Origin of the sequence: Shewanella algae (assembly GCF_009183365.2) — a bacterium.
Classification (GTDB): domain Bacteria; phylum Pseudomonadota; class Gammaproteobacteria; order Enterobacterales; family Shewanellaceae; genus Shewanella; species Shewanella algae.
This window is the reverse complement of sequence record NZ_CP068230.1, coordinates 1,662,405-1,720,075: the sequence shown is the minus strand read 5'-3', so window position 1 is coordinate 1,720,075 and position 57,671 is coordinate 1,662,405. Positions and strand designations below refer to the sequence as shown.

Sequence of the window (57,671 nt, the reverse complement as noted above, 5' to 3'; positions counted from 1 at the left end):
AGTACGATTGAGTATTGAAACCCCAAGCTGACTCTCAACCTTACTCACCGCCCTTGAAACCCGCGAGACCTGGATATCCAAAAGCTCAGCTGCCGGAGAAAAGCCACCATTGTCTACAACCGCCAGCAGTATTGCCAAGTCATCGGAGCGTGTTTTCATCACTCTTACCTAAATACATCGCCAACATTTTTTGCATTTATAGCAAATATCACCGACTAAAACACTTATTTTTGACAAACTGATTTCTACGCATAATGCTCGCAAACGCCGGATTCCTCCTTGAGTATCGCGCCCATAGACAGCAAAAAAGGCGCCGAAGCGCCTTTTTAAATCACTATCCCGGAGGGCTTATTCCCACTCAATCGTTGCCGGTGGCTTGCCTGAGATGTCGTACACCACGCGGGAGATACCGTCGATTTCATTGATGATGCGGTTGGATACCCGGCCGAGGAAGTCGTACGGCAGGTGAGCCCAATGGGCTGTCATAAAGTCGATGGTTTCCACGGCGCGCAGAGACACAACCCAGTCGTACTTACGGCCATCGCCCATTACACCTACGCTGCGAACCGGCAGGAACACAGTAAAGGCCTGGCTGACACGGTCGTACAGTTCGGCTTTGCGCAGCTCTTCGATGAAGATGGCATCGGCGCGGCGCAGCAGATCGCAGTACTCTTTCTTGACTTCGCCGAGTACCCGTACACCCAGGCCTGGGCCAGGGAATGGGTGGCGATAGAGCATGTCGTAAGGCAGGCCCAGCTCCAGGCCTATCTTGCGTACTTCGTCTTTGAACAGTTCACGCAGCGGCTCAACCAGACCCAGCTCCATATCTTCCGGCAGGCCGCCGACGTTATGGTGTGACTTGATCACATGGGCCTTGCCTGTGGCACTGCCGGCAGACTCGATAACATCAGGGTAGATGGTGCCCTGGGCCAGCCACTTGGCGTTAACGCACTTACCGGCTTCTTCGTCGAAGATTTCCACAAATACCCGGCCGATGATCTTGCGCTTGGCTTCAGGGTCGTTTTCGCCTTTGAGGGCATTGAGGAATCTGTCTTCGGCTTCCACCTTGATGATGTTGAGACCGAAGTGGTCGCCGAACATCTCCATCACTTGCTCGCCTTCGTTCAGACGCAGCAGGCCGTTGTCGACAAACACACAGGTGAGTCTGTCGCCGATGGCGCGGTGCAGCAGCATGGCGGTAACAGAGGAGTCAACCCCACCGGAAAGCGCCAGGATCACTTCGTCGTCACCTATCTGCTTTTTAAGGCGCTCAACGGCATCTTCGATGATGGAAGCGGGTTTCCACTTCGCTTCACAGCCACAGATTTCCAGCGCGAAATGCTCCAGCATGCGCTTGCCCTGACGGGTATGGGTCACTTCAGGGTGGAACTGCACGCCGTAGAAACCTTTGGCTTCATTGGCCATGGCGGCGAACGGGCAGGTTTCGGTCTTGGCAACCGCGACAAAACCTTCAGGGATGGCCGAGACCTTGTCACCGTGGCTCATCCATACATCCAGCAATGGACGACCGACTTCGTTAACGGCATCTTCGATGTTTTTGAACAGTGCAGATTCGGTCAGCAGTTCGATTTGCGCGTAACCGAACTCGCCCTCGCCTATGCCCTGGATAACTTTGCCGCCCAGCTGTTCGCTCATGGTCTGCATGCCGTAGCAGATACCCAGTACAGGCACGCCTGCGTTAAACACATACTCAGGGGCACGGGGAGAATTGTCGGCGGTGACACTCTCGGGACCACCGGCCAGAATAATGCCCTGAGGGGCAAACTCGCGGATCTGCTCTTCACTGACATCCCAGGCCCAGAGTTCACAGTAGACGCCAATTTCGCGGATACGACGGGCAATCAGCTGGGTATACTGGGAGCCGAAATCAAGGATCAGTATCTTGTGCTCATGAATATTGCTCATTGATAACCTTTATCTCTTTAGTTTGATTGCAGTGCCTGCCGTAACAGGCACAGTTTTTATCTGCTTATAAACCAAGGGCGACACTCATGCCGCCCCGAATTTGTTAAACGCCTGAACGGTAGTTCGGCGCTTCTTTGGAGATAGTCACATCGTGAACGTGGGATTCGCCCATACCGGCAGAAGTCACCTTGACGAACTGGGCCTTTTCACCCAATTCCTGAATGGTGGCGCAGCCTGTCAGGCCCATACAGGAGCGCAGACCGCCCATGTACTGATGGATAATCTCTTTGATTTTGCCTTTGTAGGGAACACGGCCTTCGATACCTTCAGGTACCAGTTTGTCGGCAGCGTTGTCGCTCTGGAAGTAGCGATCGGAAGAACCCTGAGACATGGCACCCAGTGAGCCCATACCGCGGTAAGACTTATAGGCACGGCCCTTGTAGAGTTCAGTTTCACCTGGAGACTCGTCGGTACCGGCAAACATGGAACCTGCCATGATACAAGATGCACCGGCGGCCAGCGCCTTGGCCAGATCGCCTGAGAAGCGGATACCGCCATCGGCAATCACAGGGATACCCAGATGCTTAACGGCAGCAGCGGCATCGGAAACCGCAGTGATTTGCGGTACACCCACACCGGTAACGATACGGGTAGTACAGATGGAACCAGGGCCAATACCGACTTTAACCGCATTCACACCGGCTTCTACCAGCGCCAGGGCACCTTCGGCTGTTGCCACATTGCCGCCAACGATTTGCAGATCTGGATACTTGGCACGGGTATCGCGAATACGCTGCAGTACCCCTTCAGAATGGCCGTGGGAAGAGTCAATCAAGAGTACATCGACACCGGCTTTGACCAGCGCATCAACACGCTCTTCGTTACCGGCACCGGCACCGACAGCGGCACCAACACGCAGACGACCCAGCTCATCTTTACAGGCATTGGGCTTACGCTCGGCTTTCTCGAAGTCTTTAACAGTGATCAGGCCCTTGAGCTGGAATTCATCATTCACAACCAGCACTTTTTCAATGCGGTTGGAGTGCATCAGCTTTTGTACTTCATCCAGCTTGGTGCCTTCAGGTACTGTCACCAAACGCTCTTTCGGGGTCATGATTTCAGAAACCAGGCGGTTGGTATCGGTCACGAAGCGCACGTCACGGCCGGTGATAATACCCACCAGTTCGTTGGCGTCATTGATTACCGGATAGCCGGCAAATCCGTTCTTTGCAGTTAATACCTTAAGCTCGGCCAGTGTCGTGGAAGGCTTCACTGTCACAGGCTGTTGAACCACACCTGCTTCATAGATCTTCACTTTACGAACTTCTTCGGCCTGCTGTTCAATACTCATATTCTTATGAATAAAGCCCAAGCCGCCTTCCTGCGCCATGGCGATTGCCAGACGGGCTTCGGTCACTGTGTCCATTGCAGCGGACACCAGGGGGATATTCAGTTCGATTTTGTCGGTCAGACGGGTCTTGAGATTGGCGGTATTAGGGAGAACGGTCGAGTGGGCTGGAACCAGCAGCACATCGTCAAAGGTAAGCGCTTCTTTAATTAATCGTAGCATTGCAACATCTCCCCGGGGGTCAGATTTGAAGGTGAAATATTGCGGCGGCATTATACCTTGCAACCCCGGGGTGGTAAATGGGAAAATAGAGAAAAATTCCAATTTGAACGCAAATTCCATGCCAGAGCCCAAAAAACAGGTATATACCGTCTCCCGCCTCAATGCCGAAGTTCGCGCCTTGTTGGAGGGAAACCTCGGCAGAATTTGGCTCAATGGTGAAATTTCCAACTTTGCCAGCCCAAGCTCGGGCCATTGGTATCTGACGCTCAAGGACAATCACTCACAAATTCGCTGCGCCATGTTCCGTGGCCGCAACCAGAATGTGACCTTTCGCCCGACCAACGGCCAGCAAGTGCTGGTGCGGGCAGCCCTGAGTGTGTATGAGCCAAGGGGCGATTACCAACTGCTTATCGAAACCATGCTGCCTGCCGGTGATGGCCTGCTGGCGCAGCAGTATGAAGCGCTGAAGCTGAAGCTAGCGGCCGAAGGCCTGTTCGCCGCCGATACCAAGCGGCCACTGCCGGCCAATATCCAGCGCATTGGGGTGATAACCTCTCCCACGGGCGCCGCCATTCGCGATGTACTGCATGTGCTGAAACGCCGCGATCCCTCCATCGAAGTAGTGATCTACCCCTCACAGGTTCAGGGCGGTACCGCCGCCAACCAGCTTATTGAGGCGCTCACACTAGCCAACCAGAGGCTGGAAGTGGATCTGTTACTGCTGACCCGCGGCGGTGGCAGCCTGGAAGATATGTGGTGTTTCAACGATGAAAATCTGGCTCACGCCATCTACAACAGTGCCCTGCCGGTGATTTCGGCTGTAGGCCATGAAGTGGACACCTGTATCAGTGACTATGTCGCCGATCTGCGTGCCCCTACCCCATCGGCCGCCGCCGAGCTGGTATCCCAGGATGTCGACAACAAGCGGCAAAAGCTGACCACGGCCATGGCCAGGCTGCGTCAGGGCTGGCAACACTGGCACTTGGCCAAGCGCCAACAGCTGTCGCTGCTGGATCACAAGTTGCAGCGCCAGGATCCCAAGCGGCAGCTGGAGCAGCTGGTACAACAGTTTGATGAGCAGCAACTGAGAATGACGGCCGCCATCAACAGTCGCCTCCACCGGCTGGAACACAGACAGCTGCAGCTCAAGAGCCGCCTCGAAGCCCAGAGTCCGGCCCACAAGCTGAGCCTGGAAGCCAGCAGGTTGAATTATCTCGGTCAACAGTTGCAGGACGCCATGGCCGATAAACTGAAAGAGGCCAAGGCGCGCCTGGGTGCCAGCGCCCATTCGCTGGAAAGTGTCAGCCCGCTGTCGACCCTGTCCAGAGGTTACAGCATAAGCAAGAACCAAGCCGGGAAAGTCCTGGAAAACAGCCAGAACGCCGTGGTCGGCGAGCAGATGCGCACCCAATTGAAACAGGGCGCACTGCTCTCAAGAATTGAAGCCATTATTGAGGAATAGCATCAATCAGATAAATGCTCTTCGCTGGAGAAGGAGCCCAAATTAAAAATACCTGTGAGTCGTTAGCAAATGTTATTCCAGTTCACTAGCCCTTCATTAAACACAACTCACTGAATTAATGTGTAATATTGGTCATCGGAAACAACAAAGCCGGGTTAAACCCGGCTTTGTCTTGCGAAAAACCTATCAGGCTTTCTTGTTCTTGATGTGCGCCATCATCCGCTTGCGGCGTCTTTCCTGGCTCAGGGTCAGTTTCTCCCCCTTGCCTTCAAAGGGGTTGGCCCCTTCCTGGAAGCGCAGCTGGATGGGCGTACCCACAACCTTCAGCGAGCGGCGGTAGTAGTTCATCATATAGCGCTTGTAGGAATCCGGCAGCTTGGATACCTGGTTGCCGTGTACCACCACGATAGGCGGGTTGTAACCACCGGCGTGAGCATACTTGAGCTTGACCCGGCGACCATTGACCAGAGGCGGCTGATGGTCGTCCTGCGCCATCTGCATGATCTTGGTCAGCAGCGAAGTGGATACCCGTCTGGTAGCACTGTCGTAAGCTTCTTCGATGGACTCATACAGATGACCCACACCTGTGCCATGCAGCGCCGAGATAAAGTGAATGCGGGCAAAGTCGATAAAGCCCAGACGACGGTCCAGCTCACTCTTGACCCTTTCCTTGACGTCATTGTCTATGCCGTCCCACTTGTTGACCGCAATCACCAGCGCGCGGCCGGCGTTGAGGGCAAAGCCCAGCAAGCCAAGGTCCTGCTCGGCGATACCTTCACGGGCATCGATAACCAAGAGCACCACGTTGGCGTCTTCAACCGCTTTCAGGGTTTTAATCACGGAAAATTTTTCAACGACTTCATGCACCTTGGCGCGGCGACGCACCCCGGCAGTGTCTATAATGACGTACTCACGGCCTTCACGCTGCATTGGAATATAGATGGAGTCGCGGGTGGTGCCCGGCTCATCATAAACCACCACCCGCTCCTCACCGAGGATACGGTTGGTCAGGGTCGATTTGCCCACGTTGGGCTTGCCGATAATCGCCAGCTTGATAGGCAGGTCCTGCAGTCTGGCCTGTTCGGCTTCGGCTTCCTCTTCTGTGTATTGACGCTCGTCGACCTTCTCTTCCTCGGGCGCATCCGGGTTAATCCCCATCGCCTCGGCAAAAGGAGCCAGCGCATACTCAATCATATTGGTAACGCCGCGGCCGTGAGCCGCCGCCATCTGATACACCTCACCCAGGCCCAGGGCCCAGAATTCGGCGCAGGCGGAGTCGGCATCGATACCGTCAATCTTGTTGGCCACCACGAAAGTGGTCTTTTGCCGGCTGCGAAGATGTTGGGCTATGGCCTGATCGGCCGCGGTCAAACCGGCGCGGGCATCTGTCAGAAACAGCACCACATCGGCTTCTTCGATAGCCGCCAGCGATTGCTCGGCCATCTTGGTTTCTATGCCTTCTTCGGTGCCGTCAATACCGCCGGTATCCACCAGGATGAATTCGTAACCTGACAGATAGGCACGACCGTATTTACGATCCCGCGTCAAGCCTGGGTAATCCGCCACCAGTGCATCACGGGTGCGGGTCAGACGATTGAACAGGGTCGACTTACCGACATTGGGTCGCCCTACCAGGGCCACTACAGGAATCATCTTTTTGCCTCTTTAAAACTTCTCAATAAAAAGCCCCCGGAACACACTCCCAGGGGCTTGGCAGTATCAAAGCCTGGGATCAGGGCAGAGTTACTGTGGCAATTTTGCCATCCCGGGTCTGCAGATAGATTTTGTCGTCAACCACCAGAGGTTGACTGAACAGGCCCGAGCTGTCGACCTGCACCCGACCCACAATTTGGCCGTTGCTGCGATCGATAAAGTGCAGATAACCTTCAAAGTCACCTACCACTACATAGTCCTGGAACACGGCCGGAGCAGTCAGATCCCTATTGGTCAAATCCGAGTTGCTCCACAGCTCCAGACCGTTACGTCTGTCCACTGAGTATACACGGCTGTGATCGTCCACCAGGAACAGGCTCAGGCCCGCAGTGTCCAGCTCGTGGAAACTGGAATACTTACGCGACCAGACAATACGGCCGCTGCGCATTTCCATGCTGACCAGGTTACCGTTGTAGCTCACCGCGTACAGGTTGTCACCCAGCAACAGCGGCGTCATATCGACATCGGCCATACGGCTGAACTCGTTGCCACCTTTAGGGGTGTAAATCGGTTGTTCCCAAGCGGGTTGACCATTGTTCTTGATAACAACAGTGACCTTGCCATCGGCCGTACCGACAAAGAAACCGCCCTGAGCATAAGCCGGAGAGCTGGTACCGCGCAGAGTCAGGTTCGGCAGGGACGCTTCATAGCTCCAAAGCTTTTCACCTGTGTCGACATTGAAGGCATCCAGCGAGCCTGAGCTGCTGTTAACCACCACCATGTCTTCGGCCACTGTGGGCAAGGACAACAGCTCGCCGTCGGCTACCGCATGCCAGAGCACTTCACCGGTTTCGGCATCAAGCGCTGCCAGCAGGCCACTTTCACCACCGACAAACACCTTGTTACGGGCCGCCGTTACGCCGGATGCCAAGCGGGCACCCTTGTTCTTTTTCAGGGCGCCATCACGGAACGCCTCGCTGAAGTCTGTGCTCCAGACCTTCTCGCCGCTGGTCTCGTCAAAGGCGGTTACTTCACCGTAACGGTCAGCAACAAAGATTTTGCCGTAACGCACTGCGGGACGCAGACGGGAGTAATAATCGCCAACACCACTGCCAACCGAAGCGCTCCAGCTAACCTGTGGGAATACGCTGGCATTGATCTCCAGCAGCGGGCTCACAGGTTCTTCTTCCACATCGCTGGAAGCACAACCTGTCAGTGCGCCTATGGCCATGCCACAGGCCAAAAGGGTTTTACACCACGACTTCATTGGCCTTCCTTATGCCTGATTCAGGTTATCGAGTTTCATCTGCAGCGCCGGACTGGTTGTCACGCCACCATTTTTAACGGCTTCCTGATAGGCCAGTCTGGCCTTGTCGGTTTCGCCCTGACGCAGCAGCAGATCGCCTTTAAATTCATCTCTTTGGGTAGAAAATGCGCTGTTCTTAACCTGATCCAGCGTGGTCAAAGCGGTAGCAACCTGGCCCTGCTCAGCCTGAATACGTGCCAAACGCAGCGTGGCAACCGCAGTCAGGGCATCGCCCGGCTTGGCGGCAATCACGGTTTTGAGTGCGGCTTCGGCCTTGGGCAGGTCGCCTGACTCAACTGCGCTTTTGGCAACAATCAGTTGCATCAGCGCCGAGTAACCGGCTTGGGCGTGCTGCTTGTCAAATTCGGCAGCGGCAGCCATCACCGCGGCTTCATCACCGCTTTGCATCAAGGCCTGATTAAAAGCCTGAGAGGCGGCTTCGGCACGTTCCACTTTGACATCGGAGTAGTAGTTCCAGCCATAGAGGCCACCCAGACCTATTACGACACCTGCGACTATCGAAGTGCCATAGTCTTTCCAGAACTGCTTGATCGCTTCGACTTGTTGTTCTTCTGTGCTGTAGATTTCCACCCGCACTTCCCCTCTAAATTATTTAATCAGTTCTGCCAAATAGTCGGCCAGGGCCTGGCGTTCAACATCCTGCTGAGCCCCATCACCCCGCAGCGGTTTCACCGCCACCTTGTTATTGGCCAGTTCGGTCTCACCGATAATCAGCGCAAAACCCGCGCCGCTCTTATCGGCTCTTTTCATCTGTTTCTTGAAGTTGCCACCACCGCAGTGACTCATCACCTTGAGCTTGGGCAGCTTCTCGCGCAGTTCCTGGGCAATTTTCATCGCCTCGATTACGCAGTCATCGCCCATGGCGGTCACGTAGACATCCACTTCGGCAGCAACATCGGCGTTCAGCTCCAGGGTTTCCAGCAGCAGAACAATCCGCTCCAGTCCCATGGCAAAGCCCACTGCCGGCGTTTCTTTACCGCCAAGCTGGCTCACCAGACCATCGTAACGACCACCGGCCAGTACTGTGCCCTGAGCGCCCAGGCTGTCGGTGACCCACTCAAATACGGTGCGGTTGTAGTAATCCAATCCGCGTACCAGGCGTGGGTTAACCCTGTATTGGATGCCAACGGCCTCCAGGAGTTCACACAAGCGGGCAAAATGTGCCTTTGAGTCTTCACCCAGGTAGTCCATCAGCGCCGGAGCATCGGCCAGCAAGGCCTGAACCTGCTGATCTTTCGAGTCCAGCACCCGCAGTGGGTTGCTGTACATGCGCCGCTGGCTGTCTTCGTCCAGCTTGTCTTTATGCTGTTCGAGGAAGGCCACCAACGCCTCACGATAGGCTGCACGCTCGTCGCTGTCACCCAGAGTGTTCAGCTCGAGGGAAACGTGTTCGGTCAATCCAAGCTTCTGCCACAAAGAGGCGGACAACATCAACACTTCGGCGTCAATATCGGCGCTCTTGATGCCATAAACTTCAACCCCAAACTGATGGAACTGACGATAGCGCCCTTTCTGTGGCCGCTCGTGGCGGAACATGGGGCCCATATACCACAGACGTTGTTCCTGGTTGTACAGCAGGCCATGTTCGTTACCGGCACGAACTGTCGAGGCGGTACCTTCCGGGCGCAGGGTGAGACTGTCACCGTTGCGATCGGCGAAGGTGTACATCTCCTTCTCAACAATATCTGTCACTTCCCCTATCGAACGCTTGAACAGGTCTGTGTTCTCAACGATAGGTGTGCGGATTTCACTGTAACCGAAAGAGGCAACAGAGGCGCGCAATACCGCCTCAACTTTTTGCCATACGGGGCTTTGGGTTGGCAGAATGTCATTCATTCCGCGAATCGCTTGGATCTGTTTTGCCACTATCTCGACTCGTTTTGCTCTGGGGCTAAAAATTCAAAAATGCCAGCCATTATAGGCGCTTCACCGGCAAACGTAAAACTGGCCAGCGCTGGCCAGTTCACATTCACATCATCGGGGATTATTCGGCTTCTTTGACTGAAATACGGTTTTCCATCATTTGCGCCTTGGCGCGAATTTTGGCTTCGAGGGCATCGACCAGATTGTCGTTGTCGAAGCGCTCTTTCTGACGCTCACCTTCGTCATAGTACCCGCTCTTGCGGTTACCGCCGGTGAGGCCAATATGGGACACCAGGGCTTCACCGGGGCCGTTGACCACACAGCCTATGATGGAGACATCCATGGCTGTGGTCACATCTTCCAGGCGCTGCTCCAGGGCGTTGACCGTGCCTATCACATCAAACTCCTGCCTTGAGCAGGATGGACAGGCGATAAAGTTAATCCCGCGGGAGCGAATGCGCAGCGACTTGAGGATATCGAAACCGACTTTGATCTCCTCTACAGGATCGGCTGCCAGCGATATTCTCAAGGTATCGCCTATGCCTTCGGCCAGCAGCATACCCAGGCCCACTGCAGATTTAACGGCGCCTGCACGGGCGCCACCGGCTTCGGTGATCCCAAGGTGCAGCGGCTGCTTAATCTGTTTCGCCAGCAAACGGTAGGACTCCACCGCCAGGAACACGTCCGATGCTTTCACCGAAACCTTGAACTGGTCGAAGTTGAGCCTATCGAGAATGTCCACATGGCGCATTGCCGATTCCAGCAAGGCTTCCGGGGTGGGCTCTTTGTATTTGTCCATCAAGTCTTTTTCGAGACTGCCGCCGTTTACCCCGATACGGATGGGGATATTTTTGTCACGGGCAGACTCAACCACGGCGCGAATGCGTTCTTCATTACCTATGTTGCCTGGATTAATACGCAGGCAGTCGGCGCCATATTCCGCCACTTTAAGGGCGATGCGGTAGTCGAAATGGATATCGGCCACCAGCGGCACCTTGACTTGCTGTTTGATAAGCTTGAACGCTTCGGCGGCATCCATGGTAGGCACAGACACCCGCACGATATCGGCGCCTACGGTTTCCAGCGCCCGAATTTGCGCCACTGTGGCTTCTATGTCTGTAGTGCGGGTATTGGTCATCGACTGCACTGCGATGGGAGCGCCATCACCAATAGGCACATTGCCGACATAGATGCGGGTGGAAGGACGGCGTTTTATGGGATTTTCACTGTACATCGTATTCTGCTCTGTTGACTCGGCGCCCTGTGGGCGCCACTTCAATTATCCTGCTTGATGCTATTATGCCTGTGGCAGGGTCAGTCTGGCTACCCGACCGTTGGGGAAATCGGCAAGGCTCACGGCCTGGCCGTTAAATGTCAGGCTAACTGTCTGCGGCGCGCCCAAGACCAGTTTAAAAGGCGCTTTACCCTGTACATTGATGCTTTGTCCTGGCGATCTCAGACCATCTATCAGAGTCTTGCCGTTGGCATCTGTGAGTTTGATCCAGCAGTCACCGTTAAGCTCAATTCCGACCGAAGCCTGCGCCGGGTCAGTTACCGGCTCCAGCTCTGCCGCCTCAACGCCGGCGATAGCACCGCTGGTGTTGTTCTCGGCACTGTCTGTTTCAGCGCTCTCAGTACCACTCTCGGTTTCCAAGGCGGGGTTTGCTGCCGCAGCGGCGCCCGGCTCATTATCCGGCAGTACTTCAACGGGCTGCCACGATGCATCCTGTTGTTCCATTTGTGCCTGACGCGATTCAAACTCTCTGGCCTGCTGCACCTCTTCTGCCGTCGGTTTGGAAAAGTCGACATCGGAAACCACAGAGGGCTTTTGCAGCCACCACACCACCAGCAGAGCCAGCAGCAGAAAACCGATTAGGTAAGTCACCAGCATCAAACGGCTGTCGGTAGCCTGACGGCTGGTCTTGCGCGAAAAGCTCTGCATCGCGGGTTCAGTCACCTTGGGGACCTGCCGCGCCAAACAAGCGTTAATGGCTTCTTTGTCTACATCCAATATGCGGGCGTAGTTCTTCACGTAGCCGCGGACATAGGTGGAGGAATCGATATTGCTGAAACAATCGGCTTCAATATCGGCCACAATACAGGGACGCAAATGCAGCCTGGTAGCCGCATCTTCTATAGTGATACCTTTTTGTTCGCGTGCGCTTTTCAGTAATGACCCGAGCGTATCCTCTTGCCCGGGAACCTTTTGGCTCTCGTCTTCATCCTTGTTGACTTGGTTATTCAACTCTGTCATCAGTGCATACTTGCCCGGTATTGTTTGGCCTGGGGAGACGCTGGAAATTTGGCCTGCAGCAGTATTCCGTAACGCTTGGCGGCCGCGTCATCATTTAACCCTTGCTCAATGCTAATGCCCAACGCCAAACTCTCCGCTGTTTCGGGAATCACCCTATGAAGGCGTTCCAACTGCACTCTGGCCGCGGCGTAGTTGTGGGCGTCAAGCTCCAATTCTGTCAGTTCCAGTAATGAGACCTGTCTTCTGGGCTCATACTTTAGCGCCATCTCAAAATAGTGTCGCGCTTTTTCTATTTCCCCGGCATGCCGGCTGCAAATACCCAGGTTTTCATAGCTGGAGGCAGTGCGGGTATATCTGGGGTTGTCGATTGCCTTCAGAAACATCTTCTCTGCCTTGGCATATTTCTTCTGCTGGCAGAGAAATACCCCAAAGTTGTTCATCGAGTCGCCGCTGGCATTGCGGGTATCTATGGCGGCTTCATAGGCTTGCTCAGCCTTCACCGCTTCACCCACGGTTTGATAGTAATAGGCCATGGCAATATGCACTTCCTCAAGATGAGGGGCGTATTCCATGGCCTTGTCGAGATTAAATTTGGCTTGTTGGGAGTTACCCTTTTGCAGATAGGTCAGGCCTAACTGCGTCCGTTCCTTGGCGGCGGCAATTTTATCAAACTGGCGTTCCGAGACCGGAATGTCCGTGCCGGCATAAGTTCGCTCGGTCACACATCCGGGCAACGTGGCCCCGAGCAGTAACGCGAGCGCTAAACCTGGCAATCCGTGCTTCATTGGCAAACCTATAAATCTGGACAAACAAAGAGTTAATCCATTGTGACCGAAATTTGATTGGCTTGCATGCGTTTTTTCGCCAGACGCTTGGTTCTGTCACGTATATCCCCGGCTAACTGGCCACAGGCGGCATCGATATCATCGCCGCGGGTCTTACGTACTATCACGGTAAGGCCGTATTCCATAAGCACTTTGGCAAACCTGTCGATACGGGAATTGGAAGAACGCCCGTAAGGAGAGCCAGGATAAGGATTGAACGGGATAAGGTTAACCTTGCAGGGGGTATCCTTCATCAACTTGGCCAGCTCATGGGCTTGCTCTGTGCTGTCGTTGATATGATCCAGCATCACATATTCCAGCGTGACCCGGCCGCGGTTGGCGTTGGACTTGGCGATATAACGGCGAATAGCGGCCAAGAATTCGTTGAGCGGATACTTCTTGTTGATAGGCACCAGCTCGTTTCGCAGCTCGTCATTGGGGGCATGGATACTGACCGCCAGCGCCACATCGAGAGCGTCGCCCAGTTTATCCAGCGCCGGTACTACGCCGGATGTGGAAACCGTTACCCGCCGTTTGGACAGGGCAAAACCAAAGTCATCCAGCATGATATCCATCGCCGGGATCACGTTGGCCAGGTTCAGCAAGGGCTCACCCATGCCCATCATCACCACATTGGTGACCGGGCGTTCACCGGTTTCCTTCTGGAAGCCGAGGAAATGGGATACCCGCCAGATCTGACCGATAATTTCAGATACTGTCAGGTTACGGTTAAAGCCCTGCTGCGCAGTGGAGCAGAAAGTACATTCCAGCGCACACCCCACCTGAGATGAAATACACAGAGTCGCCCTATCATCTTCAGGAATATAGACAGTTTCCACTTCCTGACCTTCGCCGACATTGATGGCAAACTTGATGGTGCCATCGGCCGATTTCTGATAGCTGGAGATCTCCGGCGCGACCACTTCACAGCGCTCTTTCAATTTGGCCCGCAGGTGTTTGTTGATGTTGGTCATCTGGTCAAAGTCACTGATTCCGAAGTGATACAACCACTTCATCAGCTGTTCGGCACGAAACGGCTTATCGCCCAACTCGACGAAAAGCTCACGCATTGCCTTACGATCAAGATCCAAAAGATTGATCTTTTTTTCACTCATTTGACTTACCTCAACACCAAAACCTGCAGCAGGGCGGCGAATTATACAGATAGGCCGCCACTATAGCCAGTAATTCAGCGGATCCCCTTATACCCGACTTTCGCTCTACCGAGCAGAAAATTAAGCTTCAGCTCACAAGCTCTATGATAGAATAGCGCTGGGCTAATGTTGGCCTTTGCATCGGAGTGATAATTCCCCCCTTATGCTAACGCTTATCGTTATTGTATTGGTCGCCATCGGCGTCTCTTTTCTCTGTAGTGTGTTTGAAGCCGTGCTGCTTTCGGTGACTCCCAGCTATATTGCGTCGCTGCGCCAGTCCAACCCGGATTCTGCCGAACGTCTTCAAAAACAGAAAGACAATGTCGAATCTCCCCTGGTCGCTATTTTGACACTCAACACCATAGCCCATACCGTAGGTGCGGCCGTGGCCGGTGCTCAGGCTGCCAAAGTGTTTGGCGATGAGATGTTGGGGGTATTCTCCGGGGTACTGACCTTCCTCATTCTGTTCTTTTCCGAAATCATCCCCAAAACCATAGGTGCCAACTACTGGCGAGCCATGGCCCCCAGTGTGTCTGTGGCTCTGGTGTGGATGGAACGCATCACCCTGCCACTTATCTGGATGTCCAATAAGGTTACCCGTTTGCTCGGCAAAGGTGACTCTGGCCAGTATATCCGTCAGGAAATGAGCGCCATGGCCAAAATAGGCCATGAATCCGGTGAACTGGATGAGCAGGAAAGCAAAATTCTGACTCAGATGCTGAGCGTCAAGGAGATGCCGGTTACCGCCATCATGACTCCAAGAACCGTGATGTTCACTCTGCCGGCCGCACTGACTCAACATGAATTTGTCAGCCAGCATATCAATAAGCCTTTCACCCGGGTGCCTATTTTCGACAAGGATCACGACGACATCATAGGCTATGTGAACCGTACCGATGTGCTGCTGAGTGAGCGGGATAATCCCGATGCGCCCCTTGGGAACCTCAAGCGCAATTTGGTGATAGTGCCGGAAACCGCCCGCATCCTGCCGCTGTTTGAGCTGATGATCAAACGCAACGCTCAGATAGCCATGGTGGTGGACGAGTACGGCAGCGGTCAGGGGCTGGTGACACTGGAAGACATAATCGAATCCTTGCTGGGGCTGGAGATTGTCGATATCAATGACCCGGCCACCGACATGCAGCAACTGGCAAGGCGACTTTGGAAACGCCGCATGAAAGATAAGGGGATCCGACTCTCGGATGACAGAGAGCCGGTCACTGACTCCCAAGGGCTCTGATTTCAGAATATTAATTCTGTACTTTAATACAGGTGTCATCCAAGTGGGAGATAGTTTGACAGGCTAACGACCCACCCATCAATACAGTCATCATTTTGGGGGAGCTTGAGCTCCCCCTTTTTCATCTGCCTCTGGAGGTGTACAATCCCCGCTCGCAGAATGAGGATGATATGCACACAGATTATGTTTTAAGACTTGCCCATCTCAACGATACCCACTCACACTTGGACCCCAGCCGGGTTCAGTTCAAGATTGACTCTCAGGGACGCGAGTTTGATCTTCACAGCCACAGTGGTGGCTACGCGCGGATCTCGGCTCAGGTCAAGGCCGCAAGAGACGCTGCCCAAGCACAAAACCAACCTTTTATCCTGCTCCACGGCGGCGATTGTTTCCAGGGCACCTTGTATTACAGCCAGTTCAAAGGCCGGGCCAACGCCAAACTGCTGAAGATGTTGGCACCCGATGCCATGGTCATAGGCAACCATGATATTGACGATGGCAACGCTCTGCTGGCCGGTTTTATCAAAGAGGTCGGCTTCCCTGTGCTGGCGGCCAATATGGATCTCAGCGGCGAAGCTGAAGATAAGCCCGGGCGTCTTCGAGGGCTGGCCAACCTCTATGATCTGGATACCGCCTCAGGCATCGGCCGCAGCCTGATAAAACCTTTCCACGACAAGCAACTGGCCATAGTCGGTATTACTCTGGATCAAATGAAAGCCATCGCCAGGCCGGATCCCGATACCGAGTTTGCCGATGCCTTTGCCACTACCAGGAAGACTGTTGAAGCCCTCAGGGCCAAAGGCATAGTGCATATCATAGTGCTGAGTCACTTAGGGTTGGAGCAAGACAGGTTACTGGCCGAAACCATCCCAGGGATCAGCCTGATAGTCGGCGGCCACACCCATACCCTGATGGGTGATTTCCGCGGTTTTGGCCTGTCATGCCTGCCCTATGGTGAAAGCGTCAACGGCGTGCCTATCCTCCATGCCGGCAAACATGCCGAAACCCTGGGGCTCGCCGACATTCAGTTCGATGATGCAGGCCGAGTGACCCGGCTCGAAGGCAGTAACATCTTTATGCTGGACAGTCAGTTTCTGCTGAGCGGCCCACAGGCTGCCACCGAAGCCGACTATCAAGCCGCCAAGGCGATATTGGAACAACACCCAGGGATCCACTGGGATGATTACGATGAAGCCATGGAGCAAGTGATTGCCAACGAGTTCCGCCCGGCGATCAGCAGCATGGAAAATCAAGTGCTGGCTCTGGTACCCAAGGCCCTGGTACATACCCGTCTGCCAAGCCGCACCCTGCCCCACGGCAGTGAAATTGCCCCCTGGGTCAGTCGCAGCATGTTTCTGGAGTCCAGAGCCAAAGACCAAAGAGTGGACTTTGCGCTGCATAACGCCGGCGGCGTGCGTCAATCTGTACCCCAGGGGCAGTTGACCAAAGCCGATGTGCTCGGGCGCCTGTTGCCGTTTGAATTGCCGCTGGTTAAATATGAAATTGCCGGTGAACACCTCTACCAGGCGCTGGAGTCGGCCATCAACGCCGCCACCAACAACGGCGTGCGTGGCACCGGCGCCGGTAGTTTCCCCTATACCTATGGGCTGAGATATTTCTATGATGGCCGCAAAGAGCAGGGAGAAAGGCTATTGCGGCTGGAGCTGTTGCGGGCCAATGGTCTGTGGCAAGCACTGGCGCCGGAGCAGCACTATATCGGGGTTTCCACCTGTTACACCACGGCCGGGAAAGAAGGCTATGAACCCCTGCTGCAAGCCCGCTGGCAGGAGTCGATGCCGTCGCTGACATTACCGGGCGCCTTTATCAACTTCCTGAAAAAGGCCCCAAAACTGGATGAACTGCTATTGCCCCATGTGCACTATACCAGCCACAGGGCCGAAGCTGCCGGCGAATAAGCCGGTAGTATTCAGAGCAGTTTTGCCTCGCCCCTTTTGCTGACAAAGCAACCATTCAAGGTCATCAGCCTGCATGCTAAACCCAGGTTATAAGTCATTTTATAAATCACGTTATAAACTGCTCTATAAACCAAAGTCACTGCCTTGCAGGCGCTCAGCAAACCAGCCAAGCGCCTTTCCCATCTCCCCTTTTCGCCAGGCCATGTAGATGGGCAGCGAAGGCCTGGGCAAGGCCACTTCGCGCTGCACCAACTCACCTTTGGCCAAGGCCTCCCGGATCAAATGCAGCGGCAAAAAGCCCACCCCTATTCCCATCTTCTGTGCGGTGATCTTGGCTTCCATCGACGACACCCGGATAAGCTGGCGACTGTCAAACACCCCACTGGAGCGCTGACTCAAGGAACGCGAGGTATCAGCCACTATGATGGATGGAAATTGCAACAAGGCTTCAGAGGCTATCTCAGTGTCAAATTGTGCCAAGGGATGCTCAGGCGCCACAACAAACACAAACTCCAGCTCACCAAGCTTTTGCAGTTCATACTGACCTCTTGGCAATTCACCCGTGACGCCTATGGCGATATCGGCGCGGTTGGAATAAAGCGCATCCCAGCCGCCGCCAAGAGCCTCATGGGTCACGCTGACGGTGAGCTGTTTACCCAGCTCGGTGAAGTCCTTAATTAATGAAAGCAGCGGCGCCTGTGGCAAGACGGTATCCAGCGCCAGTGTCAGTTGCGCCTCCCAGCCGGTTTCCAATTGCCTCACGGCATCCTCAAGCCGGGCGGTGGCCGCCAGGATCTCCCGCCCCTGGGTCAACACCAAACGCCCCACTTCGGTAAGTTGAGCCCGAGTGCCCTTACGTTCAAATAATCTGCTTCCCAGCTCGCTCTCCAGCTTTTGAACCTGATAGGTCAAGGCAGATGGCACCTTGAAAAGCGCCTCGGCCGCTGCCGAAAAACTACCTTTTTTATCTATAGCATCCAATACTTTAAGCGCATCCAGGCTAATGACAGAGTGCATGATAAAACCTATGTTCAATTTTTTTGAAACTCAATATCAAAATGTTCCGATTTTCAGCCACAAAGGTCAAGGATAAACTGCACAGCAACTGGACAGGAAAGCCTATCCACCCTATTCAAATTCATTGAGGACACCATTATGAAAGACCTGATTATTAAACTGCTCCGCACCGATGCCGGTTTCGCTCCTCTGGCGCTGCGCCTGCCTATAGGTATCACTTTTATGGCTCACGGCGCCCAGAAGCTCTTTGGCTGGTTCGGCGGTTACGGCCTGGAGGGCACTGGACAATGGATGGCCTCTATCGGCCTGACTCCCGGATATTTGATGGCGCTGATGGCCGGCTCCAGTGAATTTTTCGGTGGTCTGCTGCTTATCATAGGTCTGTTGATTCGCCCCACTTCCGCGGTGTTGGCATTCACCATGTTGATGGCGATAGTCACAGTACACCTGGACAACGGCTTGTTTATGTCCAACAACGGTTACGAGTTTGGTCTGGCATTGCTGGCCGCCACTGTATCCCTGGCGATTTCCGGCGCCGGTAAACTGTCCATCGACAGCATGATAGCCCGCAAGACACATTAAGGGGCCCTTCTTGCAAAGCACACATCTTGCTTTAAGCCATTCACTGCTTACAGGCCTTGCATCCTGGCCTGTAAGTCTGTGAAGAGCACACAAAAGACTTGTCTGCACCTTCCCAGCAGGAGAACTGAATTATGATTTATGTACGTCATGCCGACGAGCGCGGCCGGGCCGACTTCGGCTGGCTCAAGAGCCAACACAGTTTTTCATTCGGCAACTATTATGATCCAAGATTTATGGGGGTCTCGGCCCTGAGGGTCATCAATGATGACAGAGTCGCGCCTAGCGCCGGCTTTGATACCCACGGCCACAAGGATATGGAAATCATCAGCTATGTGATTTCCGGCACCATAGCCCATAAAGACAGCTTTGGTCACGTGAAAACCTTGCCGGCCGGTGAGTTCCAACTTATGTCTGCCGGCACGGGGATCTATCACAGTGAGTACAATGCCTCGGCAACTGAACCACTGCATTTCCTGCAGATCTGGATCCAACCTAGCAGCCAGGGTGGCACCCCGGGTTATCAGCAAAAAGCCTTTGCCCAGAGTTCGGCACTGACCCCGGTCGTCACTCCCGATGGCCGCGATGGCACCCTGTCCATCAAACAGGACGCCAGCGTCTACCGCCTGGAGCTGACCGCAGACGAGCAGACGAGCTTCAAGCAGGCAAAGGGACGCAACTTTTATGCTCAAGTGGTGGAAGGAGAGCTGCAATTGGCAGGTGAAACCCTGCAAAGTGGCGATGGCATTCACATCAACGAACTTGAGGAGTTTGCCATCAAGGCCGGCAACAAGCGTGCCGTCGCCCTGGTGTTTGATTTGCCATAACAAGCAGCATTTCTTGGCGTTTGTCCATAGGCCGCTCTTGGAACTTCATTTGGGTGATTTTCCAGGGCGGCTGCAGCTGCATACTGAAATTGGTCAGCACTTCCCCGTGGCGTTGATGCTGATTGCGCTTCAAGGTTGTAAAGCCCTGCTTGCCGAAAAACGCTTTGGCATAGAAAGAAGCCTCTACCCTCAAACACTGCACCCCGGAATCGACGGCGTATCTCAATAGCTGCCGGTAGAGCTCGACGGCAATCCCCCGGCGCTGGGCATTGGGGTGAGTAAAAAGGCAGTCTATCTCGGCTTCACCCGGCGCATTCAAAGGCTTTAGGTTAATAAATCCGAGCAAATTGCGACCATCTTCGGCAACCCAGAGCGCCGTCCCCTGCAAACGATTCCGCCACTCATCTTCACTGCGCTGTGCAGGCGACCAAGCCTGGCATTGCGCCTGGCTGTAATGCTCTGTGCTGGCGTTTACCACCAGATGAAACAGCTCGGCGATGGCCGCGCTGTCCTCGGGGCGACCTTGGCGAACAATAAAGCCGTGCTCGGCTTGAATGGGCGTTGGTGAAATCATAGGCGGCTTAGCTCTTGTGCTCCAAAGGCGGCAGTATCAGCTTCATAAAGTAGCTGCCGAACATTTGGCCGGATTTTTCCTGGTAGCTTTTGTGATGCAAACGAAACCCGGCGCGTTCAAACACAGGTTTGGACAGTGCCGAAGCATCTGTTGTCAGGTGATGATAGCCTTGGGTGAGTGCCCACTTCTTGGCGGCTTCAAGCAAGGATGAGGCAACACCCTGACGCTGGCTATCGGGCGCCACATAAAGGCAGGCGATGTAACCTCGCTCACGGAAGGTGGTTTCCAGCAACACAAAGCCGACACATTGAGGACTTTGCTCGCTGCCCTTGAGCATCACCCAGGCCTGAGCCCGTTTGAGCCTTAGCTGCCAGTATCGCCCCGAGCGCGGCGCCGCCGACCAAGCCAGACGCTGAGCCGCGCTATAGCGGACATCATCTATGGCAGTAACGGCACTGTGGTAGAGATTGGCTATCTGCTCCCCCAAGTGCCTGTGACGAGAATGAGAGTAAACCTCTACCCGCAACATGAGAATTGGTACCAACACAGTTGAATTGCAGGCATTTTGCCCGACATTTGTGCTCAGGCAAAGCCCTTAAGCGCAAATAAAAAAGCCGCGAACAGAGTCGCGACTTTAACAGAGAGTGGATGAAATCACTTCTTATCGATTTCACCAACAAACATCAGCTTGTCAAAAGTCCGGTTGAGGGTCTTGCTGGTGAAGTTGGTCATCCACATCTGCTCGGTAACCTGCACCTTATCACCCTTGGCCACCGCTACCTGAGGGCCTGCCGCCCAGAATGTCTTATCGGCTTCTTTAATCTGCACATAGGTATAACCGCCACTGTTCATGGTGTCGACCACTGTGCCTTCATGTACCGCACCTTGCGCCCAGGCTGAAGATATACCCAGAGCCAAAGCCGCGGTCGCCAAGATCTTTGCCAATTTTGCCATTGTCTGTTGCTTCCTGTTGTCGTTGGAAATACTGCGCCATTAAAACATGTGTTATTTCATAAATCGCTAATAGGGTTCACACTTTTGACAGCTTCACTGACGTAGCAAGGGCCGCAGCATAGACTCAAGACCATTGAGCTTCACCTCATAGATAAGCGCCAATTGCTGCCCAAGTTTGCCCTCGGGGAACCCCTTGGAGTGAAACCACACCAGATAAGGCTCGGGAAGCTCCAATAACTTGCGTCCGGCGTACTTGCCAAAGGGCATGGTCTGATTGATGGCTTCCAACAACTGCTGTTCCGGCTGCATCTTCTCTCCGTTTCAGGCTAAAGTTGCCAGTATACTCCGGAAAAGTAAACTTGAGTGGAAAGCCTGCCAATCTGCGCAGCTCATGAAAGCAGGATTAATCAATTTTGGACGAACAAAGATGAAAATTGGTGAACTGGCACAGAAAACCGGCCTGGCTCCCTCGCGGATCCGCTTCTATGAACGTATTGGGCTACTGAAAATCGTCAACCGTAAAGCCAATGGTTATCGCAGCTATCCTCCCGAGGCCGTGATACTTCTGGATATGATAGCCACAGGCCAACAAGCCGGTTTCAGCCTGGATGAGCTCAAGGCTCTGCTGCCGAGCGAACTCGGTCAATGGGACCACCAGCAACTGCTTGGCTCTCTGCACAGGAAGATAGCCGATCTGGAGGAGATTGAACGCAAAGTGGCCGCCAGCAAGGCCAAACTCTTGCAGGTTCTGGCCGAAATAGAAGCCAAGCCCGATGACCTGGACTGCAGCAGCAATGCCAAAAGAGTCATGTCTCAGTTGGGTTGGCAGATATTGCCCCGCAGCAGTGACAAAAAGTGATTTTCCCATTCCCCAGGCTATATCCAGCAGACACAGCAGAGCCTTGCGGCCAAACCACGCGCCGATTCCAGCAGCCAGGTTAATCATAAAGATTCCCTCTTGACCTTAAACTTAACTTTAACCTTAGGATAGTCAGGGTAAGAGCAAGTCCCGGCTAAACTGACGCTAAAAGCCCTGCTCTCGATCAGGGGCCAGAGCCCAATAGACCACGACTTGTTCGCACTATCCTTAACCTCACAACAAAAGGTAAGCTGAGTCATGCAAACAATACTGGGTGCCAATGGGCAGATAGGCAGAGAGCTGGCCTTGAGTCTCAAACGCAACTTCACCGACACCATACGCTTGGTCAGCCGCAGACCACAAAAGGTCAATGACAGTGATGAGCTATTTCAAGCCGATCTCCGAGATCCTGAGCAAACACTGAAGGCGGTAGCAGGTTCAGAAATTGTCTATTTTACCGCGGGGTTACCTCTGGATACCCAGATTTGGCTTGAGCAATGGCCTGACATGATGCGGAATGTTATCAACGCCTGCAGTGCCCACGGCGCCAAGTTGGTGTATTTCGATAACACTTATATGTACCCGCAAACCTCAGTGCCTCAAAGTGAAGATACACCTTTTGTGCCCAACGGTCCCAAGGGGTTAGTCAGAGGCCAAATCACCCAGATGCTGCTGGATGCGATGCAACAGGGAAAGGTAACAGCCATGATCTGCCGCGCGCCTGAATTTTATGGCCCGGGTAAAACCCAGAGCTTTACCAACACCACCGTAATAGACAGACTGATAGTGGCCAAAAGTGCCAAGGTGCTGCTGAATGACAAGGTTAAGCGCAGCCTCATTTACACCCCGGATGCCAGCCGGGCGATGGCGCTGCTAGGTAATACCCCGGATGCCTATGGCCAAACCTGGCATCTTCCCTGCGACGATAACCGTTTGACCTACCGGGAGTTCATCTTTCTGGCGGCAAAGGTTTTCGGCACTCCGGCCAAGTATAAAGTGCTCAAAAGCTGGCAGCTGTGGCTGGGCGCCAAGTTCAACCAAAAGCTCAAAGATACCGCCGAACTCTTGCCGCGTTATAAGGTGGATAATCTCTTTGTGTCCGATAAATTCAAGGCATGCTTCCCGGACTTTCAAATCACCGGCTACGAACAGGGATTGCGTGAGATATTCCAGGAGCGAGTTTTCCAGGAGCAAAGCCACCGGGCGGCCAATCCTTAGCGGTCACTCAAGCAGCAACCGAATGCCTTGCCTCATGGCCAGACACAAGCAACTGATTACAAAATCTTTTTGGAGCAGAACCATGACAGACACAGGTTCAAACAAGCAGGGAAACTGGATGATTTACGGTGCCTACGGTTACACGGGTGAACTTATCGCCCGGGAAGCCGCACATCGAGGATTGCGCCCAGTACTCGCCGGGCGCAACCGTGAAAAGACCCGGGCACTGGCCAAGGAGTTGCGGCTCGAGTCAGCTGTGTTCGACTTGGATGATATCCCACGCCATATAGGTGACATGAGCTTGGTACTCAACTGCGCCGGGCCTTTTTCGGCAACGGCTGGGCCCATGATGCAAGCCTGCTTGGCTGCCAAGGTGCACTACTTGGATATTACAGGGGAAATTGCGGTGTTCGAGCTGGCGCAATCACTAAAGCAGCAAGCCCAAGACACCGGGATTGTTATCTGTCCGGGTGTCGGTTTCGACGTGATCCCCACAGACTGTCTCGCCGCAGCCCTGAAAAATGCCTTGCCCGATGCCAACCACTTATCACTCGGTTTCGACTCTCGCTCGGGCTTATCTCCCGGCACAGCCAAAACCTCGGTTGAAGGCCTGGCCCAGGGCGGCAAGGTACGTAAACAGGGTAAAATCATCTCTGTGCCGCTTGCCTATAAGGTGAGAAACATAGATTTCGGCGATGGTGAGAAACCGGCTATGACAATTCCCTGGGGCGATGTGGCAACCGCTTTCTACACCACAGGGATCCCCAACATAGAGGTCTTTATCCCGGGCTCGGCCAAGATGATAGCCAACACCAAACGGGCCAACTACATCAGACCCTTGTTGAAATTCCGCTGGCTGCAGAAACTGCTCAAGGCACATATAGGCAAGACGGTGACAGGGCCCGATGGAGCAGCAAGGGCAAAGTTGCCGACCTTTGTCTGGGGTGAAGTCAGTAATGCGCAAGGGGAGCGGCGCACAGCGCGGATAAAAACCGCCAATGGTTATAGTCTGACGGTTTTTGGCTCGCTGGTGGTTGTGGATTATCTGCTGCAGCATAATCATGATGGCGGCAGTTATACGCCCTCGCAACTCATGGGCGCCGACTTGATAACTCGATTACCGCACTCGGGTGAGCTGCAGCTGATTTAGGCTTTCAATTCAACCTACGCTTCTCAGCCAAAGATTTCCCGGCACACTGTGGCCGCCTGGCTTAAACCCCAGGCGCTGCGCCAGGACTTCGTCTCCCGGAAGCACCTCCAGCATCAGTTGCCGCTTAGGCGCTCCCAGAAGCGATAATCGCTCAATAACCGCCTCCAACAAAAAGCTGCCGAGTCCAAGATGGCGAAATTCGGGCAACACCAGAAAGTCCTGCAACAGATAGTGCTCCTGTTCCTGACTGGGTTCAGCTGCTGAGCCGCTACGCACCAAAGCCAAGGCCACCAGTTGTCCCTGCTGCAGGTTTTCCCCGCCGGACCTTTCCCTGATACATAAGGACAGCAGCGGCTTGGCAGGCAAACAACTGTCATCCAGTCCATGCACCGGCAGTCCTGCCCTGTCCCGGAGCAACAAGAGTTCGTGGGTTGCCAGACAATACTCCATCACTTCAAAGCGACTGGTCTGGTTGAGTACATGGCCCATAAATGCCTCCTTGCATAAATACTGATGGTCGAAACGCCAGGGTATCCCCAGCCAATACGCCAACATGGCAGAGTACTGTGGCAAGCAGATGACAGTTGCAACAACCTGGGTGACAAGATAGAGCAGAAAAAAGCCGGCACCCCAAACGACTTAAAGGCACACCAAGAGTCTGATTAATGGACCAATCGACAAAGATCACATTTATTTATACTTTTTAGGTCTAATAAAAATATTTTTAATTCCTACAAACGGTATCTGCTGCGTCATAAAAGAAGCTCTGCTGAAACCTACCCTGTGGCAGTGCAGATTTAACAAATAAATGACGCGGAAACATTTTTTTAACAGCATAATTTTATTGATAATTTCCTACGTCACCTCCCCTCACCGGCAACACTGCCATTATTACGGCAACCCAAGGGGCAACGCCAAAAACATGACGCGACAAAAACAATAAAAACCAATAAAAATCATCAAGTTGACCAAGAACAATTTAGCTTTTACATTTGTTTTACCGTTCACTGTTCACCTCCGTCAGCAACAACTTTTCGGAGTGCAGAAAAGCAGCGACACGGCAAACATCAGGTTGGGAACACTCCCGAACCAAGGAAAGTTGTAAGCCATCAGGGAAAGAGCAAATAACTTAATAACAGGCTTTCAGAGGGCAAGACAATGATCATACTCGTTGGCGGTGAAAAGGGGGGCAGCGGCAAGAGCTGCCTGGCACAAAACATTGCCGTTTTTCTCACGGTGGAATGTGGCGCATCGGTGATCATGGTGGATTGCGACCCTCAGCGAACCACCTCTGATTGGATCCAGGCCCGCAACAACGACAGCAAACTAGCCGGGATCAACTGTGTTCAACTCTATGGCAAAATCCGCAACGATCTGCTGAGCCTGGAGCAACACTACGATTATGTGATAGTCGATTGCGGCGGCCAGGACAACCTGGCGCTGCGTGCCACCATGTCAGTGGCCTCCCATGTACTTATGCCCCTCAGGCCCAAGCGCCGCGATCTTAAAACCGTCAGCCATATGGACGACATTGTCGCTACCTGCATGATGATAAACCCCAAGATGCGCGCCTCTTTTGTCATCACCCAGTGCCCTAACCTGCCCAATCAGGCCAGCCGTATTCTCGAGGCCAAGGAAGTCTGCAAAACCTATGATATCAATGTGCTGGACGCCATTACCTACAGCCGTAACATCTATGATGACAGCGAAGAGTCTGGCCGCTCGGTAATTGAATTTGAGCCCAAGGGCAAGGCCGCCGCCGAGATCCGTGCCATCGCCTGCGAAATGCTGCAGGCACAGAATGCCACTGAAATCCGCAGCCGCCTGATGACCAACCAACTCAACAGCATGAGGACTCAGTATGGGACTGGCCGATCTGAAGAAAAACGTTACGCCATCTGAGGTCGATGCCCGTAAGCGTATGTTGGCCATGCAATCCCTGGATGAGTTTATCGACGGTGCCATCTATTACGCCATGGGGCAAACACAGCAATCGGCGGCAACTATGCCGGTTGAGCAGCGGTATTCCAATACAGCTTCCACCCATCTGGAAGCCGCTCAGCAAAAGCTGATACCCAAACGCCGCCACGAACCTTTTCGCAAGGCAACTTTCACCCTGAGTGAAGCGGCCATCAGCCACCTGGCCGAAATGGCCAGCGACTGTGATATTGCCAAGTCACGCCTGATACGTTTGCTTATCAAGCATCATCACAGCCTGACACCGCAAGAGCGCCGCGAGTTGGAGCAGAAGTTTATGCCGGACTGATTCCTTTCCCTTGAAATGTGTGGACTGTTTGACACTCCCACCCTTTGCTGACAGCCGATAACAGGTTTCAACCTCTTTGCTGTCAGCTTTTTTTTGCTTGTTTTTCATGCGCCGAGCTTGAGTTATTCCCACTGAGCCCCCACAGATCGGATTAGACGCTTTAGCTATGGAGCCGGATCATGCTGGCCATTCTGATCACCCTTGCCGCCGGCGCCAGCGCCATAGGTTGGATCCTCAGCCAATCCTGGCGGGATCGCAGACGCAGAGACAAGATACGCGCCAAGCCCTTCCCCAAGGAATGGCGCACTATCCTGAAAAAACGTATGCCCTATTTCCGTTCCCTGCCCAGTGACTTGCAACTGCAGCTCAAGAAACACATCCAGGTGTTTCTGGCGGAAAAGCAGTTTGTCGGTTGCGACGGGTTGGAGATAGATGACGAAATCCGCCTGACCATAGCCGCGCAGGCCTGTCTCTTGTTACTCAATCGCCAAACCGACTATTACCCTAACCTGAGACAAATTCTGGTGTACCCATCGGCCTTTATTGTTCGCCAGCAGCAGCGGGATGCCAATGGCCTGGAATGGCACAGCCAAAGGTTATTGGCAGGAGAATCCTGGGGTCAGGGGAAGGTCGTCCTTTCCTGGCAAAATACCCTGGATGACGCCGCCGATCCGGCAGACGGCCGGAATGTCGTGATCCATGAATTCGCCCATCAACTGGATCAGGAAGCAGGCGATGCCAATGGCGCTCCCAGACTCGGCGAGTTCAACGCCTACCCTGTGTGGTCGCAGGTACTTGGCCGAGAGTTTGCCAAACTGCAGGCTCAGGCCGCCAGTGGTGAGCCCAGCCTATTCAGTTACTACGGCGCCACCAATCCGGCCGAGTTCTTTGCCGTAATAAGCGAGGTGTTCTTCGAACAGCCGCAGCAGATGAGAGCCGATTATCCGGCACTCTACCAGGAACTGAGCCGCTTTTATCGTCTCGATCCCCTGAGTTGGCACTAGGCCAGCTTTCAACTGGATAACTACATGCCTGCAAACAGAAAACCCATTTGGCTCACATCTTGTGCCCAATTGGGTTAAGCTGGGGCCGACAATAAAAATTTATAAGAGGAAACATTATGTTGCACCTTAAGCCTCTGTTGCTGACTACAGCGCTGCTGCTACCGATTTACGGCCATTCAGCCTTGGCAAATAGCCCGGAAGCCGGCAATCAAAACGGCCAGGAGCAAAACGGCCAGCTCGATGATAGCCAAGCTCAGGCCGCTTCGGTATTGGATAAGCTGCACCAAAGTGCTGCCAATGCCGACTGGGACAGCTACTTTAGCCTCTTCAGCCCCGATGCGGGGTTTATCGGTACAGATGCCAGTGAATACTGGAATATGGTTGAATTTGAGCAGTATGCCCGTGCCACCAAGGGCTGGACTTACCAAAGTTCCTCGCGCCGCCTTGTACAACACGGCGATGTGATAGTGTTCGATGAACTACTGGACAGCCAGTCCTATGGGCTTGGACGGGGCACAGGCACGCTTGTCAAAACCGAACAAGGCTGGCAAATACTGCAATACAGCCTGAGTTTCCCCATTCCCAACGCCCTGGCGCCAAGAATTACCGATCAGATAAAGCTGTATCGCAAAAAGCAGAAATCAGTGCCTGAAGGCAACTGAGAAACAGATGTTGGCCAGCTGCACGAAGTGGCCAAAACTGTCAAAATCTTCAGGATGAATATCCCGGCCCGAACTGGCCTTGTCGGCGTAATAGACGCCAATTACCTTATTGTCCACTTTCAGCGGTGCCAGCATAAAACCACTGGCGGGGACTTTTCTCGCCAGCTGTTCACCCAGTACGGCTTTGTTGGCCCCCTCGCCCTGCCAGGCCAGTTTCTGATTTTCAATACAATCCCTCAGCAAGGTGCCACGGCCTTCCAGCTCGAGAATAAAGTCGTTTTTCATCTCCTCGGCGTCGTCCCCCAGCGCGATTCTCGGTTGCAACATGCGCCTGCTCGGTGACAGCAAGAGCACGGCGCAGCGGTCGAGACCAATACCCTCGAGTATTCCCTCCAATGCCGTGGTCACTACCTTATTGAAATCAGTCTTCTCGACGGCAAATCCGGTCAGCTCTCTGAGTTTTTTCAGCTGGAACGCAAGATTTGCCTCGCGCACTACAACCTCAGCCACCCTCTCCTGGGGCAGCAGCTGATCTGTGTCCGGCAGATACTCGATAAGCACCTTGGCGCCATAGGCTTCGGCTAACTTAACGGTAGCATTGGAGCAGCGAAGGACCCGGCCACGAAACTCATCTGTATCCAACTGCAGCATATCGGCGGCTTGTTTAAGGCGCCGCTCCAGCTCCTCGGGTTTGAGTGCGGCGCCGGCCAGCGCTTCGCTGAGTTTATTGGCCAGAAAAATACTGCGAATTTCCGGCGTGCGTTCATCGGGATTGCTGAGCGACTTGCACAATAGTTCACCCAGGCCCCAACTGCGGGCCAGCCCCTGGCTGAGCTGATTGAATGAAGCCCCGAGCGCCTCGCGCACCAGATTGAGCCTATTTACGGCATCACTCTCGGCGCTGAGGGCCAAATCCAGCTCCTCGGCCAGTTCGGCTCCCGTGCTCCAAAAGGCACTCTCACCCAAGTGATAGAGCAGCGCGGCAATAAACGCCTCCTCCTGCAACTCCTCATCGTAGCCATCGAGCATCATCTTGGCCAACATGGCGGCCTGAAACGCCTGAGCCATCAGCTTAAGCAACCTTTGATAAACCGAGGGCGCCAGATTTTTGCTTTCCAGCAAACTGGAGAGGAGTTTGGCGGTAATGCAGATATTGCGGATGGTGTCGAACCCCAGTACCACGGCAGCGCGGCTGACCGTTGTAACAGGGCTTATCCCCTTGTTATAGATGGCGCTGTTGGCCACCCGCAAAATACGGGAAGTGAGCGCATTGTCGTGCATTATGCTGCGCCCCAGAATCGCCATGGAGGACACATCGTCCTTGGCGAGTTTTTCCAATGTCCTTATTGTTGAGCAAAGTGCGGGCATTTCCTGATCACTGATCCTGCGGGTCCAGTAATCCACCCCCTTGTTGGCTGATTTCAAATACGACTCAACTCTTTCAGGTATTGGCCCAGCGGTGGGCTTGAGAATGGAACTCTTGTTATGAATAAAGCACAAACTTCAAAGAAATAACACAATTACAACAAAAAAAGGCGACTCAATGAGTCGCCAAAACACAAGCAACAAGGCTCAAATGACTGGGAAAGTCACAAATTACCCCCGAAAATGGCGTAGGTTCATTTCCGGGGAAGTGGCGCCCGAGGACGCCAACACAGGGGATTAAAACTGCTCTTCTTCGGTCGAACCACTCAGAGCCGTGACAGAGGACTGGCCGCCCTGGATAACATTGGTCACCTGATCAAAGTAACCTGTACCCACTTCCTGCTGATGCGCCACAAAAGTGTATCCCTTCTGCGCGGCAGCGAATTCGGCTTCCTGAACCTTCTCAACATAGTGCTTCATGCCTTCGCCGCGGGCATAGTCGTAGGCGAGATCGAACATGTTGTACCACATGTTGTGAATACCGGCCAAAGTGATGAACTGGTACTTGTAGCCCATGTTGGCAAGCTCCTGCTGGAACTTGGCAATGGTGGCGTCATCCAGGTTCTTCTTCCAGTTGAACGAAGGTGAACAGTTATACGCCAACAGTTGATCCGGATACTGGGCATGGATGGCTTCGGCAAAGCGGCGCGCCTCTTCCAGATCCGGCTTGGCGGTTTCACACCAGATAAGGTCGGCATAAGGTGCGTAGGCAAGCCCGCGGGAAATGGCCTGATCCAAACCAGCCTTCACCCGGTAGAAACCTTCCTGGGTACGCTCTCCGGTGATGAAGTCGCGATCATAGGGGTCGCAATCTGAGGTCAGCAGATCAGCGGCGTTGGCATCGGTACGGGCAATCACCAGAGTATCCACTCCGGATACGTCGGCTGCCAGACGGGCCGCTACCAGCTTCTGTACCGCTTCCTGAGTCGGCACCAAAACCTTACCGCCCATGTGACCACATTTTTTCACCGAGGCCAGCTGATCTTCGAAGTGCACCCCGGCGGCGCCGGCATCTATCATGGACTTCATCAGCTCATAGGCGTTCAGCACGCCACCGAATCCAGCTTCGGCATCGGCCACAATCGGCAGGAAGTAATCGACATAACCCTCATCTTCCGGGTTTTTACCCTGGTTCCACTGGATCTGATCGGCGCGGCGGAAGGAGTTATTGATCCGCCCCACCACGGCAGGCACAGAGTTGGCCGGATAGAGTGACTGATCCGGATACATGGTGCCCGCCAGGTTGGCATCGGCCGCCACCTGCCAGCCTGAAAGGTAGATGGCCTCGATACCGGCCTTGGCCTGCTGCACGGCCTGACCGCCGGTCAAAGCACCGAGAGAGTTAACATAGCCCTTCTTCGCGCCGCCGTTAACCAGTTCCCACAACTTGGCTGCGCCGCGCTTGGCGATAGTGTTTTCAGGAACCACTGAACCGCGCAATGCTACAACTTCTTCTGCGGTAAATGGACGACGAACGCCCTGCCAACGTGGATTTTCAGCCCAATCTTTTTTCAAAGCTTCTATCTGCGCCTGACGTGAATTCTGTGTTGCCTTGGTCATTTTGACTCTCCTTCGTAGGGTAATTTGGCAGCCACCCAGCCCCCGCGGGCAGCTGCCGTTAATGGTTATGGGGTTATCGGGTAAGCAGCTCGTAGCCCGGCAAGGTCAGGAAGGTCACCAGCTCATCGGCTGTGGTGATCTCTTCCAATAAGCTTGCCGCCTGCTTGAATTGGCCGTTATCGAAACGCTCGCTGCCGAGCTCTTCACGCACATTGGCCAACTCTTCTTTCAACATGGCGCTGAACAGCGCCTTGGTCACCGGCTTGCCGTTGGAAAGCTTTTGCCCGTGCTGGATCCATTGCCAGATAGAGGCGCGGCTGATTTCCGCTGTGGCTGCGTCTTCCATCAAGCCATAGATGGGCACACAACCATTACCGCCAATCCAGGCTTCTATGTACTGCAGCGCAATACGGATATTGAGTCGCATCCCCTCTTCGGTGCGCTCACCATCACAGGGTTTGAGCAGCTCGGCCGCCAGGATGGGTGCATCCACGTCGCGGGTGATATGCAGCTGGTTGGCGTGCTCTTCACCTATATATTCGTTGAAAATCCCCATGGCGGTATCAGCCAGGCCAGGGTGTGCCACCCAGGTACCGTCATGGCCGTTTCGGGCCTCAAGCTCTTTGTCCTTGCGAACCCGTTCCAGCACCTGGGCATTGGTTTGCGGATCCTTGGCGGGAATAAAGGCTGCCATGCCGCCCATCGCCAGAGCGCCGCGCTTGTGGCAGGTCTTGATCAGCAGGCGTGAATAGGCGCTGAGAAACGGCTTATCCATGGTCACTTGCTGGCGGTCCGGCAAAATACGATCGGGATGCTTCTTCAAGGTTTTGATATAGCTGAAAATGTAATCCCAGCGGCCACAATTGAGCGCCACTATGTTGGAGCGCAGCTCATAGAGGATCTCCTCCATCTCAAACACGGCCGGCAGAGTTTCAATCAGACAGGTGCACTTGATGGTGCCGCTCTGCAGGCAGAAACGCTCTTCGGCGAAGGCAAACACCTTGGCCCACCAGCGCGCCTCAAGATGGCTCTCGAGCTTGGGAATATAGAAGTAAGGTCCACTGCCCTTGGCAAGCAGTTGGCGATAGTTATGATAAAAGTACAAAGCAAAGTCGAATAAGCAGCCGGGAATAGGCTTACCGTTGAATTCGACATGCGCCTCCGGCAGGTGCAGCCCCCGCACCCTGGCAATCAATACCGCGGGGTTGGCCTGCAATTGATAGTGTTTGCCGGTTTCCGGCGCGGTGAAATCAATTTCACCGCGGACGGCGTCACGCAGGTTGATTTGGCCCTCGACCACCTTCTGCCAGCTGGGTGCCAGCGAATCTTCGAAGTCGGCCATAAAGACTTTTACATTGGCGTTGAGCGCATTGATGATCATCTTGCGATCCACAGGCCCGGTGATCTCGACCCGTCTATCTTTAAGATCCGCCGGTATACCGCGAATTTGCCAATCACCATCTCGAATGGCTCGGGTTTGCGGTAAAAAGTCCGGCAACTCGCCGCCGTCTATCCGCTGCTGACGTTGCTCACGCTTTTCCAGCAAACTGGTCACTTCCGGAGCAAACTCCCGACACAGAGCCTCGAGGAAGTTGAGCGCACCTTCAGTAAAAAGGCTCTGCTGCTGTGGTATTTCGGCCCCCTTAATACTGAGCCCTTGCTGTGCGACTGTCTCTGCTATCATGCTGCTGTCTCCCTGGATGGCAGATAAGGCTGCCAAACCCTTCAAATGTTCGTTTCGTACTAAAACCTATCTATAAACATTTGTATTTGCAACAGTCGGCATGTCTAAAAAACCGTCAAAAACTAGGCTTTAACTTGACTAACAATTGGTATGACCAAGCCAAAATCCAAAGCGCAATCAATTGTTTTTAAAATAAAAAATATTAAACCACAAAGACTTATGCTGCAGATTACAGAAAAATGTCAGACAACTTGACCACACAAACGCCAAAGTAATTTATTACGTAATTAAATAACAATAAGGAACAATTAATTTCCATAAAATATCATTAAAACTTAGGTCTAATCCGCGAATATTCGTTTCGAACTCTCGTCAGGGTCAACTTCAAATAACCAACAAAAATAAATAGTTAACAATAATGCAACCGTGATGAATATTAAACGAGCGTTTAATTCTAACCTTTACGTAAAGGTCAGAGTTAAACGTGATCGAGATCCGTTTTTCACGACTTGCGTATAGTGATCAACACAGGCCGACTCTTTGGTCAGCAGCAATAAAAAAACGATTTTTTTTAAATTTTTTTCAAAAACTTGCCTATTTTGCTCCCGAAACAGGATCCAAGTGACTTAGTCAAAAAATATCCATTCGGTTGACACAGTTTGAAACTTTTGTTGCAAGACAAATAAAAACCATTATCATTCGCACCCTACTTTAGAGGGGGATGATCTCAAATGCAGCAATCCGCAATATCTCTGGCGGTGACGGCTTGCCTGTCGCTGACCATGGCACAGGCCGCACAGGCAAACGAAGCGACTCAGTCACAACAGGTATCACAGGATGTGGAACGCATTACCGTTTATGGCAAACAAAACAAGGTGGTAATGAATTCAGGGCTGGCGACAAAATCAGATATGTCTCTGATGGAAACCCCGGCGGCTTTGGTGGTGATAGATAAAGAGCTGTTTGCCGCCCAGGGGGCAGACTCTCTGCAGGATCTGGTGCGTAACATCAGTGGTGTTACCCAAGCCGGCAACAACTACGGCATAGGAGATAACCTGGTGATCCGTGGCCTGGACGCCAACTACACTTATGACGGCATGTACGGCGGCGCAGGACTCGGCAACACTTTTAATCCCACTCGCTCCATGACCAATGTGGAAGCGGTTGAGGTGCTCAAAGGCCCTGCGACCGGGCTCTATGGTATGGGCAGCGCCGGCGGGATCATCAACCTTATTGAAAAGAAACCTCAATTTCAGGACAGCACAGAAGTCAGCGCCGAAGTGGGCTCCTGGAACAGTTACAGCCTGGGGCTCGACTCTACCGGAGGCTTGAGCGACACCCTGGCCTATCGCCTGGTGGCCAAACATGCCCGTAGCGATGGCTATCGTGATATTGGCAGCGACAGAGATGAAGTCTATGCCTCGTTGAAAATTCTGCCTTCAAACTCTCAAGATCTGGTGCTGTCGGCCGCTTGGATTAAAGACTCTGTGCAAGTAGACTCTGTAGGCCACCCGATACGTATCTACAACGCCGCCTCTACCGGCGGCCTGAGCGGCGCACAAGTCAGCTGGCAAGATTTGGTTAACGACCCCAATGGCGCCGGCATTCAACTGACCGAGGCGCAGCGGCAACAACTGGCTGACTCCCTGGTGGCGAGCGATGGAATCGAACCCTTCGACATAGGCGATACCAGCCTGGCTTCTCCCATCAGCAGGCCCAATGAAGGCGAAGAGTGGCGCTTCAAGCTGAACCACAACATCGCCCTCAGTGACAATCTGCAGCTCAATCAGCAGTTACAGTATAGAGACTACCAGTCCGGGTTCATCCGCCAGACTGGCGCATATAACTATGTTTACTGGAAACGCAAGGTCAAATCCGTAGACGTGATCAATGCCGATCCCCGTGCGCCACTGGTGATTGATGATGTCCTGTATCCTTATGCCGCCAGAAGACAGGAATACCGCAAGGTAGATGCCCACGAGAAATCCTGGCAGTACTTTGCCGATATGCGCTACAACTTCAGCCTGGCAGGCATAGACAGTGAGCTGTTGCTGAATGCCAATCTGGAAGACAGAGATATCGCCTACAAGAGCTGGGCACTGTACGACAAAGATGGCGGCGGTGAACTGCCTTATATTCTGGATATCCGCAATCCCAACTGGGGTGACAAAGCCTTTGAGGACTACAACCCGGATCTCAAGGACAACTACAACAAACAAGTCCGCGCCTGGGGTCTGGGCATGCAGTATGTGGGTTACCTGAGTGAAACCTTTACTGCCAGGGTGGGTGTAGCGTTCAATGAGATTGAGCAGAAGTACAGTCATCTGGGCACCCCTAAAAAAGATCCGACCCCGGAGCAAGACACCAAAGATCACGGCATTACCTACAACCTGGGGTTAACTTATATGCCGACGGATAATCTGTCCTTCTTCGTCAATCATGCCAAAGGACGCACGGCCTACAGCGTGCTCGGTGCCGTAACGGGTGCTGAGAGCGGCGGCGCGGCGGACAGGAAGGATTCTGAATCCCTGAGCTATGATCTCGGTATGCGCTTCAAGGGCTTTGACGATCAGCTGCTCGGCTCCTTGGTCCTGTTCCAGAGCGAGCGCACTAACCTGCGCTACGGTAACCCGGAATACAATGACAAAGAAGGTGCACCTGACTACAACATCTCAGTGCCCGAGTTCTTTTACGATGGCAAGGACAAGACCACTGGTGCCGAGCTGGATCTCAACGCTCACCTCAATGAAGAATGGTTGATAAACCTCAATGGTCTGTATCAGGATGCACGCAACAAGAATGACCCCAACTCCAGCAGCTACAACAGCCGCCAGAAAGGGGTTCCTCAGGTCAGTGCCAGTGCCTGGGTCACTTACAGCCATCAGTGGCAGGCGCTGCCGCAACCCTTGTCCGTCAGCTTTGGAGTTCGTTATGTCGACGAGCGCAGCACCAACTCGGATTCCTTCGGGATCCCGGATGGCAAAGTGCCCGCCTACACAGTTTGGGACTCGGCCATTGCCTACAAGACCGATGACTGGAGTGTGCAGCTGAACCTCAATAACCTGTTCAACACCCGCTACTACGACAAGGCGATGTTCCTTGGCGGCATGCCGGGGGCCGAACGCAACGCCAAGTTGAGTGTCAGCTACCGCTTCTAAACCACAAAAGCGCGCCAATCGGCGCGCTTTTTGTCTCAAGGCAGAACCCTTACAGGCCCTTGTCTTTATCCGCCCGCATCAATGACTCCAGCTCCGCCCTGCCCTTGTTGGACAAACGAATAAGCGCCTTGAGATCGTCCTTATGTTTGGCCCCGGCCTCGACCTGCGCCTTATCATGCTCGGCAAATATCTTCACCCGCTCATTGGCCTGTACCTGACTCAGACCCAGCGTATGCAGCACACTCTCACTGGCACTGAGCGCCGAACCAAAGGTTTCCCGAAATACCGAAGTCACCCCCAGGCTCATCAAACGATAGGCATGGTTACGGTCACGGGCCCTGGCAACTACGGCCACATGAGGGAAGTGAGTCTTCACCTGAGTCACTATTTGCAGTGAGTCTTCCACATTATTAACCGCCACCAGGATCACCCGCGCCTTGGGCAAACCGGCCGAAAACAGCATATCGAGTCGCTTGGCATCACCAAAGTACACCTCACCACCAAACTGGCGCACCACATCCACGTGGCGGGCGTCTTTATCCAGCGCCACAAACGGGATCCCGGAGGATGCCAAAATACGACCGGTTATCTGCCCCATGCGACCAAAACCGGCGATCACCACTTCACTGTCAGCCGCTTCTATCACATCCGGCAGACGGCTGGTTTCGGCCGGTTTACCGAGCTGCTTGAACAACTTAAGCAGATAAGGGGTTATCGCCATCGACAAGCCTATAGCCAACACTAACATCTGGCTGATTTTTTCAGACAAGATCCCCGACAGCTGCGCCTGGGAAAGCAGGACAAAAGCAAATTCACCACCTTCTGCCAGGATCAAACCCAGCACCATGGCACTGCGCCAGGTATGGTGCCTAAGCTTTCCAAGCAACATCAGCACCAAAGTCTTGACCGCCAACATGCCAAAGAGGATCCCCAGCAACGCCAAAGGCTCCTTCAGCAGCAAGCCAAGATCCATGGTCATGCCCACGGCCATAAAGAACAGCCCCAGCAGCAAGCCCTTGAAGGGTTCTATATCGGTTTCAAGCTGATGGCGGTACCCAGAGTTGGCCAACATGATACCGGCCAAAAATGCCCCCATACCGGCCGACAGCCCGAGCCAGGCCATCAACGCCGCACTGCCCATCACGAGTAACAGCGAAAATGCCGTCAGCACTTCACGGACACCACTGGCCGCCACCAGCTGCAATACCTTGGGAAGCAGGTACTTACCTACCAGCAAAAAGCCCAAGAGAGCCACACAGGTCCAATACCAGGGCACGGCATGATGAGCCGGATCGGCGCCGCTCGGCGACAGGTAAGCAATCAGCAGCATCATGGGGATCACCGCCAAGTCCTGCATCAGCAATACCCCAAAGGCATCACGCCCCACTGGAGTGGTAAGCAGCCGCTGTTCATTCATCAGCTGCACCGCAAATGCGGTAGAAGACAATGACAGCGCCGCGCCGATAATCACCGCCGCTTCGATGGAAAGTCCGACACCGAATGCCAAGGCGCTGACCGCGGCCCAGGACAGCAGCAACTGACCACTGCCGAGGCCAAATATGGCACTGCGAAGCTCCCAGAGTTTGCCCGGGGTTAACTCCAGCCCCATCACAAACAGCATGAGGATCACCCCAAGTTCGGCAAAATGAAGCACGGCGGCAGGCTCAGACACCACGGCAATGCCACCCGGCCCAAGCAAGACGCCGGCAGCGAGGTAAGAAAGAATGGGGCCGATACCAAAGCGTTTGCCCAATGGGACCAAAACCACGGCAGCGAGCAGAAACATGAGCACTGAGGTAAAGATGCCGGCCTGTTCCATCAAGACTCCTTAACAAATGGCGATAGAGGGCTGTTGTTTGTCACTCTTATATTCCGGGATGCACTTTGCCACTAAGACCAAGTTCAGCCCTAAAAATGCATGGATACTAGAAACGGCCCAAACTAGCTTTTGCTCAGGCCTATCACGGGAGTTTCAGTATAGCCAGCTTTATAGACCTTGATAACCGAAATTTTGCGCAAATATAAAAATAAGTCTTTTAAATACAAATAGTTTTCAATGCTGCAGCAGGCTTATTGCAAGCCGGTAAAGCGATTTCAAATTTCTTGTCAGTCTGTCATGGTGCGCTTAGCTAAACCAGGAAGAATCAGCCGCCGCCCCCGTTAACTTATTCTATTTGCCAGGTGTTAATTTGAGCCAAGACAACAATTTGGCAACAGAGAGACGAACCAAGTCACTTTTATGTTGTCGAAGCCTCAAGCGCCGAGTCAATAGCCCTTGTCAGCACGGGCTGGGCTTGGGTATTATGGCCGACAGTTTTTCATGAAGTAGCACATTCAATGTCAATTAAAAAGCAAAGTCTTACCCTGCTGAGCGTCAGTGCGCTCACCCTCTCACTCAGTGCCTGCAGTGTCTTTGACTGGCTGGTGTACAAGCCTGATATTCCACAGGGCAACTATATGGAGCCTCAGCAGGTGGAAAAGCTGCGCATCGACATGACCAAGGAACAGGTGGAATTTGTGCTTGGGCGTCCTGTGCTGCGTGACAGCTTCAAGGATGATACCTGGTACTATGTTTACCATTACAAGAGTGGTCGTGATGCCAGTATTACCCATAAGGAACTGATCCTGCATTTTACCGGTGATCAATTGGCCAAAGTCACAGGGGATTATGAACTGAGTAATGAATTCAATACCCCACTGGAGCAAAGCAGCCTGCCAATGGCCAACAGCCCAGAGCTGACGCCGCAGATCCCGCAGCAACGCGGTGATGAAAAGCCTCTGGTTGAAGAGCAAGATCCCGCCAAAATGAATAAGCACCAGCAGGACGGTAAGTAATTCCGAATTCCAAGCTTGCACAGACAAAGATATTAAAAAAGCGCCAACAGGCGCTTTTTTAATATCTTGCTTTTACTCAAGTCACTCAGCTGATTTTGGCGCCGGTCACTTTATTGATGCGCCCTTCCTCGGCTGCTTTTTCGGCGCGCTTGCGGCGCACCTCTTTGGGGTCGGCAATCAAGGGGCGATAGATTTCGATTCTCTGCCCGGGCTCAACTTCTTCATCGTGTTTGACCTGACGGCTGAAGGTGCCGAGTTTCACCGTTTCCAAATCAATCTCTGGGAAAAAGGCCTGGATGTTACTCTGACGCACAGCCTCAATAAAACTGGTACCCGGCGTCACGGAAACACTGATCACCTTCTGTTGTGTCGGTAATGCATAAATGACATCGACACTGAATTTTTCCTGTTCACTTGCCACTGTATACTTCCTTCGCCCGTTGAGTAAAAGCCGTCACCATAGAGGTAACCAACTCTTTGAACACCTTGCCGAATGCCATACCAACCAAGGAGCTGGAGAACTCAAAATTCAACTCAAACTCCACCTTACAGGCATCCTCGGCCAATTCGGTAAAATACCAATGGCCGGTCAAATGCTTGAAAGGACCATTCTCCAGTTGCAGCTCGATACTCTTGCCTTCCACCACCTGATTACGGGTGGTAAAGGTTTTGCTGATCCCGGCCTTACTGATATCCACCGATGCCAGCATGGTTTTGCCATCAAACTCCAGCACCTTACCGCCAACGCAACCGGGAAGAAACTCTTTATAAGACTCGACATCATTGACTAGCTGGTACATCTGCATCGCACTGTAACGCACCAGAACACTGCGGGAAATCTGTGGCATCCGTTGGTTGATACTCTTGGCTGATCAAAAACAGACCCGGATTTTAGCACGCCGGCCGAAAAACGCATCCTTTGTTCCATCGCAATGGGAGCGGCCACCATAAGCGCTCAAAAAGCCAGCAACAAAACCCTAAGCTACTGCCCACAACTCAAAATATTCTTCCAGGCCAATTCCAAATTGGTGGCTGCTGCGTATAATAGCCAGCCTATGGCTAAGAAGAATGCAAAAAAATCCGCAAACGCTCCGGCAACCATTGCCCGGAACAAGCGTGCGACCTTTGAATATCGCTTCGATGAAAAATTCGAGGCCGGTCTGTCCCTGATGGGATGGGAGGTCAAATCCATCCGCGCCGGCAAGGTGAATCTGTCGGAAAGCTTTGTCATGCTGAAAAATGGCGAAGCCTTCCTGCACAACTGTAATATCACCCCACTCAGCGCGGCATCGACTCATGTGGTCTGCGACCCGACCCGCATGCGTAAACTGCTGCTCAATCGCCGTGAGCTGGACCGTCTGGCCGGCTTGGTTGAAAGACAGGGTTACGCCATAGTGCCTATCTCCATGTACTGGCGCAAAGGTGCCTGGGTCAAGGTTGAGATAGGCTTGGGTAAAGGTAAGAAAGCCCACGATAAGCGCGATGATATTAAACAACGTGACTGGGCTATCGAGAAAGCCCGGGTCATGAAAAGCAAGTAACTGATATTTTGCCGTTATTTCGCACGCAAATTGTGCGGATAACCAGCAAGTGATTGCCCTTTGTCAATTAAAGCCTTGGTAAGCCGGCGGTAAAGGGGTTACAATCAAAACATCACGGGGGCGATTCTGGATTCGACGGGATTCGCGAAACTCCGGGAGCATGCCGAGGGGCGGTTGGCCTCGTAAAAAGCCGCACAGTTATAGTTGCAAACGACGATAACTACGCTCTAGCAGCCTAAGGCCGCTAGCCATCTACCACAGGTCTCGCACATGGGCAGTGGATTTGATGGTCACCTTACATAGTGCTAGCGAGGGAACCTTGTCTGGGGGTGAACCGCGAAACAGTACCAGGCTCACCGTTTGGAATCCTGTCTTTCGGAGTTCGACCGGTTAAACAAAAGAGAGACTAAGCATGTAGCGCCTTGAGCGTAGGTTTTTCGGACGCGGGTTCAAGTCCCGCCGCCTCCACCAATTCAAAGTAAAAAGACGTCTTCGGACGTCTTTTTTATTGCCTAAAAAACAACAAAATCAACAGATTGCGTACCAAAACGTATCAAATAGTCTCACTGAATCTCACAGCTTTAGTATTCCAAACGGTATTCCAAGGTGATTTGACTTACTCTTGGAATACCATGATTATAAATTATCCAACTTGAGGCTATCGGGGGTAAATATGGCCACCAGCACAACGCGTCTCACCAACACCCAAATCAAGAATCAAAAGCCAGGCCCTAAGGACATTGTCTTATCTGATGGTGGAGGGTTACAACTACGAGTCAGAACTAACGGCTCTAAGCTTTGGAACTTCAACTATTATCATCCCATCACCAAAAAGCGGGTTAATATAGGTATTGGTCCCTACCCTGAAATTGGTCTAGCGAAAGCGCGCGAGTTAGTTTTGGAATACCGACAACTAGTAGCAACAGGTGTAGACCCGAAAGAAAAACGCGAACAAGAATCACTCAAAAACAAACAAGAAACTATGTACACGCTGAGGAATGTTGCAGCTGAATGGTTAGAGATTAAAAAGCACGAAGTAACAGAAGATCATGCCACTAAAACTTGGCGCTCATTAGAGAGACATGTTTTCCCTGAATTTGGTAACTACCCACTCACTAAAATCACCGCTCCAAACGTCATAAAGCTATTTCGACCAATAGAAGCTTCAGGCAGTTTAGAGACCATTAAACGCCTGAGTCAGCGGCTAAATGAAATTATGAACCATGGTGTCAACTCCGGTTACATCGTAGCGAATCCGTTAGTAAAAATTCATACTGCATTTAAGAAGCCCAAAAAAGAGAACATGGCTACCCTAGCCCCATCAGAGCTCCCCGAACTCATGCGCTCGCTTTCCCAAGCTTCCATTAAACGTGTAACACGCTGTCTTATAGAGTGGCAGTTACACACTATGACACGTCCCTCTGAAGCCGCCATGGCACGCTGGGATGAATTAGATTTGGAGAAGCTAATTTGGACAATACCTGCAGAGAAGATGAAAAAGCGTCGAGTGCACGTTATTCCGCTTACCCAACAGATGCTCGGCATACTCGAAGCCATCAAGCCAATAAGTGGCCACAGAGAATTTATATTTCCATCAGATAGAGATCCAAAAACTCACTGCAATACGCAGACAGCTAATATGGCCTTAAAACGTATGGGATATGGTGGAAGACTTGTTAGCCATGGTCTTCGCTCCTTAGCAAGCACCATTCTCAATGAAGAAGGGTTTGAATCTGACCTTATCGAATCAGCGTTATCACATGTCGATGCCAATTCAGTACGGGCGGCATATAACCGCTCCGACTTCCTGGAGCGGCGACGTCCTATGATGAACTGGTGGAGTGAGTACATTGAGACAGCTGCTGATGGAAATTTATCCGTCGCATCAAAACGATGACGTTTCAGTAAAAAATCCACCTGCATAGCAGGTGGCTTTGAACAGCCCCCTAGAAGGGGGCTAAAAGAATCACCCATCCAAACCAAGCTTGATCTGACCGTTTGATTCCTCTGCCTCTACTTTCTGTTGATACCTTACATATCGACGAATGATCTCTTCGTTTGCTCCCACTGAAGATACTCAAGCTTGGCGGAAGTCTCACCAGTAAGTGAACATGGTCTATCTGGACATTTAGCTCTACTATCCGACACTTCTTCATACCGCTATAGATATAAATACTTCGACAAACCTCCTGCCCAACTCGGCCCTTCAAGATCCTGTGTCTATACTTTGGCGTCCATACAATGTGATACTGACAGCGATAGAAGACGTGCGATGCACTTTCATATCGGCTCATACTGCTTACTCCTTGATTTGCTGGTAACAAACCGAGTCAGTATGCAGTATGGGCACTCTTCGGGCTGAGCCCCGACTTGACGATCACCACCTCCATAGGAGGTGGTTTTGGGGTGACAATAAATTCATTAGATGTACTAGATCAGACCTGATCTAACAGTTACCCGGTTTTTGGGTGCCGTTGACACCTCCATGGGCTGTTTTGGCCGGGTTAGCTTCTTGCGCTTCTTCCTCCTGACCTGCAAGCCTTCCTCGGTGTAGAGGCGATATGTACGTTTACGGTTCGGAACCCAGCCTTCACCTCTGAGCAAACCATGCAGCATCAGATACCCATAGCGAGGATATTGAGTCGCCAGCGCCGTTAGCCGCTGGCGTTACCACTTTTATTGAGGATTAATTGAGCGTAAGCCAGTTTAGAGATATTTAAGCCAAGCCTGCTGACTTTGCCCTTTATAACGGCTAAACCAGCGTACTGGGTAATAGAGCAAGGGGATCAAGACTAAGCTTATCAGCCACACCCACCCCATATGCGCCACACCAAAAAGCTCACCATGGTTTGCGCCAAATAACCATTTAGCCAGCGAATACAGCAACAGCAACACATATAAATGCAAGATATAGAAGAACATAGGCACTGAGCCAAACACAGCTAACCTCTGCCCCATCCTACCTAATACGCTGCCTGCGGCAAAATAGCGCTCAAACACCACTAAGCCGTAGAACATCCCGCCCAAGGTCACCAACAAAAAACTAAGTGATGGCGGATACTTAGTTAGATTAAATACCGACATTAAGGTTTGGCCTAGAGTATCGCCAAACTGCCAAGGCAGCGTCTCGCCGTAGATATTTAACCCACGCAACAACCCAAACAGCACTACACAGCCAAGCCCTAGCAGTATTAATTTTTGCTGACGCTGCCACGCTTCTACCCCTCGGCCAAAGACGGGGCCAGCCACATAGCCCAATAAAATCACACCAATCCAAGGTAAGGCTGGGTAACTTATCTTCAGCTTTAGCTCGCCCTCGGCAATCAAATAACCTCGGTCATGCAGTATCGTCCACAGACTATAGCCCCAATCATCTGTCGTAAAATGAATAGGCGACAATAGGTTATGGCCAAAGACAATCAATAGCCCCAATAATACCATCCACAACCTTGGGAGATTGATTAATGCCGCTAGGGCCAACATGCTAAGTCCTATCACCCAAATCACCTGCAGCCACAGGGTGTGATAATTGCCCATCCAAGAGAAATTAATCACCAGCACTTCGAGGGCTATTAAGAAGAGTCCGCGCTTGATTAAAAACTCGCGCGCAGAGCGCGGCTCACCATAGCCACGATTGGCGTAAAGCCAGGCCGATACCCCTGTTAAAAAGACGAAGACCGGCGCACAAAAGTGCGCCGCAAAACGGCTGACAAACAGCGCCCAGTTTGTTGTGCTTAAATCCATTGGGTCGCTCACCTGCATATGCAGGAAAAACCGCTCCCGCACATGGTCGAGCAACATAATCAACATCACTAAACCGCGCATCATGTCGATGCTATTGATACGCTGACGCCCTTGCTGCTGAGGCGCCACAGGCGAAGCGGAGGGTGTCACTGTGGTATTAGAATTCATAGCTAACACTCACTTTAATGTTACGTGGCTCACCCGGCACGGCCCAAAGCGCCGAATAACTACTGGCAATATAGTGCTCATCCAGCAGGTTATCGACATTGATCACGAGACTTAAGTTTTCGCCAAGCCAAGCAGTGAAGAACATTCCAAGTAACTGATAACTAGGTAATTGAAAACTCGGATCGGCCGAATCGCCCAAGCGTGAGTCCACATAACGCCAACTCACACCTATATGACCGTCGATAGAAAGATCATTTAAGTCCTGCTTGAGAATGACACTGCCAGTGTGTTTCGGCACATTGACCAGCGGACTCCCCGCAGGGATTAACACACCCCAATCAAGATTAAGGCTGTCGTTCGCCGTACGTGTATTCAGGTAAGCATAGGACAAGGTCGCTTGTAGGCTCTCTGTCAGCTCGGCCGCGACATCCAATTCAATCCCCGTACTCTTAGCTTCACCAAGGGTCGCCGAAAAGCCCACATTGACAGGATCTGAAGTCAAGATATTGCTCTTTTGCGCATCAAACCAAGCTAAACTGCCATTGACGGGTAACTCAAACCAGGTGCTGTTGAACTTAACCCCCAACTCAACGGATTTGCTCTCCTCAGGCTCGAAGGGATTACCCGCATAATCAGTGCCAGAAAGCGGTAAAAATCCTTCCGAATAAGAGCTGTAAACACTTAACGCCTCAGACCATTGATAAACTAATCCGACTTTCGGGCTGACTCTGTGGTCGCTTTGATCCGATAGACTCGCGTTCACCTGCTCTGCGATTTCTTGGGAATAACGGTCAAACCTTATACCTAAATGCAGTTTCCAGTGTTCGGTTAACTCCAATTGATCCTGTATATAGGTGCCCCAGGCATCTTGAGTCTCTCGGTTTTCATACAGCAGACCGACCTCCGGCTGAGTCGCGCCATATTGGGGCTCAAAGAGATCGATGGCATAGGCCCCCTTCTGGCCTCGATAACGGTAGAGTCCCGTTTTCAGTCGGTAATGATAGGCATCCATCCCGAGCAGCAGATTGTGTCTTATGCTGCCAGTATCAAACTGACCGCTGAGTTCGGCCCGCACAGAATGATCCTCAGAGGCGTAATCTCGATAGCGATGCTGCCGCGTCAGAGTACGGCCATCGTCGTATAAGGATTGACGCCCCTTTGCTAATTCTGCATCCGATGAGTAGCCATTCAGACTCGAATCGCGATAGTTGTAACCCGCAGTAAGCGACCAATCCTCATTTAATTCATACTCATAGGTAAGCTGATGCCCAGTCGCATCCACTTTAGTTGGCCCATCGTTGGGCTCGCCCAAGTACCGCGAACGGGGCACGGTATTAAAGTCGTTATTGAGCACCACTACGCCACGGTCAAATAACTGTTCTTGCTTAAGATATTCAACCTCATACAGGAGCGATGACTTATCCGACAGTTGCCAGCGTAGCGATGGCGTGACAATCTTTTTATCGCTAAACACGTAATCGCGAAAACTGTCATGCTCCTGCCAAGCGCCATTGATCCTAAAGGCTAAGGTATCGGTCAGCCCCGAGGTAAAATCCCCTTCCAAACGATATTGATCAAAACTCCCCACGGACGCTTTTAAATAGCCTTGCGTCTCGTACTGCGGCTTTTTAGTCACTATGTTCACAGTCCCGCCAGGCTCCGAGCGCCCATAAAGCGCCGAACCTGGTCCTTTGAGGATTTCCACATAGGCCACATTCGATAGGTCTCTGTGACCGCTAAAGCCCCGGCCACCATTAAAACCATTGATTAAATAGCCCGATGGCATATTTTCATTCCCAGGAAAGCCCCGTAACGAAAAACTATCCCACAGCCCACCACCGTTGTTTTGCCGAGCGACACTGGCGGAGTAATCCAATAAGTCTTGAAAACGCGTCAGCCCAGTATCTTTAATCAGTTGCTCATCTAGTACAGTAATCGCTTGGGGCAACTCTGTAGCCGGCACATTGCCGCGGTAGGCCTGACGATAATGAATACTCAAACGCTCAATATCGCCATTAAGTCCAGCAGTATCAGTTTGCATAGCCTCGGCGGCCACTAGGGGAACACTCGCATCCAACGCCAATAACGCCACGCCCAGCACTAATGCCGAGCGATTGTGGCTCACATAAACAGCCATTTTCACTCCAAAAATAAACATCATCGGGCACCTTAGTTAAGCCAAGGCGCTCGAAAAATAAGAGAAATAGATAAAAAGCAGGAGTTAGGCTGTTAGCGGCGGCGCGCGGCTATGGAAGTGGCGCCTAAATGGCGTCTTAAAAGAAATAACATTAAACTCAACCGAGATAACACCCTGTTGAGCAACTTGGAAATCTAACGGCGAGTATGAGATGGCATACTGCAATTGCTGCTGATGCAAACACAGGGCACAGTGGGCCTTGGTATCTTCATTGAGGTGGGAAACACTGTGTACCGCAAAGGCAACAGACAGCAACACTAAGATGGCTGCAAGCCATAGTGCCAATCTGCGCCTCGTTTGCATCACAGAACTCAAACCATACATCCTCAAACCAAAGGGCTTGCGATTGTATGTTACACCCTACGAAAGTTGCAAATACCTTTACTTAACAAATGTAAGCAAGTGCACTGCCGGATAGAACTACGATTACGACTCAAATTATAATCTGACATGATCCACCAAAAAATGCCATCCAATTCAATAAATTAGCCATAAACAAACTCCTTTTGGTATTGAAAAATGCACATCTGTAGTATTTTGGCGGTGGATAAAATCAGCAATTGTTGAATTTATATCAACTCAGTATGAGTCGTTTGATAACCACTAGTACCAATGCTTAATTCTGATCATGAAACGTTTTTCTCCAACGGTTTGGAGTAACCGCATAGCGTTCTTTGAATTTTTCACGGAAGATCAACACTGAACTAAATCCTGTTTTAGCCACGATTTGCTCAATGGATAGATCAGTAGACTCAAGCAAATCCTGAGCCAGATTGAGTCGTTCAGAAGCTAGCCATTCTCCAAACGCCATTCCTGTAGCCTTATGAAATTTGCGGGTAAAGGTACGGCGAGTCATCATCACTGATTCCGCAAGTTCATCAAGAGTATATTTATGACCAATATCGTTTCTGATTCGCTCCATTAACTCATTGACGCGAGAATCAGATGTTGTTATCGGTATAGGTTGTTCAATAAATTGTGCCTGCCCCCCGTCTCGATAAGGAGGGACCACCATTCTTCTGGCAATACGGTTCGCGATAATGCTGCTGTAATACTTACGGAAAACATACAAACAACAATCAATACCGGCTGCGGTGCCAGCGGATGTAATAACTCCACCATCTTCTACATATAAGGCATTGTTATCGAGCGACGTTTCCGGGAAACGATGAGTGAAATCTTGCTCCAATTCCCAATGAGTTGCGGCACGCTTTCCTGCTAATAATCCAGCATAAGCCAGAACATAACCTCCTAGACACAAACCGACGATTAACGCGCCTCTCTTATGAGCAAGTCGTAATGCCTCAATAAGCTGAACATTTGGCCGTTCATCAATCGTTCGCCAATAAGGAACAATAATGATATCTGCCTTCTCTAGCGAGTCGAGCTTGGCTCGAGTGTGAATTTCCATCCCTATGTCAGACAGAATTGGGCCTTCCTCCCCCGCAATAAACTGTAGATTGAAGAAGGCTTCGTCCAGAGTATCACGCCCGAACACGATGCTTGGGACAGAAATATGAAACGGACTGAATCCATTAAAGACAATGACCGAAACATTAGGCATGTGCTGCTTTGCTTTGGGCGATAAAGCTTTGGGAGGCCGTGTTTTAAAAGATAGAGTTCTAGAAGACATTCGCTTAGACCTGATTGTAGAGCTACCAGTGATGGTAGCCCTGCATATTGCAATTGGAAACTACAGAATGACAGTCTCACCATCTTCCGGGATATACACGAAATCAGTCAGTAAATTGATTTCAGCATAGTCGCGAAGCTCCTGTCTCGTCACAAGTGCGTGATTTACTGCGTCCATATGAGTAGCAATAATCTTTGCCTGAGGAAGAACAACGTGTGTTTTTAAGGCATCTTCTTTACCCATGATGATCGGACCATAGCCAATCACGTGAGCCCAGCCAGTATTCAGAATGACCACGTCTGGCTGTTCACGTTTCATTGTTTCTTCTACCGTCTGTGTCCAGATAGTATCTCCGGCCAAATAGAGCTTTTCTTCATCTGAATGAGATAGTATAACGCCGGTTACTTCAGCCAGCATTTCTCCCAGCTCCTTATTTTCGTAAGCAGCATCAGAGCCATGTTGACAAGCAGTACGAGTGAACGAAATGCCGTCGTAGTCGGTCTCTTCAGAGAAAATCTGTATATTAGTAAAACCTTGAGAGCGCAGAATTTGCTCATCACCTTCGTGTTGCACAAAAATCAGCTTGTCTTTAGGGATAACATTGACGGCGGTTTCATCCCAGTGATCTGGGTGAGTGTGGGTCAACAACACAGCATCAACATCAATAATCTCTTCAATAGAGAGTGGCAGCTCAACCATTGGGTTGCGCACATCAGAGTTCACTGTCCCGCCAAACCCAGGGTAAGTGTCTTTTGGTGCCAACATTGGGTCAACAAGGAATCTCTTCCCGGCATAGTCGACAATTTGGGTTGCGTTACGAATTTGAGTGATTTTCATCATATTGCTCCAGAATTATTTTTACGGAGCCATTTTATACGAGGGGATATAGTCACATAAGTGGCTATAAGGACACTTATAGATGTTATCAGGACAGAATGGTATTACTCTTCCCAAAAAGTGGTAAGGTCAGCCCCAGACTACAGCTGTATCAGTAAACGCGCCAAGACGGTGGACATCAAGTACCGCAACCCCTCAAGAGATTGGTACTAATCTCGGGGAAAGGTCAACTATTTCACTACAGATTAGATGTACTGATTCAGACCTGATCTGACAGTTACCCACTTTTAGCGGTGCCGTTGTCAGTTTAGATTTGAACTAATACATTTTAGTGTACTAAGCCCCGTTCCTATTCAATTCGTTTACTATTCTTCGCTCGATTTGGACTGCAGGCCAAATGATATACTCTTCGACAGACGTCAATTCAGTGTCCTTGAGCGGGTATTCTTGACCACCTTTCCATAGATACCGACTCTCTCTTGGTCCCATCAAAAAACTTATTTCACTGTAGTTTGAATCTTTTTCTTTATCATAGTCAGTCGTCCCTATAACCCTCCACCGTTTTTTCTTTATACCTTCCCCTGCCACGGCAACAGGATCAAAAAGTCGAGGTCGGCTAATAATATCTGCCATTTGAGAATCCAATCTAGAACAAAAATCAAATACTTCCATCAGGATTCCACTTCCGCCTCGGTCTTCTATGATCCTAGCGAAACAAAACTCCATTCCCTCCTTAGAAAAGTCAAAGCGTGAAAAATTCTTAATCGCACTAACATCATTCAAAAACAAGGGTATCGAGAAAACATCACCGGAATTTAAAATCATCTTTTATCTCTTTATAACGACATCAAAGAAACCCATCAAAGTCATGGCCTTAAACTCTGGGAAAGATCAATGCAAAAACTAAACCGTCTTAGCAAAGATGTATCGGCTATACATTTACTTCAGCTCTTTAACCAAGGTTAATGCCAACTGATCACCTTAGTGAGCAATAAGCTTGTATTTTATTGGCACTCTACTCCTTTTTGCAGGTTAAGAGTGCCCCTCAAATAGATCTCTTCGCTTTTTAAACTAAATATTTGGTCTTTTCATGCTCAATTTACTATCCCTGGCAGAACTTCTCTCAAAAGTTCTAACTCCTTTTTGTTTGCTTTAATCCAAAGTTTTTTCAAGTTTGGCATCGAAGACAAGACCTCTACTGTGTTTTCAGCCTTCATCACACTAGTTTCAATTAGATACAATGCAAAAACATTTTCATTTCTATGCAACGCCTCAATACTAGATAATTGTGGGTTACCACTGAGATCTAAAACTCTTACACTGTCGAGCTTTGAAATGATAGAGCCAAAATCTAACTTTGGGCATTTATTTAAAGAGACGTAACTTAAACCCTGAGTGTTCCCAATAATTTCAGAGAGTTTACTCGCATGGGATATACTTAATGATTCTGTTGAACCTGAGCACAAACTTATTGACTCTAATGAACGAACAATGGAGCAGTTTAATGAAATTGCAGCATCTGCTTTTATGTTTTTCACTCTAGAATTGAATATGTTAACATGTTTAACCCCGCTAACCAATTCAGATTCTTCATTTTGTTCTAAATAACCTTTGCGAATGAATGCCCTTATAGCTTTCCAATCATCTTGCAGCCATTCAGAGTTATAAACATAGTCCAATATTGGCAATATGGAGTCGAAGGTAGGTAATGAATTCTCCCACCCCTGCCACTCAGATACACTTTCTGGTGCTGACTTTATATATTGCTTAAAGGATGGAATATCCATAATATCACTTAACTAAAATAGCGATTGTTGAAATCTGGTGGTCCATCACTCCCGGTACATTTTTCCATTTTTCGGGAGAAACAGCTCCAAATCCTGATGATTTATTCAGTAGCGAAATACCATCACTATCAAAGCTGATGCACTGTTAATCACAAAAATCTTACACGTCTAACGTCGTTTTTGCTTCGTTATGGCACATAAATCGGAGTAAATACTACCTTGGAGCTAACCAACCATCGACAATATGTTAGATTCATACATTTAGAAAGCGCATCTTTACCTGAGTAGCTTTTCGTTCATGACTTAGTCCAATAAATGGCCATTGTGACAGCCCTATCGGATCCGGACTCAGGTACTGACAAATCTCCGGATCCGGAGATTTGTCAGTACCGTTTATAATTTACCCAATCTATTTACGATAGGCTTTTGAAGCCTTTTTTTACAGCCAATGGCTTCCAAGATATTAGTAATCCAAGCTCACCAAGATGGTTATTTAACTTTTCGAGTTCATCGTATTCAACTCTCCACAACCATAGGTTATTACTTAAGCTTTTCAGAGTACCGTGTTTCTCACTACTTAAGATCCACTCCTTCAAAGTAGTACCACCAATGGTTATACCAAGATGATTAATATTGATAATGTTAACTGGATATACCATTCTTAACATACTTCCCTTGTAACGTTCCTTTCCTTTAAATCTACTATGGCATTCTCTTTTAAATAAAGATGAATTTTCACAACGAAACACATTAACCATATTATCACCTGTGGCATAATAAAATGACTGGGTTACTTTGTCATTGAAGTACTTTATGCCGTAAGAGAATGATTTCTCTTCAGAAACAACTCTTATAAATTCATTTACCACATCAGGATCATCAATTTCTTTTGGATATTGAATATCAATATAGTGAAAACCACCAAACTCACTCGTCATATAACCAAGAGATGCATACCACGGTTGCACGCCATCCTGTTCAGAATATATTCTGAATGCTGTAGCTTCACCGTTTTCAACTTTCGCCTTCAAATCTGAAAATGATGTCTCTATAATCTCATGATCTCCTAGATGATCTCCATTCTCTAAAATGGAATAATATCCAGCACCAGTTATAGGCAAACCAAGATTATTAAAAAAATGCTCGCCAAGTTCACACACAGCTTTTGAGCTTATACGTGCAGTGTCATATAAGGCTATTCCAGAGTACATATATCCACCTATATTGCTAAAATCAAGTTATCCAATGCTGATTTAATATCTTTAGCATTATACGGATGTTCAAGAACAATTACCTCACCTTGTTTATTCAATGGCAAATTGCTCATTGCTGTATCATTACGGCTAGTAAGTGTTGGAAGTTTTTTACCCATATCTGTTTTTGATGCAAGCTCTATAGCATGAACTTTACCATTCATATCCACAGCCATTATATCTGGTCGCCTTCCGGACGTTCCTTTACCATTAGCAAAACTATATGATCTATTTAAATATACTTCTTTAAATTTCCCGCTCATTGCTAATTTATTGGCAATGACTTCAGAGAATTGATCGTGCCCCGGAGTTCCATCTTTTTGTCCTTTTCCATAAATTTTAGTGCCGTTAACTTCGCGCATTGGACATTGCGCCAACCCTAGCGGATCCACCCATTCGAGCGGGTTGTGCACATAGGCCTGTGGCCGCGTGCCCCCTGCCAGCCCTATCGGATCCGGACTCAGGTATTGGCAAATCTCCGGATCGTAATATCTGTGCCGGTTGTAATAGAGCCCGGTTTCCCTATCATAAATCTGTCCCTGATAGCGCAGGTCACAGTGTAGAGGCTCATTGGCGGCTTGTTCAAGATACTTTTTCGGGGTTCCGCTGAGCCGCCATTGATGGAAGTCCTGCCATAAACCCTGTTCGCCACGCCAGTGTATTTGTCCTTGTGGATCGCACAACTCCCTAACATTGCCCGCTAAGTCAGTCACCGCATAATGCAATTCGGGCCTGCCGGGGTCATTGGGTGTATCCAGTTGCCTTATCTGTGCCAACGGCCTGAAACTGCCGGGCTCATATAGCCACTGGGTAGTTGCCACACTGCCATCGGCATAATAACTTTGCTGCTGGCTGAGTTGATCACCCAACCACTGGTAACGGATATCGCCTTGGCTGATTTGTTGAGTGAATGATTGCGCTGATGTTGGCTGCGTTGCTGGCTGCTGCCGGTATTTACGACAGCGGCGGCCAAAGACATCGTATTCATAATGCCAAATATCCCCATTGGGCAGACTGACACGAATGAGGTGGTCTTCTTCATCCCAATGATAGAAGCTAGTCTGAGCCCTGAAACCATCACGTTTCAGGGTTTTCTCGACCATACGGCCATTGGCATCGTAGCGGAAAACATTGTCTCCCTGACGCACTACCCGCCCGGCTTGCTGATATTCCAGTGCCTTTTCCTGGCGCTTTTTGGCGAAGTCGATAATCCGGCTATTTGAAGTGCTATTTGAGGGACTGTTGCTAAACTGGTCTTTGCTTTGCCCGTCCTCAGCCCAAGAGGCTATGGCCGTCAGTTGGAGTTCGGAGTCATAGCTGAATTGGCGCCGCTCACTGCGCGTATGCCAGGCGCTGGTGCGTTTTTCTGCCACGATTTGCCCAAGGGCATTTTGGGTAAATTCACTGCGGCCCCAGTGACCGTCTTCGATGGCGGTGATCCGGCTCAGAGCGTCATATTCATAACTGCGGGCAATGCCACCAAAGCGGCCAGGTAGTTGCTGCTCTGTCCCCTGTGGGCTCCAGGCATCCAGGTGCTGACGTTTGAGCAGTCCCTCCGGGGTGTACTCCTGTTGCAGGCAGAATCCAGCCTGGTTACTGCGACTGGTTTCCCGGCCATAACGGTCGTATGCCAGTGTCAGCGGCTCAAACCCAGAAGCGGCAATCGTTGCCAAACGGCCGTGTTGCCATGTCTGCTGTTGCTCAAGCAATAAGCCATTGGCACGAATTGGACGACCCGCTGCAGTGTATTGATACTCAATCGATTGGCCATTTTGCGTTTCAGCAATCAGCCTGCCAAGCGCATCATAGCTAAACGCCAGCTCAGACACGGCATTGCGGCCTTTAAGCAGTTGACCGGCTCCGTCGTATTCAAAATGGCTATTGTTCATCACCATTTGCTGCGAGTTACGGGTTTGCTTTTGCAGCAAACGGCCACAGATATCGTAGAAGAAATGAATGCTGCTGCCATCAGCCTGGGTTTTGCATATTACCCGGCCGGCCTTATCGTAATCGAAGCGGTTACGACGACCATCAAGGTGACGCTCTTCAACAATCTGACCGCTGGAATTGTAGTGATATCGCCACTGCTCACCTTTGCTGTTGGCAATACCGGCAAACTGGCATTCTCCGTTATAGAACAGCTGCAGTTCATGGCCTAAAGGATCGATACTGGCTTGCAACAGGTCAAACGCACCGTAACGATATTGCTGGCTGTTGCCATTGGCATCAGTCGCTTTGACCAGATTGCCTTCGGTATCATATTCGAAGTGCTGGCGTTTGCCTTGGCTGTCCACCACCCCAGTGACCAGGGCACTTTGCCCCAAATAAGTATACTTGTGACTCTGGATCCCTTGAAGCACCCGGCTTATCCGCCCCAGATTGTCATATTCCAGTTTTAGCGGTTCAACGCCGGGCAAAATGACTTCGCAGGGCAGGCCTAACACCTTGTCATAACCAAAGCCGGTCTGCTCGCCATCAGCATCGATCGCCCAGGCCATTTGCCCCTTGGAGTTGTACTGCCAGTAACGGCTGTGGCCCAAGGGGTCAAGCACCGACAGCAGATTGCCGCGGCTATCGTACTCATGCTGCCAACTGGCACCCAATTCATTGGTGAAGCTAAGCAACCTGCCGGCTTCATCATACTGCCACTTAAGCTGACTGCCGTCCGCCTGGGTCAGCTCGGCAAGTTGCCCCCATTCGTCCCGCTTGAACGCCTGTTGCTCTCCCAACTGATTGCGTTGGGATACCAGTTGGTTGTCCTGCCATTCGTTGTAGGTGGTATCGCCATTGGGCAACACAACACGAATAATATTGTTGCGCTCATCCCTGTGATAGATTTTGATACCATCAAGCGGACTACGGTAATAGACAATCCGGTTATCATCATCGTAATGCAACGCATCACAAAAGCGCTTGTCAGCGCCTCTGGAGCGGATGGCCCGCCCCTGACTGTCATAGTCATGTTCAACCCAGGTGCAGCTCATGTCCTGCCAGCGCAGCAACCAGCCCTCATCTGAGTATTGGTAGTCAAAGCTGTGGCCCGGATCGGCCCGGCATGATGTCAGATATCCTTTGTCGTTGTACTCATAGGCCACCAAGGTTTTCAGCGCCTTGCCATCGGCTGTCTGCAACTCAAGGCGTTCAATACGTCGCCGGCTACCATTCACCTTGATACGCCGACCGTCACTGAGCAAAATCCCTTTCAGTTGGCCGCGGTCATAAACAAAATGATGGCTGTTACCGCTCTGATCGCTGATGGCTGTCAGCATCAGCTTGTTGCCCAAAGCATGATTGAAGGTGTAGTCAATGCCGCTTAAATGGCGCATCACCAACAGCCCGTCGATGCGGCATAACCGCCACTGTGGCATATGAGCCGCCCGATGAGCGGCGCCTTCTTCAGGGATGACAAACAGCGCCTGGTTATACTCACCGTCAGTAAAAGTGGCCTGATCACCACTTAACACCAGGCTCATATCCCAATCCGCGCGCCAGCGTCTTCCCAACATACCGGGTTCGACATCAGGTCCTGAGTGATAGAAACGCTTAAGCCCTAGCGCCAATATTCCCGGCAAACTGAAATCTGTGCGCCAGTCAACGACATGGCCGGTAGCCATATCGATGGGGCAACCATTGGTGCATTTACCCTTGGCGCCTGGCAATGCCTGGTTACTGGCATCCACTTCAGCCGTGGGCCCACTCATATCCCGGATTTGAGCGTCTTTCCCGGCATTCAAATCCACTTCAGGATGCTCGGTCTTTTTAGGTCTGGGAGTTCCGGTCAGGCGGGTAACCACCTTGCCAATAAATTCTTTTACCTTGTTGCAGACCCAGTCCAGCATCTCTTTGAGCTTGCCGGCCATGGATACCATGATGTCGATAAGCGAACCAAATGCCTCTTTCATCAACCTGAGGATCCAATGGCCGCCATTGACCAAGGCCAGCTTGAGTCCGTCGATAATCTGTTGCAGCAGTTCCAATGCCTTGGCACCGGCATCTTTGATTTTGTCAGCAAAGCTATTGAGAAACTTCACCAGGTTTCCGTTGGATAAACCACGCAACATCTTGATGCCGGCTTGGATCGCTTCCGGACTGTTTTTGGCCAGTGCTTCAATAATGGCTTTACCGGACTTTTTCAGAGCATCACCAACACCGGGAACAAACCCAACCAGAACCAGACCACCAATGGCCCAGTGCATGGGATCGCTTCTTAGCGCTGCCTGAGTGTATGTCTGCCAGCCCCATTCACCGAGGTCGTAGATATCCATCGCCTGACCAACTACGGGGATGAAGCCCAGCGCAATTTCACAGAACAATAAAATAGCGCTGTTGTCCCCGGCCTTGCTGACCACTTCGGCAGGAAGACTGACATGAATTTTATAAATGGCCTCGCGCAATCCCATCGAGCCACGATTAATCCGGTCGTTTAACTCCCAGAAGCGCTCGTAGGCGGGTTCATATTCATCCGGTACATTCAAAAACAGACTGGTGTCATCAATATCAATATGACGCTCACTGCTGTCATCAGCGTCATATTCAATGAAGCCTTTGTTTCGCAGCAGCGTGAACAGAGTGAAATACTCTCCGGCAATGGCAGCATATTCGGGCTTAACCTGTAAAACCGGGTTATTCTCTTCGGTTTCTTTGGGGCGAAACTCATCGCTCCCTTCATCAAGCAGCAGTTCGAAAGCGCCACAGGGCATTTCTTCAATCAGGCAGAGCCCTTTCCTATCTGTCTTGCCTTCAAGCTTTTTGTTATTACTGTCAGTCAGTATGAAAGGGGCTTCGGGCACAGGTTGACCATCATCGTAGTGATAAAATATCAGTGCCGTGCAACCGCACTCGACGCAACTGCCGCGCAAGATATTATCTGTGGTGAAGTTCTGCTCTGCGGCAACTTCACTGGAGATCAACTCTGCCTTGCGATTCTGACTCATGATGCGACTTCCTTATCCAATTCGGCCTCTGCTGCGCGAAATAGCTTGTACATCCTGTCTTCGGCGCCTTGTCTGGGAGCATCGAGGATAGATTTCGCCCAGGGCAACTGCCAAAAATCATCGCCAAACAGACACGCGAGCGTGAGAAACTTTATCTGCTGCTGTTTGCCACTGAATCCGTGCTGCTGGGCCTGATTAACATGCTTTGAGATAAAACTGAGGCAGTCGTCTGTGGACCATTGTCTGGTCACGGGATGATGTTGTTGCAGGTGCGTCATGTAGTCACGATAAGTGATGGCTTCAGCCATCTGACGCAGCGCCTGATACTGGGGGGCAGTCAACACTCTGGGTGTGCTTTGCTGCGCTAACTGCCACTGTGAACGCTGTTTGGGTTGCCAGCGCGTGATCCCATCGGCGTTAATCGTCACCAAGGCCGCCGCCGGACCCAAAAAGTCAACGGCTTCTTCAACCGAACTGGCACTCAGCAAGGTTTCCGCTACCTTCCAGTCGGCAATGCGTAATAACTGGGTGTCATCACCGTCTGCTATCCAAGTCCAACTGCGCAAGTGATGTACCAATAGTTGCAGTTGCTGAAGTGGCGTGTAGGCCTGCATAT

49 protein-coding genes, 1 other RNA gene and 2 pseudogenes (2 of these 52 cut by a window edge) are annotated in these 57,671 nt (G+C 51.4%); 17 read left to right on the top strand and 35 right to left on the bottom strand.

What is annotated here, in order from left to right:
* From E1N14_RS07685 to guaB, 3 genes are all read right to left on the bottom strand, one after another.
* Positions 1-159, bottom strand: partial view of a LysR family transcriptional regulator gene (locus E1N14_RS07685; protein ID WP_025009771.1) — the start only. Its footprint begins 723 nt before the window's first position; the window shows 159 of its 882 coding nt (coding positions 1-159); the start codon lies at positions 157-159; its stop codon lies beyond the left edge, outside the window.
* A 189-nt stretch (positions 160-348) separates the two neighbouring features.
* The gene (gene guaA / locus E1N14_RS07680) at positions 349-1,926 is read right to left on the bottom strand and encodes a glutamine-hydrolyzing GMP synthase (RefSeq protein WP_025009770.1); all 1,578 of its coding nucleotides are present in this window, start codon (positions 1,924-1,926) and stop codon (positions 349-351) included.
* A 103-nt stretch (positions 1,927-2,029) separates the two neighbouring features.
* Positions 2,030-3,496 (bottom strand): IMP dehydrogenase, encoded by a 1,467-nt coding sequence (guaB, locus tag E1N14_RS07675; RefSeq protein ID WP_025009769.1) that lies wholly within the window; start codon positions 3,494-3,496, stop codon positions 2,030-2,032.
* Positions 3,497-3,614: 118 nt separating this feature from the next.
* Between guaB and xseA the strand changes: the two genes are divergently transcribed.
* Positions 3,615-4,958: an exodeoxyribonuclease VII large subunit gene (xseA, locus tag E1N14_RS07670; protein ID WP_025009768.1), complete on the top strand. Its 1,344-nt coding sequence runs from the start codon at positions 3,615-3,617 to the stop codon at positions 4,956-4,958.
* Between the two features lie 186 nt (positions 4,959-5,144).
* Here xseA and der read toward each other — a convergent pair whose 3' ends face one another.
* From der to rlmN, 8 genes are all read right to left on the bottom strand, one after another.
* Positions 5,145-6,611 carry a ribosome biogenesis GTPase Der gene (der, locus tag E1N14_RS07665; protein ID WP_025887505.1) on the bottom strand — a complete coding sequence of 489 codons (1,467 nt, stop codon included), beginning with the start codon at positions 6,609-6,611 and terminating at the stop codon, positions 5,145-5,147.
* A 79-nt stretch (positions 6,612-6,690) separates the two neighbouring features.
* Complete coding sequence (bamB, locus tag E1N14_RS07660) at positions 6,691-7,878, bottom strand: outer membrane protein assembly factor BamB (protein ID WP_028779197.1); 1,188 nt, start codon at positions 7,876-7,878, stop codon at positions 6,691-6,693.
* 9 nt (positions 7,879-7,887) lie between these two features.
* Positions 7,888-8,508, bottom strand: a complete 621-nt coding sequence (locus tag E1N14_RS07655) for a YfgM family protein (protein WP_025009766.1) — start codon at positions 8,506-8,508, stop codon at positions 7,888-7,890.
* Positions 8,509-8,526: 18 nt separating this feature from the next.
* Positions 8,527-9,804, bottom strand: coding sequence for a histidine--tRNA ligase (gene hisS / locus E1N14_RS07650; protein ID WP_025009765.1), 1,278 nt, complete (start codon positions 9,802-9,804; stop codon positions 8,527-8,529).
* A gap of 118 nt (positions 9,805-9,922) precedes the next feature.
* Complete coding sequence (gene ispG / locus E1N14_RS07645; protein ID WP_025009764.1) at positions 9,923-11,035, bottom strand: flavodoxin-dependent (E)-4-hydroxy-3-methylbut-2-enyl-diphosphate synthase; 1,113 nt, start codon at positions 11,033-11,035, stop codon at positions 9,923-9,925.
* Positions 11,036-11,098: 63 nt separating this feature from the next.
* The gene (locus E1N14_RS07640; RefSeq protein ID WP_025009763.1) at positions 11,099-12,055 is read right to left on the bottom strand and encodes a RodZ domain-containing protein; all 957 of its coding nucleotides are present in this window, start codon (positions 12,053-12,055) and stop codon (positions 11,099-11,101) included.
* Positions 12,055-12,840: a type IV pilus biogenesis/stability protein PilW gene (gene pilW, locus E1N14_RS07635; protein ID WP_062793783.1), complete on the bottom strand. Its 786-nt coding sequence runs from the start codon at positions 12,838-12,840 to the stop codon at positions 12,055-12,057. The genes E1N14_RS07640 and pilW overlap by 1 nt, the downstream gene beginning before the upstream one ends.
* A 32-nt stretch (positions 12,841-12,872) precedes the next feature.
* Positions 12,873-13,994 carry a dual-specificity RNA methyltransferase RlmN gene (gene rlmN / locus E1N14_RS07630; protein WP_025009762.1) on the bottom strand — a complete coding sequence of 374 codons (1,122 nt, stop codon included), beginning with the start codon at positions 13,992-13,994 and terminating at the stop codon, positions 12,873-12,875.
* 202 nt (positions 13,995-14,196) lie between these two features.
* On the opposite strand from rlmN, the gene E1N14_RS07625 reads away from it, so the two are divergent.
* Both E1N14_RS07625 and E1N14_RS07620 read left to right on the top strand, forming a co-directional pair.
* On the top strand, positions 14,197-15,273 hold the full coding sequence (locus E1N14_RS07625) for a CNNM domain-containing protein (protein ID WP_025009761.1): 1,077 nt from the start codon (positions 14,197-14,199) through the stop codon (positions 15,271-15,273).
* Positions 15,274-15,443: 170 nt separating this feature from the next.
* Complete coding sequence (locus E1N14_RS07620; RefSeq protein WP_025009760.1) at positions 15,444-17,189, top strand: bifunctional metallophosphatase/5'-nucleotidase; 1,746 nt, start codon at positions 15,444-15,446, stop codon at positions 17,187-17,189.
* Positions 17,190-17,312: 123 nt separating this feature from the next.
* On the opposite strand, the gene E1N14_RS07615 is transcribed toward E1N14_RS07620, so the two are convergent.
* On the bottom strand, positions 17,313-18,206 hold the full coding sequence (locus E1N14_RS07615; protein ID WP_025009759.1) for a LysR family transcriptional regulator: 894 nt from the start codon (positions 18,204-18,206) through the stop codon (positions 17,313-17,315).
* Positions 18,207-18,344: 138 nt separating this feature from the next.
* On the opposite strand from E1N14_RS07615, the gene E1N14_RS07610 reads away from it, so the two are divergent.
* On the top strand, positions 18,345-18,788 hold the full coding sequence (locus E1N14_RS07610; protein ID WP_025009758.1) for a DoxX family protein: 444 nt from the start codon (positions 18,345-18,347) through the stop codon (positions 18,786-18,788).
* 131 nt (positions 18,789-18,919) lie between these two features.
* Positions 18,920-19,612, top strand: a complete 693-nt coding sequence (locus tag E1N14_RS07605) for a pirin family protein (RefSeq protein WP_062793942.1) — start codon at positions 18,920-18,922, stop codon at positions 19,610-19,612.
* On the opposite strand, the gene E1N14_RS07600 is transcribed toward E1N14_RS07605, so the two are convergent.
* From E1N14_RS07600 to E1N14_RS07585, 4 genes are all read right to left on the bottom strand, one after another.
* Positions 19,563-20,186 carry a GNAT family N-acetyltransferase gene (locus E1N14_RS07600; RefSeq protein WP_062793943.1) on the bottom strand — a complete coding sequence of 208 codons (624 nt, stop codon included), beginning with the start codon at positions 20,184-20,186 and terminating at the stop codon, positions 19,563-19,565. The two genes, E1N14_RS07605 and E1N14_RS07600, sit on opposite strands and share 50 nt — an antisense overlap.
* A gap of 7 nt (positions 20,187-20,193) precedes the next feature.
* Positions 20,194-20,733, bottom strand: a complete 540-nt coding sequence (locus tag E1N14_RS07595; protein ID WP_252727299.1) for a GNAT family N-acetyltransferase — start codon at positions 20,731-20,733, stop codon at positions 20,194-20,196.
* A 107-nt stretch (positions 20,734-20,840) separates the two neighbouring features.
* The gene (locus E1N14_RS07590) at positions 20,841-21,140 is read right to left on the bottom strand and encodes a hypothetical protein (protein WP_025009756.1); all 300 of its coding nucleotides are present in this window, start codon (positions 21,138-21,140) and stop codon (positions 20,841-20,843) included.
* 93 nt (positions 21,141-21,233) lie between these two features.
* Complete coding sequence (locus E1N14_RS07585; RefSeq protein ID WP_025009755.1) at positions 21,234-21,449, bottom strand: DUF3820 family protein; 216 nt, start codon at positions 21,447-21,449, stop codon at positions 21,234-21,236.
* Between the two features lie 118 nt (positions 21,450-21,567).
* Here E1N14_RS07585 and E1N14_RS07580 point away from each other — a divergent pair, with 118 nt between their 5' ends.
* The 3 genes from E1N14_RS07580 (at position 21,568) to E1N14_RS07570 (ending at position 24,367) form a co-directional block, all read left to right on the top strand.
* Entirely contained in the window at positions 21,568-21,999 is a 432-nt protein-coding gene (locus E1N14_RS07580) for a MerR family transcriptional regulator (protein WP_025009754.1), read from the top strand.
* 258 nt (positions 22,000-22,257) lie between these two features.
* Positions 22,258-23,217 (top strand): NAD-dependent epimerase/dehydratase family protein, encoded by a 960-nt coding sequence (locus tag E1N14_RS07575; RefSeq protein WP_025009753.1) that lies wholly within the window; start codon positions 22,258-22,260, stop codon positions 23,215-23,217.
* A gap of 82 nt (positions 23,218-23,299) precedes the next feature.
* Positions 23,300-24,367, top strand: coding sequence for a saccharopine dehydrogenase family protein (locus tag E1N14_RS07570; RefSeq protein WP_025009752.1), 1,068 nt, complete (start codon positions 23,300-23,302; stop codon positions 24,365-24,367).
* Between the two features lie 9 nt (positions 24,368-24,376).
* Here E1N14_RS07570 and E1N14_RS07565 read toward each other — a convergent pair whose 3' ends face one another.
* Positions 24,377-24,856: a GNAT family N-acetyltransferase gene (locus E1N14_RS07565; protein WP_025009751.1), complete on the bottom strand. Its 480-nt coding sequence runs from the start codon at positions 24,854-24,856 to the stop codon at positions 24,377-24,379.
* 669 nt (positions 24,857-25,525) lie between these two features.
* Between E1N14_RS07565 and E1N14_RS07560 the strand changes: the two genes are divergently transcribed.
* The 4 genes from E1N14_RS07560 (at position 25,526) to E1N14_RS07545 (ending at position 28,299) form a co-directional block, all read left to right on the top strand.
* Positions 25,526-26,269, top strand: coding sequence for an AAA family ATPase (locus E1N14_RS07560; RefSeq protein ID WP_025009750.1), 744 nt, complete (start codon positions 25,526-25,528; stop codon positions 26,267-26,269).
* The gene (locus E1N14_RS07555; RefSeq protein WP_025009749.1) at positions 26,229-26,633 is read left to right on the top strand and encodes a hypothetical protein; all 405 of its coding nucleotides are present in this window, start codon (positions 26,229-26,231) and stop codon (positions 26,631-26,633) included. The genes E1N14_RS07560 and E1N14_RS07555 overlap by 41 nt, the downstream gene beginning before the upstream one ends.
* 179 nt (positions 26,634-26,812) lie before the next feature.
* Positions 26,813-27,637 carry a M90 family metallopeptidase gene (locus tag E1N14_RS07550; protein ID WP_025009748.1) on the top strand — a complete coding sequence of 275 codons (825 nt, stop codon included), beginning with the start codon at positions 26,813-26,815 and terminating at the stop codon, positions 27,635-27,637.
* 116 nt (positions 27,638-27,753) lie between these two features.
* Entirely contained in the window at positions 27,754-28,299 is a 546-nt protein-coding gene (locus E1N14_RS07545) for a nuclear transport factor 2 family protein (protein WP_062793945.1), read from the top strand.
* On the opposite strand, the gene E1N14_RS07540 is transcribed toward E1N14_RS07545, so the two are convergent.
* The 3 genes from E1N14_RS07540 to aceB all read right to left on the bottom strand — a co-directional run bounded on the left by E1N14_RS07540 (position 28,279) and on the right by aceB (position 32,968).
* The gene (locus tag E1N14_RS07540; protein WP_152134889.1) at positions 28,279-29,667 is read right to left on the bottom strand and encodes an HDOD domain-containing protein; all 1,389 of its coding nucleotides are present in this window, start codon (positions 29,665-29,667) and stop codon (positions 28,279-28,281) included. The two genes, E1N14_RS07545 and E1N14_RS07540, sit on opposite strands and share 21 nt — an antisense overlap.
* A gap of 294 nt (positions 29,668-29,961) precedes the next feature.
* The gene (gene aceA / locus E1N14_RS07535; RefSeq protein WP_028779181.1) at positions 29,962-31,284 is read right to left on the bottom strand and encodes an isocitrate lyase; all 1,323 of its coding nucleotides are present in this window, start codon (positions 31,282-31,284) and stop codon (positions 29,962-29,964) included.
* A 73-nt stretch (positions 31,285-31,357) separates the two neighbouring features.
* The gene (gene aceB, locus E1N14_RS07530) at positions 31,358-32,968 is read right to left on the bottom strand and encodes a malate synthase A (protein ID WP_025009747.1); all 1,611 of its coding nucleotides are present in this window, start codon (positions 32,966-32,968) and stop codon (positions 31,358-31,360) included.
* Between the two features lie 731 nt (positions 32,969-33,699).
* Between aceB and E1N14_RS07525 the strand changes: the two genes are divergently transcribed.
* Entirely contained in the window at positions 33,700-36,126 is a 2,427-nt protein-coding gene (locus E1N14_RS07525) for a TonB-dependent receptor (protein ID WP_025009746.1), read from the top strand.
* Between the two features lie 49 nt (positions 36,127-36,175).
* Here the strand turns inward: E1N14_RS07525 and E1N14_RS07520 are convergent, their stop codons facing one another.
* Positions 36,176-37,945, bottom strand: coding sequence for a monovalent cation:proton antiporter-2 (CPA2) family protein (locus tag E1N14_RS07520; protein ID WP_044734152.1), 1,770 nt, complete (start codon positions 37,943-37,945; stop codon positions 36,176-36,178).
* A 518-nt stretch (positions 37,946-38,463) separates the two neighbouring features.
* Between E1N14_RS07520 and E1N14_RS07515 the strand changes: the two genes are divergently transcribed.
* The gene (locus E1N14_RS07515; protein ID WP_028779177.1) at positions 38,464-38,961 is read left to right on the top strand and encodes an outer membrane protein assembly factor BamE; all 498 of its coding nucleotides are present in this window, start codon (positions 38,464-38,466) and stop codon (positions 38,959-38,961) included.
* An 85-nt stretch (positions 38,962-39,046) separates the two neighbouring features.
* On the opposite strand, the gene E1N14_RS07510 is transcribed toward E1N14_RS07515, so the two are convergent.
* Entirely contained in the window at positions 39,047-39,382 is a 336-nt protein-coding gene (locus E1N14_RS07510; protein ID WP_025009745.1) for an RnfH family protein, read from the bottom strand.
* Complete coding sequence (locus tag E1N14_RS07505) at positions 39,372-39,809, bottom strand: SRPBCC family protein (protein ID WP_025009744.1); 438 nt, start codon at positions 39,807-39,809, stop codon at positions 39,372-39,374. The genes E1N14_RS07510 and E1N14_RS07505 overlap by 11 nt, the downstream gene beginning before the upstream one ends.
* 207 nt (positions 39,810-40,016) lie before the next feature.
* Here E1N14_RS07505 and smpB point away from each other — a divergent pair, with 207 nt between their 5' ends.
* The 3 genes from smpB (at position 40,017) to E1N14_RS07490 (ending at position 42,399) form a co-directional block, all read left to right on the top strand.
* Positions 40,017-40,502, top strand: a complete 486-nt coding sequence (smpB, locus tag E1N14_RS07500) for an SsrA-binding protein SmpB (RefSeq protein ID WP_025009743.1) — start codon at positions 40,017-40,019, stop codon at positions 40,500-40,502.
* A gap of 116 nt (positions 40,503-40,618) precedes the next feature.
* Positions 40,619-40,973, top strand: a transfer-messenger RNA (tmRNA) gene (ssrA, locus tag E1N14_RS07495).
* 202 nt (positions 40,974-41,175) lie between these two features.
* Complete coding sequence (locus tag E1N14_RS07490) at positions 41,176-42,399, top strand: integrase domain-containing protein (protein ID WP_037436616.1); 1,224 nt, start codon at positions 41,176-41,178, stop codon at positions 42,397-42,399.
* 69 nt (positions 42,400-42,468) lie between these two features.
* Here the strand turns inward: E1N14_RS07490 and tnpA are convergent.
* The 12 genes and pseudogenes from tnpA to E1N14_RS07435 all read right to left on the bottom strand — a co-directional run.
* Positions 42,469-42,796: pseudogene (tnpA, locus tag E1N14_RS07485) on the bottom strand (IS200/IS605 family transposase).
* Between the two features lie 187 nt (positions 42,797-42,983).
* Positions 42,984-43,163, bottom strand: a pseudogene (locus E1N14_RS07480) (IS3 family transposase); the annotation flags it as partial.
* Between the two features lie 45 nt (positions 43,164-43,208).
* Positions 43,209-44,414, bottom strand: a complete 1,206-nt coding sequence (locus tag E1N14_RS07475) for an acetyltransferase domain-containing protein (protein WP_062793952.1) — start codon at positions 44,412-44,414, stop codon at positions 43,209-43,211.
* On the bottom strand, positions 44,404-46,575 hold the full coding sequence (locus E1N14_RS07470) for a TonB-dependent siderophore receptor (RefSeq protein ID WP_174539807.1): 2,172 nt from the start codon (positions 46,573-46,575) through the stop codon (positions 44,404-44,406). Before E1N14_RS07470 ends, E1N14_RS07475 begins: the two co-directional genes overlap by 11 nt.
* A 60-nt stretch (positions 46,576-46,635) precedes the next feature.
* A complete protein-coding gene (locus E1N14_RS22015) occupies positions 46,636-46,926 on the bottom strand; it encodes a DUF2946 domain-containing protein (protein ID WP_081782999.1) in 291 nt (96 codons plus the stop codon).
* Between the two features lie 301 nt (positions 46,927-47,227).
* Entirely contained in the window at positions 47,228-48,244 is a 1,017-nt protein-coding gene (locus E1N14_RS07465; protein ID WP_081783000.1) for a GlxA family transcriptional regulator, read from the bottom strand.
* A 60-nt stretch (positions 48,245-48,304) separates the two neighbouring features.
* Positions 48,305-49,084: an MBL fold metallo-hydrolase gene (locus tag E1N14_RS07460; protein ID WP_247601008.1), complete on the bottom strand. Its 780-nt coding sequence runs from the start codon at positions 49,082-49,084 to the stop codon at positions 48,305-48,307.
* Positions 49,085-49,417: 333 nt separating this feature from the next.
* Positions 49,418-49,906 carry an Imm26 family immunity protein gene (locus tag E1N14_RS07455; protein WP_025012024.1) on the bottom strand — a complete coding sequence of 163 codons (489 nt, stop codon included), beginning with the start codon at positions 49,904-49,906 and terminating at the stop codon, positions 49,418-49,420.
* Between the two features lie 269 nt (positions 49,907-50,175).
* Positions 50,176-50,868: a leucine-rich repeat domain-containing protein gene (locus E1N14_RS07450; RefSeq protein ID WP_025012025.1), complete on the bottom strand. Its 693-nt coding sequence runs from the start codon at positions 50,866-50,868 to the stop codon at positions 50,176-50,178.
* Positions 50,869-51,281: 413 nt separating this feature from the next.
* On the bottom strand, positions 51,282-52,079 hold the full coding sequence (locus tag E1N14_RS07445) for a hypothetical protein (protein ID WP_025012026.1): 798 nt from the start codon (positions 52,077-52,079) through the stop codon (positions 51,282-51,284).
* Between the two features lie 8 nt (positions 52,080-52,087).
* Positions 52,088-57,055, bottom strand: a complete 4,968-nt coding sequence (locus E1N14_RS22260) for an RHS repeat-associated core domain-containing protein (protein ID WP_062793954.1) — start codon at positions 57,053-57,055, stop codon at positions 52,088-52,090.
* Positions 57,052-57,671, bottom strand: partial view of a DUF4123 domain-containing protein gene (locus tag E1N14_RS07435; protein ID WP_025012027.1) — the 3' portion only. The gene runs 301 nt beyond the window's last position; 620 of the gene's 921 nt are visible here — the last part of the coding sequence; its start codon lies off the right edge, out of view; it ends in the stop codon at positions 57,052-57,054. Before E1N14_RS07435 ends, E1N14_RS22260 begins: the two co-directional genes overlap by 4 nt.

Excerpts from the sequence above, each read along its gene's own strand:
- guaA (WP_025009770.1), bottom strand. The coding sequence starts at position 1,926 with ATGAGCAATATTCATGAGCACAAGATACTGATCCTTGATTTCGGCTCC.
- guaB (WP_025009769.1), bottom strand. The coding sequence starts at position 3,496 with ATGCTACGATTAATTAAAGAAGCGCTTACCTTTGACGATGTGCTGCTG.
- xseA (WP_025009768.1), top strand. The coding sequence starts at position 3,615 with ATGCCAGAGCCCAAAAAACAGGTATATACCGTCTCCCGCCTCAATGCC.
- der (WP_025887505.1), bottom strand. The coding sequence starts at position 6,611 with ATGATTCCTGTAGTGGCCCTGGTAGGGCGACCCAATGTCGGTAAGTCG.
- bamB (WP_028779197.1), bottom strand. The coding sequence starts at position 7,878 with ATGAAGTCGTGGTGTAAAACCCTTTTGGCCTGTGGCATGGCCATAGGC.
- ispG (WP_025009764.1), bottom strand. The coding sequence starts at position 11,035 with ATGTACAGTGAAAATCCCATAAAACGCCGTCCTTCCACCCGCATCTAT.
- E1N14_RS07640 (WP_025009763.1), bottom strand. The coding sequence starts at position 12,055 with ATGACAGAGTTGAATAACCAAGTCAACAAGGATGAAGACGAGAGCCAA.
- pilW (WP_062793783.1), bottom strand. The coding sequence starts at position 12,840 with ATGAAGCACGGATTGCCAGGTTTAGCGCTCGCGTTACTGCTCGGGGCC.
- rlmN (WP_025009762.1), bottom strand. The coding sequence starts at position 13,994 with ATGAGTGAAAAAAAGATCAATCTTTTGGATCTTGATCGTAAGGCAATG.
- E1N14_RS07625 (WP_025009761.1), top strand. The coding sequence starts at position 14,197 with ATGCTAACGCTTATCGTTATTGTATTGGTCGCCATCGGCGTCTCTTTT.
- E1N14_RS07620 (WP_025009760.1), top strand. The coding sequence starts at position 15,444 with ATGCACACAGATTATGTTTTAAGACTTGCCCATCTCAACGATACCCAC.
- E1N14_RS07615 (WP_025009759.1), bottom strand. The coding sequence starts at position 18,206 with ATGCACTCTGTCATTAGCCTGGATGCGCTTAAAGTATTGGATGCTATA.
- E1N14_RS07610 (WP_025009758.1), top strand. The coding sequence starts at position 18,345 with ATGAAAGACCTGATTATTAAACTGCTCCGCACCGATGCCGGTTTCGCT.
- E1N14_RS07605 (WP_062793942.1), top strand. The coding sequence starts at position 18,920 with ATGATTTATGTACGTCATGCCGACGAGCGCGGCCGGGCCGACTTCGGC.
- E1N14_RS07600 (WP_062793943.1), bottom strand. The coding sequence starts at position 20,186 with ATGATTTCACCAACGCCCATTCAAGCCGAGCACGGCTTTATTGTTCGC.
- E1N14_RS07590 (WP_025009756.1), bottom strand. The coding sequence starts at position 21,140 with ATGGCAAAATTGGCAAAGATCTTGGCGACCGCGGCTTTGGCTCTGGGT.
- E1N14_RS07585 (WP_025009755.1), bottom strand. The coding sequence starts at position 21,449 with ATGCAGCCGGAACAGCAGTTGTTGGAAGCCATCAATCAGACCATGCCC.
- E1N14_RS07580 (WP_025009754.1), top strand. The coding sequence starts at position 21,568 with ATGAAAATTGGTGAACTGGCACAGAAAACCGGCCTGGCTCCCTCGCGG.
- E1N14_RS07575 (WP_025009753.1), top strand. The coding sequence starts at position 22,258 with ATGCAAACAATACTGGGTGCCAATGGGCAGATAGGCAGAGAGCTGGCC.
- E1N14_RS07570 (WP_025009752.1), top strand. The coding sequence starts at position 23,300 with ATGACAGACACAGGTTCAAACAAGCAGGGAAACTGGATGATTTACGGT.
- E1N14_RS07565 (WP_025009751.1), bottom strand. The coding sequence starts at position 24,856 with ATGGGCCATGTACTCAACCAGACCAGTCGCTTTGAAGTGATGGAGTAT.
- E1N14_RS07560 (WP_025009750.1), top strand. The coding sequence starts at position 25,526 with ATGATCATACTCGTTGGCGGTGAAAAGGGGGGCAGCGGCAAGAGCTGC.
- E1N14_RS07555 (WP_025009749.1), top strand. The coding sequence starts at position 26,229 with ATGGGACTGGCCGATCTGAAGAAAAACGTTACGCCATCTGAGGTCGAT.
- E1N14_RS07550 (WP_025009748.1), top strand. The coding sequence starts at position 26,813 with ATGCTGGCCATTCTGATCACCCTTGCCGCCGGCGCCAGCGCCATAGGT.
- E1N14_RS07545 (WP_062793945.1), top strand. The coding sequence starts at position 27,754 with ATGTTGCACCTTAAGCCTCTGTTGCTGACTACAGCGCTGCTGCTACCG.
- E1N14_RS07540 (WP_152134889.1), bottom strand. The coding sequence starts at position 29,667 with ATGCCCGCACTTTGCTCAACAATAAGGACATTGGAAAAACTCGCCAAG.
- aceA (WP_028779181.1), bottom strand. The coding sequence starts at position 31,284 with ATGACCAAGGCAACACAGAATTCACGTCAGGCGCAGATAGAAGCTTTG.
- aceB (WP_025009747.1), bottom strand. The coding sequence starts at position 32,968 with ATGATAGCAGAGACAGTCGCACAGCAAGGGCTCAGTATTAAGGGGGCC.
- E1N14_RS07525 (WP_025009746.1), top strand. The coding sequence starts at position 33,700 with ATGCAGCAATCCGCAATATCTCTGGCGGTGACGGCTTGCCTGTCGCTG.
- E1N14_RS07520 (WP_044734152.1), bottom strand. The coding sequence starts at position 37,945 with ATGGAACAGGCCGGCATCTTTACCTCAGTGCTCATGTTTCTGCTCGCT.
- E1N14_RS07515 (WP_028779177.1), top strand. The coding sequence starts at position 38,464 with ATGTCAATTAAAAAGCAAAGTCTTACCCTGCTGAGCGTCAGTGCGCTC.
- E1N14_RS07505 (WP_025009744.1), bottom strand. The coding sequence starts at position 39,809 with ATGCCACAGATTTCCCGCAGTGTTCTGGTGCGTTACAGTGCGATGCAG.
- smpB (WP_025009743.1), top strand. The coding sequence starts at position 40,017 with ATGGCTAAGAAGAATGCAAAAAAATCCGCAAACGCTCCGGCAACCATT.
- E1N14_RS07490 (WP_037436616.1), top strand. The coding sequence starts at position 41,176 with ATGGCCACCAGCACAACGCGTCTCACCAACACCCAAATCAAGAATCAA.
- E1N14_RS07475 (WP_062793952.1), bottom strand. The coding sequence starts at position 44,414 with ATGAATTCTAATACCACAGTGACACCCTCCGCTTCGCCTGTGGCGCCT.
- E1N14_RS07470 (WP_174539807.1), bottom strand. The coding sequence starts at position 46,575 with ATGATGTTTATTTTTGGAGTGAAAATGGCTGTTTATGTGAGCCACAAT.
- E1N14_RS07465 (WP_081783000.1), bottom strand. The coding sequence starts at position 48,244 with ATGTCTTCTAGAACTCTATCTTTTAAAACACGGCCTCCCAAAGCTTTA.
- E1N14_RS07460 (WP_247601008.1), bottom strand. The coding sequence starts at position 49,084 with ATGATGAAAATCACTCAAATTCGTAACGCAACCCAAATTGTCGACTAT.
- E1N14_RS07455 (WP_025012024.1), bottom strand. The coding sequence starts at position 49,906 with ATGATTTTAAATTCCGGTGATGTTTTCTCGATACCCTTGTTTTTGAAT.
- E1N14_RS07450 (WP_025012025.1), bottom strand. The coding sequence starts at position 50,868 with ATGGATATTCCATCCTTTAAGCAATATATAAAGTCAGCACCAGAAAGT.
- E1N14_RS07445 (WP_025012026.1), bottom strand. The coding sequence starts at position 52,079 with ATGTACTCTGGAATAGCCTTATATGACACTGCACGTATAAGCTCAAAA.
- E1N14_RS22260 (WP_062793954.1), bottom strand. The coding sequence starts at position 57,055 with ATGAGTCAGAATCGCAAGGCAGAGTTGATCTCCAGTGAAGTTGCCGCA.